Origin of the sequence: Alloyangia pacifica (assembly GCF_003111685.1) — a bacterium.
Lineage (GTDB): Bacteria > Pseudomonadota > Alphaproteobacteria > Rhodobacterales > Rhodobacteraceae > Salipiger > Salipiger pacificus_A.
In genome coordinates, this window is sequence record NZ_CP022189.1 from 839911 (window position 1) to 896109 (window position 56199).

Annotated in this window: 49 protein-coding genes and 3 tRNA genes (2 of these 52 cut by a window edge); 24 read left to right on the plus strand and 28 right to left on the minus strand. The window is 67.3% G+C overall.

The annotated features are described in order from the left end of the window. A protein-coding gene (mnmH, locus tag CEW88_RS04020) for a tRNA 2-selenouridine(34) synthase MnmH (RefSeq protein ID WP_108964795.1) crosses the window boundary here: on the plus strand, positions 1–573 show its 3' portion. Its footprint begins 486 nt before the window's first position; only the last 573 of its 1059 coding nucleotides appear in the window; its start codon lies off the left edge, out of view; the stop codon is at positions 571–573. Here the strand turns inward: mnmH and selD are convergent. The 3 genes from selD to CEW88_RS04035 all read right to left on the minus strand — a co-directional run bounded on the left by selD (position 555) and on the right by CEW88_RS04035 (position 4682). Next, positions 555–2714, minus strand: coding sequence for a selenide, water dikinase SelD (selD, locus tag CEW88_RS04025; protein WP_108964796.1), 2160 nt, complete (start codon positions 2712–2714; stop codon positions 555–557). The two genes, mnmH and selD, sit on opposite strands and share 19 nt — an antisense overlap. Positions 2715–2884: 170 nt before the next feature. Next, positions 2885–3865, minus strand: a complete 981-nt coding sequence (locus CEW88_RS04030) for a glutathione S-transferase family protein (protein ID WP_108964797.1) — start codon at positions 3863–3865, stop codon at positions 2885–2887. 4 nt (positions 3866–3869) lie between these two features. Then, on the minus strand, positions 3870–4682 hold the full coding sequence (locus CEW88_RS04035; protein ID WP_108964798.1) for a VOC family protein: 813 nt from the start codon (positions 4680–4682) through the stop codon (positions 3870–3872). Between the two features lie 139 nt (positions 4683–4821). Between CEW88_RS04035 and CEW88_RS04040 the strand changes: the two genes are divergently transcribed. Further along, positions 4822–5718: a LysR family transcriptional regulator gene (locus CEW88_RS04040; protein WP_108964799.1), complete on the plus strand. Its 897-nt coding sequence runs from the start codon at positions 4822–4824 to the stop codon at positions 5716–5718. A 1-nt stretch (position 5719) separates the two neighbouring features. Here the strand turns inward: CEW88_RS04040 and lipB are convergent, their stop codons facing one another. After that, positions 5720–6385, minus strand: coding sequence for a lipoyl(octanoyl) transferase LipB (gene lipB / locus CEW88_RS04045; RefSeq protein WP_108964800.1), 666 nt, complete (start codon positions 6383–6385; stop codon positions 5720–5722). A gap of 200 nt (positions 6386–6585) precedes the next feature. Here lipB and CEW88_RS04050 point away from each other — a divergent pair. Beyond that, positions 6586–6672 (plus strand) — tRNA-Leu (locus tag CEW88_RS04050). A gap of 847 nt (positions 6673–7519) precedes the next feature. Beyond that, the gene (locus tag CEW88_RS04055; protein WP_108964801.1) at positions 7520–8200 is read left to right on the plus strand and encodes a spermidine synthase; all 681 of its coding nucleotides are present in this window, start codon (positions 7520–7522) and stop codon (positions 8198–8200) included. 62 nt (positions 8201–8262) lie between these two features. Here the strand turns inward: CEW88_RS04055 and CEW88_RS04060 are convergent. Then, positions 8263–8352, minus strand: a tRNA-Ser gene (locus CEW88_RS04060). Positions 8353–8621: 269 nt separating this feature from the next. On the opposite strand from CEW88_RS04060, the gene metG reads away from it, so the two are divergent. Then, complete coding sequence (gene metG / locus CEW88_RS04065) at positions 8622–10331, plus strand: methionine--tRNA ligase (protein WP_108964802.1); 1710 nt, start codon at positions 8622–8624, stop codon at positions 10329–10331. 74 nt (positions 10332–10405) lie between these two features. Here metG and aqpZ read toward each other — a convergent pair whose 3' ends face one another. Next, positions 10406–11137 carry an aquaporin Z gene (aqpZ, locus tag CEW88_RS04070; protein ID WP_108964803.1) on the minus strand — a complete coding sequence of 244 codons (732 nt, stop codon included), beginning with the start codon at positions 11135–11137 and terminating at the stop codon, positions 10406–10408. A gap of 328 nt (positions 11138–11465) precedes the next feature. Here aqpZ and CEW88_RS04075 point away from each other — a divergent pair, with 328 nt between their 5' ends. Next, positions 11466–12506 (plus strand): aldo/keto reductase, encoded by a 1041-nt coding sequence (locus tag CEW88_RS04075; protein WP_108964804.1) that lies wholly within the window; start codon positions 11466–11468, stop codon positions 12504–12506. An 82-nt stretch (positions 12507–12588) separates the two neighbouring features. Continuing rightward, entirely contained in the window at positions 12589–13302 is a 714-nt protein-coding gene (gene trmB, locus CEW88_RS04080) for a tRNA (guanosine(46)-N7)-methyltransferase TrmB (protein ID WP_108967525.1), read from the plus strand. A gap of 319 nt (positions 13303–13621) precedes the next feature. Here trmB and CEW88_RS04085 read toward each other — a convergent pair. Together CEW88_RS04085 and CEW88_RS04090 are read right to left on the minus strand one after the other, a co-directional pair. Beyond that, a tRNA-Met gene (locus tag CEW88_RS04085) sits at positions 13622–13698 on the minus strand. A gap of 92 nt (positions 13699–13790) precedes the next feature. Then, positions 13791–15098 (minus strand): ATPase, encoded by a 1308-nt coding sequence (locus CEW88_RS04090; protein WP_108964805.1) that lies wholly within the window; start codon positions 15096–15098, stop codon positions 13791–13793. A 218-nt stretch (positions 15099–15316) separates the two neighbouring features. Here CEW88_RS04090 and CEW88_RS04095 point away from each other — a divergent pair, with 218 nt between their 5' ends. Then, positions 15317–16129, plus strand: a complete 813-nt coding sequence (locus CEW88_RS04095) for a pyrroline-5-carboxylate reductase family protein (RefSeq protein WP_108964806.1) — start codon at positions 15317–15319, stop codon at positions 16127–16129. Here the strand turns inward: CEW88_RS04095 and CEW88_RS04100 are convergent. From CEW88_RS04100 to CEW88_RS04150, 11 genes are all read right to left on the minus strand, one after another. Beyond that, on the minus strand, positions 16108–16614 hold the full coding sequence (locus CEW88_RS04100) for a prepilin peptidase (protein WP_108964807.1): 507 nt from the start codon (positions 16612–16614) through the stop codon (positions 16108–16110). The genes CEW88_RS04095 and CEW88_RS04100 overlap by 22 nt on opposite strands. Positions 16615–16624: 10 nt before the next feature. Further along, a complete protein-coding gene (locus tag CEW88_RS04105) occupies positions 16625–17485 on the minus strand; it encodes a tetratricopeptide repeat protein (RefSeq protein ID WP_108964808.1) in 861 nt (286 codons plus the stop codon). 62 nt (positions 17486–17547) lie between these two features. Continuing rightward, positions 17548–18135, minus strand: a complete 588-nt coding sequence (locus CEW88_RS04110) for a tetratricopeptide repeat protein (RefSeq protein WP_108964809.1) — start codon at positions 18133–18135, stop codon at positions 17548–17550. Between the two features lie 10 nt (positions 18136–18145). Continuing rightward, on the minus strand, positions 18146–19114 hold the full coding sequence (locus CEW88_RS04115; protein ID WP_108964810.1) for a type II secretion system F family protein: 969 nt from the start codon (positions 19112–19114) through the stop codon (positions 18146–18148). 10 nt (positions 19115–19124) lie between these two features. Further along, positions 19125–20090, minus strand: coding sequence for a type II secretion system F family protein (locus CEW88_RS04120; protein ID WP_108964811.1), 966 nt, complete (start codon positions 20088–20090; stop codon positions 19125–19127). 3 nt (positions 20091–20093) lie between these two features. Next, on the minus strand, positions 20094–21533 hold the full coding sequence (locus tag CEW88_RS04125) for a CpaF family protein (protein WP_108964812.1): 1440 nt from the start codon (positions 21531–21533) through the stop codon (positions 20094–20096). 12 nt (positions 21534–21545) lie between these two features. Next, positions 21546–22796, minus strand: a complete 1251-nt coding sequence (locus CEW88_RS04130; protein ID WP_108964813.1) for an AAA family ATPase — start codon at positions 22794–22796, stop codon at positions 21546–21548. Between the two features lie 202 nt (positions 22797–22998). After that, on the minus strand, positions 22999–23646 hold the full coding sequence (locus tag CEW88_RS04135; RefSeq protein ID WP_108964814.1) for an OmpA family protein: 648 nt from the start codon (positions 23644–23646) through the stop codon (positions 22999–23001). A gap of 22 nt (positions 23647–23668) precedes the next feature. Then, the gene (locus CEW88_RS04140) at positions 23669–25087 is read right to left on the minus strand and encodes a type II and III secretion system protein family protein (RefSeq protein ID WP_108967527.1); all 1419 of its coding nucleotides are present in this window, start codon (positions 25085–25087) and stop codon (positions 23669–23671) included. Between the two features lie 218 nt (positions 25088–25305). Continuing rightward, positions 25306–26163 (minus strand): Flp pilus assembly protein CpaB, encoded by an 858-nt coding sequence (gene cpaB, locus CEW88_RS04145; RefSeq protein WP_108964815.1) that lies wholly within the window; start codon positions 26161–26163, stop codon positions 25306–25308. A gap of 249 nt (positions 26164–26412) precedes the next feature. Beyond that, positions 26413–26634, minus strand: coding sequence for a hypothetical protein (locus CEW88_RS04150; protein ID WP_108964816.1), 222 nt, complete (start codon positions 26632–26634; stop codon positions 26413–26415). Positions 26635–27013: 379 nt separating this feature from the next. Here CEW88_RS04150 and CEW88_RS04155 point away from each other — a divergent pair, with 379 nt between their 5' ends. From CEW88_RS04155 to CEW88_RS04175, 5 genes are all read left to right on the plus strand, one after another. Next, on the plus strand, positions 27014–27964 hold the full coding sequence (locus tag CEW88_RS04155) for a lytic transglycosylase domain-containing protein (RefSeq protein WP_108964817.1): 951 nt from the start codon (positions 27014–27016) through the stop codon (positions 27962–27964). A gap of 123 nt (positions 27965–28087) precedes the next feature. Further along, positions 28088–30553, plus strand: coding sequence for an ATP-dependent helicase HrpB (hrpB, locus tag CEW88_RS04160; RefSeq protein WP_108964818.1), 2466 nt, complete (start codon positions 28088–28090; stop codon positions 30551–30553). A gap of 802 nt (positions 30554–31355) precedes the next feature. Beyond that, a complete protein-coding gene (locus CEW88_RS04165) occupies positions 31356–31688 on the plus strand; it encodes an ArsR/SmtB family transcription factor (protein ID WP_108964819.1) in 333 nt (110 codons plus the stop codon). A gap of 40 nt (positions 31689–31728) precedes the next feature. Next, complete coding sequence (locus CEW88_RS04170; protein WP_217626435.1) at positions 31729–33156, plus strand: FAD-dependent oxidoreductase; 1428 nt, start codon at positions 31729–31731, stop codon at positions 33154–33156. After that, on the plus strand, positions 33153–34331 hold the full coding sequence (locus tag CEW88_RS04175) for an MFS transporter (RefSeq protein ID WP_108964821.1): 1179 nt from the start codon (positions 33153–33155) through the stop codon (positions 34329–34331). The genes CEW88_RS04170 and CEW88_RS04175 overlap by 4 nt, the downstream gene beginning before the upstream one ends. Before the next feature lie 299 nt (positions 34332–34630). On the opposite strand, the gene CEW88_RS04180 is transcribed toward CEW88_RS04175, so the two are convergent. Next, the gene (locus tag CEW88_RS04180) at positions 34631–35617 is read right to left on the minus strand and encodes an IS1595 family transposase (RefSeq protein WP_108964822.1); all 987 of its coding nucleotides are present in this window, start codon (positions 35615–35617) and stop codon (positions 34631–34633) included. Positions 35618–35786: 169 nt separating this feature from the next. Between CEW88_RS04180 and meaB the strand changes: the two genes are divergently transcribed. From meaB to CEW88_RS04195, 3 genes are all read left to right on the plus strand, one after another. Next, on the plus strand, positions 35787–36782 hold the full coding sequence (gene meaB / locus CEW88_RS04185) for a methylmalonyl Co-A mutase-associated GTPase MeaB (RefSeq protein ID WP_108964823.1): 996 nt from the start codon (positions 35787–35789) through the stop codon (positions 36780–36782). A gap of 117 nt (positions 36783–36899) precedes the next feature. Beyond that, positions 36900–37190: a 50S ribosomal protein L28 gene (rpmB, locus tag CEW88_RS04190; protein ID WP_092429714.1), complete on the plus strand. Its 291-nt coding sequence runs from the start codon at positions 36900–36902 to the stop codon at positions 37188–37190. A 202-nt stretch (positions 37191–37392) separates the two neighbouring features. Further along, positions 37393–37824: a copper chaperone PCu(A)C gene (locus CEW88_RS04195; protein WP_159099551.1), complete on the plus strand. Its 432-nt coding sequence runs from the start codon at positions 37393–37395 to the stop codon at positions 37822–37824. Here CEW88_RS04195 and CEW88_RS04200 read toward each other — a convergent pair. Beyond that, positions 37814–38536, minus strand: coding sequence for an NAD-dependent deacylase (locus CEW88_RS04200; RefSeq protein WP_108964825.1), 723 nt, complete (start codon positions 38534–38536; stop codon positions 37814–37816). The genes CEW88_RS04195 and CEW88_RS04200 overlap by 11 nt on opposite strands. 87 nt (positions 38537–38623) lie before the next feature. Here CEW88_RS04200 and CEW88_RS04205 point away from each other — a divergent pair, with 87 nt between their 5' ends. Together CEW88_RS04205 and CEW88_RS04210 are read left to right on the plus strand one after the other, a co-directional pair. Next, on the plus strand, positions 38624–39079 hold the full coding sequence (locus tag CEW88_RS04205) for a low molecular weight protein-tyrosine-phosphatase (RefSeq protein WP_108964826.1): 456 nt from the start codon (positions 38624–38626) through the stop codon (positions 39077–39079). A 129-nt stretch (positions 39080–39208) separates the two neighbouring features. Continuing rightward, on the plus strand, positions 39209–39730 hold the full coding sequence (locus tag CEW88_RS04210) for an acyloxyacyl hydrolase (protein ID WP_108964827.1): 522 nt from the start codon (positions 39209–39211) through the stop codon (positions 39728–39730). Positions 39731–39987: 257 nt separating this feature from the next. Here CEW88_RS04210 and ileS read toward each other — a convergent pair whose 3' ends face one another. From ileS to CEW88_RS04230, 4 genes are all read right to left on the minus strand, one after another. Beyond that, positions 39988–42972, minus strand: coding sequence for an isoleucine--tRNA ligase (gene ileS, locus CEW88_RS04215; protein WP_108964828.1), 2985 nt, complete (start codon positions 42970–42972; stop codon positions 39988–39990). 1013 nt (positions 42973–43985) lie between these two features. Beyond that, complete coding sequence (locus CEW88_RS04220) at positions 43986–45020, minus strand: YcjF family protein (protein WP_108964829.1); 1035 nt, start codon at positions 45018–45020, stop codon at positions 43986–43988. Then, positions 45017–45487, minus strand: coding sequence for a GNAT family N-acetyltransferase (locus CEW88_RS04225; RefSeq protein ID WP_108964830.1), 471 nt, complete (start codon positions 45485–45487; stop codon positions 45017–45019). The genes CEW88_RS04220 and CEW88_RS04225 overlap by 4 nt, the downstream gene beginning before the upstream one ends. Continuing rightward, entirely contained in the window at positions 45484–46911 is a 1428-nt protein-coding gene (locus tag CEW88_RS04230) for a YcjX family protein (RefSeq protein WP_108964831.1), read from the minus strand. The genes CEW88_RS04225 and CEW88_RS04230 overlap by 4 nt, the downstream gene beginning before the upstream one ends. Positions 46912–47110: 199 nt before the next feature. On the opposite strand from CEW88_RS04230, the gene truA reads away from it, so the two are divergent. The 6 genes from truA to CEW88_RS04260 all read left to right on the plus strand — a co-directional run bounded on the left by truA (position 47111) and on the right by CEW88_RS04260 (position 53040). Next, positions 47111–47881 carry a tRNA pseudouridine(38-40) synthase TruA gene (gene truA / locus CEW88_RS04235; protein ID WP_108967528.1) on the plus strand — a complete coding sequence of 257 codons (771 nt, stop codon included), beginning with the start codon at positions 47111–47113 and terminating at the stop codon, positions 47879–47881. Positions 47882–48086: 205 nt separating this feature from the next. Further along, on the plus strand, positions 48087–49277 hold the full coding sequence (locus tag CEW88_RS04240) for an aspartate aminotransferase family protein (RefSeq protein WP_108964832.1): 1191 nt from the start codon (positions 48087–48089) through the stop codon (positions 49275–49277). 104 nt (positions 49278–49381) lie between these two features. Then, a complete protein-coding gene (gene argF / locus CEW88_RS04245) occupies positions 49382–50308 on the plus strand; it encodes an ornithine carbamoyltransferase (RefSeq protein WP_108964833.1) in 927 nt (308 codons plus the stop codon). A 230-nt stretch (positions 50309–50538) separates the two neighbouring features. Beyond that, positions 50539–51939: an NADP-dependent phosphogluconate dehydrogenase gene (gene gndA, locus CEW88_RS04250; protein WP_108964834.1), complete on the plus strand. Its 1401-nt coding sequence runs from the start codon at positions 50539–50541 to the stop codon at positions 51937–51939. Positions 51940–52152: 213 nt separating this feature from the next. Beyond that, positions 52153–52575 (plus strand): hypothetical protein, encoded by a 423-nt coding sequence (locus CEW88_RS04255; protein ID WP_108964835.1) that lies wholly within the window; start codon positions 52153–52155, stop codon positions 52573–52575. Between the two features lie 135 nt (positions 52576–52710). Further along, entirely contained in the window at positions 52711–53040 is a 330-nt protein-coding gene (locus CEW88_RS04260; protein ID WP_108964836.1) for a GYD domain-containing protein, read from the plus strand. Positions 53041–53088: 48 nt separating this feature from the next. Here CEW88_RS04260 and CEW88_RS04265 read toward each other — a convergent pair whose 3' ends face one another. The 3 genes in view from CEW88_RS04265 to CEW88_RS04275 are tightly spaced (at most 12 nt apart) and all read right to left on the minus strand, a layout consistent with a single transcriptional unit that may run on beyond the window. Further along, positions 53089–54504 (minus strand): FAD-binding oxidoreductase, encoded by a 1416-nt coding sequence (locus CEW88_RS04265; protein WP_108964837.1) that lies wholly within the window; start codon positions 54502–54504, stop codon positions 53089–53091. Beyond that, complete coding sequence (locus CEW88_RS04270) at positions 54482–55486, minus strand: hypothetical protein (RefSeq protein WP_159099552.1); 1005 nt, start codon at positions 55484–55486, stop codon at positions 54482–54484. Before CEW88_RS04270 ends, CEW88_RS04265 begins: the two co-directional genes overlap by 23 nt. 12 nt (positions 55487–55498) lie before the next feature. Beyond that, positions 55499–56199 carry the 3' portion of an NAD(P)/FAD-dependent oxidoreductase gene (locus CEW88_RS04275; protein WP_108967530.1) on the minus strand. 541 nt of this gene lie beyond the right edge of the window, so only the last 701 of its 1242 coding nucleotides appear in the window; its start codon lies beyond the right edge, outside the window; it ends in the stop codon at positions 55499–55501.

Here is a 56199-nt window from a genome sequence, read left to right on the forward strand (position 1 = left end):
GTGCGCGGCGTGCAGGTGATCGACCTCGAGGGATTGGCGCGGCACCGCGGCTCTCTGCTCGGCGACACGCCCGGTGGCCAGCCGAGCCAGAAGTGGTTCGAGACCGAGCTGGTGCAGGCCCTCGATGCGCTCGATCCGGCGCGCCCGGTTCTGGTCGAGGCCGAGAGCAGCAAGATCGGCCAGCTGCTGATCCCGCCCGCGATCTGGGAGGCAATGAAGGGGGCGCCCTGGGTCGAGGTCGCGGCGCCGCTGGAGGCCCGGGCGGGCTATCTGAACGCGGCCTACGACGACATTCTCTCGGATGGACCTGCGCTGAAGGAAAAGCTGTCGCCGCTGCGCTACCACCGCGGTCACGAGCTTGTGGACCGCTGGGAGGCACTCATCGACGCGGGCCAGCGGTTGGCACTTTGCGCCTCGCTGGCGGCGGATCACTACGATCCTGCCTATGACAAGTCGATGCGGGCAATGTCACCGCGGGTGGTCGAGCGTTTCGAGACCCCGGCTCTGGACGAAGCGGCGCTCGATGCGCTGGCGGACCGGATGGCGGAGCGGCTTCAGACCATGTCGATCTGACCGCTGCGATCGGTAATCGCGCCGATCTCCACCGCCGGAAAGCCCGCCGCGCGCAGCTGCGCGAGGGTGTCTGCCGCATCTCCGGGCACCGCCGCCAGCAGGCCCCCCGCGGTCTGCGGGTCGAACATGAGATCCTCCTTTGGCCCCAGCGGCTGGAAGGGAAGGGCGGCGCGGTTCTTGGGGTAGAGCGTCGAGGCATGGCCCGCCGCCGAGAGCGCCTCGGCGCCGGGCAGCAGCGGTACCTTGCCCACCTCCAGTTGCGCGCCGACCCCCGAGGTGTTGCAGATGTTCAGCAGGTGCCCCGCCAGGCCAAAGCCGGTGACGTCGGTCATCGCATGGGCGTGGCCCAGAAGGCGCGCGGCGGTGCCCTGCGGCGTGGTCATGTGCCTGAGCGCCTGCGCCACCCAGTCCCCGCGCGCGGCGCCGGCCATCTCGGCGGCCATGATGACACCCGTGCCGATTGGCTTGGTGAGGATCAGCCTGTCGCCGGGGCGCGCGCCGCCGAGCGTGATCGGCGTGCGCGCGCACAGGCCGGTGATCGTCAGTCCGATGCTCAGCTCGTCGCCCATGGCCGAGTGCCCGCCGACCAGCTCGGCGCCTTCGGCGCGGAGGATGCCGGTGATCGCGCCGAGGCATTCAGTCAGCGTGCGCTCGGCCAGCGGCTCGGACATGCGCGGCAGCGTGAGGCTGGCGACCGCGGCCTGGGGTGCGGCGCCCATGGCCCAGATATCGCCGAGCGCGTGGATGCAGGTGATGCGGGCCATGACCTCGGGGTCCTCGACGAAGGCGCGCAGGTGATCGACCGTCATCACCTGCCGCGCACCGCCCGTGAGCAGCAGCGCGGCATCGTCGCCGGGCAGCGCGGTGACGTCGGCGCGGATGGGCGCGGGCAGGGTCGAAAGCGCCGAGGCGAGCGCGTCGCGGCCGACCTTGGCACCGCAGCCGCCGCACATGGGTTTGCTGCCGAGGGCCTCCTCCATGCCCGCCGCGTGATGAGCAGGCAGGGGCGGCGGGGTCATCGCCGGAAGCTCTTGGAACTTGCGCATGAAGCTGCGGTCGATGTGGTCCTTCCAGCGCCACATGAGCGGACCCGACAGGGCCAGACCCGCCTTGTCGGCCAGCGCCGACTTGCGGCCCAGCGAAATCAGCTTGAGGTAATCGCGCTGCGGGCGGTAGCAGCGCAGGGTGTCGCGTCCCTCGAGCGCGGCGCGCAGATTGTGCAGCAGGATCGGCGCCTCGCGGACCGCAAAGACCCCGGCCTTGGGGCGGGGGGTCTCGGTCAGATGCGCGCAGTCGCCAGCGGCAAAGATCGCCGGGTCCGAGCTCTGCAGCGTCGGGGCGACCTTGATGAAACCGTCCTGCAGGTCGAGCCCGCTCTCCTGCAACCACCCCTGCGCCCGCGCGCCCGCCGCACCGGTGACGAAGTCGGCGGCGATCTCGCGGCCATCGGCGAGGCGCAGGCTGCGCGCGGTGATCTCGGTGACCTCGGCGGTCTCGATCAGCGTGACCCCCTGCGCGGCCAGCGCGTTGCGCAGCTTAGCCGCGGTCCGGGGGCGCAGCGCCGCGAGCGCGGTGGCGCGTTCGATCAGATGCACCTGCGCCGGGCGGCCGCGCTGCCGCAGGGCAAAGGCCATGGCGCAGGCCAGTTCGGCCCCGGCCACGCCGCCGCCGATCACCGCCGCCGAGGCTGTGCCGCTGCCGTCCCGGTAGGCGGCCCACCCCGAGGCGAAGGGGCCGAGCGGCTTGGCGGGCAGGGCGTGCTCGGCAAAGCCCGGCAGGTCGGGCATGGTCGAGGTGACGCCGATGTTCACCGAGGCGACGTCGAATCCGATCGGGGCGCGGCCCGCGACCCTGACCTGCCGCGCGGTGCGGTCGATGCCGGTCACCGCGCCGAGGATCACCCGTGCCCCGGCGAAGCGCGCAAGCTTCACGAGGTCGATATCGAGCTCGTCGCGGGCGTAATGGCCAGCGACGAAGCCCGGGAGCATCCCCGAATAGGGCGCGGTGGGCCCGGGGTTGATCACCGTCAGCCGCGCGCCCGGCAGCGGTTTCATCCCCCACATGCGCAGCAGCAGCGCGTGCGAATGGCCGCCTCCGACAAGGATGAGGTCGCGGGTGAGGGGCAGGCTGGGCGCGCGCATGAAGTTCTCCGGCTGGTCGGCTCGGGATGTAGCACGGCTTGCGCGGGAAGGGGGAGGGGGCTCTGACCCCCACGCGCCGCAGGCGCGTCCTGAAGCGAGAGGGGGGGGCTTGGCGCCCAAGGCTCACGGCGCCTTTCCCCGGCATGTTGTCGCCGAGAAGAACGGCCGGGTCAGAGCGCTGCCTTGGCCGCGGCAATCTCTGCCGCGAGCGTGGCGGGGCCCGCAGGGATGATGCGCGGCGGGTTGAGCGCCTTGATGCCGTAATACCCCGCCTTGATGTGATCGAGGTCGACCGTCTCGGCGATGCCGCCGGTGTTCAGCACCCGCAACATGTGCGCGTGCAGATGGGCATGATCCTCGAGCCGGCGGATGTTGCACTTGAAAAGGCCGTGATAGGCGGCGTCGAAACGGATCGAGGTGACAAAGATGCGGATATCGGTCTCGGTCAAGCTGTCGCCGAAATAGAAGGGGCGGCCGTCCGAGAAGTGCTGCTCCATCCGGGCCATTTCTTCGAACAGCTGGGTGACGGCCTCGTCGTAGGCCTCCTGCGTGCTGGCAAAGCCCGCCTTGTAGACGCCGTTGTTGTAGCGCGGGTAGATCTGGGCGTTGGCGGCATCAATTCGCGCGCGCAAGCCCTCGGGGGCGAGGCGGATGTCAGAGGGAGCGAGTGCCGCGAAGGCGGTGTCGAACATGCGCAGGATGTCGGCACTCTCGTTGTTGACAATGACCCCCTGCGCCTCGTCCCAGAGTACCGGAACCGTCGCGCGGCCAGAGACATGCGGGTCGGCGCGCGTGTAGAGTTCGTGCAGGTGGCTCGCGCCGTAGAGTGGGTCCTCATCCGCCCCCGCAAAGCCGCCGAAGCGCCAGCCTTGGTCGTCGAGCCGGGGGTTCACCACGGTGACCGGGATGATCTCTTCGAGACGCTTGAGCTTGCGCGCGATCAGCGTGCGCGAGGCCCAGGGGCAGATCAGCGCGACGTAGAGCCGGTAGCGTCCGGCTTCGGCCTTGAAGCCGCCGGTCCCGGTGGGGCCGGCGTTGCCGTCCGGGGTGATCCAGTTGCGAAAGCTCGACTCCTGCCGCACGAAGCGACCCTTCTCGTCTGCCTTTTGCACCGGCTGCCAGTTTGCGGTCCATTTTCCGTCGATGAGCATGGGGTCAGCCCTTCTGTGTCAGGGTGAATGGGGTGCCCCACGGATCGGTCAGCGGGGTCTTGGCGGTGGCACGGCGGCGAATTGCGGCGATCTCGGCAGCGGTGCTGCGCAGCTCGATCTCGGTAAGGCCGGTCGCGGGGCCCTTGCGCGGGCCGGCGCCGCGGCTCCTCCAGATGTTTGACGCAAGATGGTGGTGGTAGCCGCCAGAGCCGAAGAAGGTGGCGCCTGGATAGCGGCTTGTCACCGCCATGCCGAGGGTGTCCGCGTAGAAGGCCTCGGCGGGGTCGAGCTGGCCCACCTGCAGGTGGACGTGGCCGATGACGGTTGCCTCGGGCGCGCCTTGCCAGGGGCCGGTGGCGCTCTTCGCGACGTCCTGCAGGTCGAGGGCATTGGTCGCCATCTCGATCTCGGCTCCCTTGTGGGTCCACTGGTCGCGCGGGCGGTCGACATAGATCTCGATGCCGTTGCCCTCTGGATCGGCGAGGTAGAGCGCCTCGCTGACGAGGTGGTCCGAGGCCCCCTGAAGCGGGACGCGGCTCTCGGCCGCGTGGTGCAGCCAAGCGCCGAGGTCGGCGCGCGAGGGCAGCAGGAAAGCGGTATGGAAAAGCCCGGCCTCGCGTGGGGAGTGACGCCGGGCCGCCTTGTCCTGCCGCAGCGCGATGAGGCTGCGCCCAGACGCGCCGAAGCGGGCCTCGGTGCCGTCGTCCGACAGCTTATCGAGGCCGAGCGCGGATTGGTAGAAGTCGCCGACCCTGGCAAGGTCGTTCACGGTCAGGCTCACTTGGCCGATGTCGAGGGGGACGTCGCTGGGTGCCATGATCTCTCTCCGTATACGTGTCCTGCGGATGCAAGGTGGTGCAGCGCTCGCTGCCGTTGGGAGGAATATGCGAGTTGGCATTTCGGAAAGAAATGGGGAATATATGGGAATACTATCCACCTTTTGTTCGGAATGAGCCATGGACATCGTCGAACAGATCCGCGCCTTCGTTGCCACCGCGCAGACCGGCTCCTTCACCGCCGCTGCTGAACGTATGGGGGTGTCGAACCGGCTGACCTCGAAATACGTGGCCGAGCTGGAGGCGCGGCTCGGCACGCGATTGCTGCAGCGCACCACGCGGCGGGTCGGGCTAACGCCAGCGGGAGAGAAGCTGCTGGCACGGGCGCCGGCCTGGCTGGAGGAACTCGAGGAGCTGCTTGGGTCTGTCGAGGATGAGGCGCGGGGCTTTTCGGGCGTGCTGCGGGTGGCGGCGCCGCTGACCTTCGGCGAGATCTACGCCGCCGATCTTCTGAGCCGATTCGCCGCGCCACACCCGGAGCTGTCGGTCGAGCTGCGTCTGTCAGATGCCTACACCGATCTTGCTCTCGAGGGGATCGATCTGGCCTTCCGCATCGGGCAGCTGACCGACAATAGGCTGAAAGCGCGGCGGCTCTGCCGCATCGGGATGAAGCTGGTGGCCTCGCCGGGCTATGTTGCTGCGCGCGGGGCGCCCGGCAGTCCCGCCGCGCTGAGCGCTCATGCCTGCATCCACGACAGCAACCAGCGCAGCCCGCGCTGGCGCTTCGGTGCCTCAGGGGCGCCGCAAGAGGTGCAGATCGACAGCCGCTTCGCGGTGAACAGCGCATGTGTGGCGCGGGACATGGCGCTCGCGGGGCGGGGCATCGCCTATTGCCCGGAGTTCGTGGTGACCGCCGATATCGAGGCCGGGCGGCTGGTCGAGGTTCTGGCGGAGGAGGAAAAGCCCGCACACGATCTGCACGCGGTCTATCTCGAGGGCGCGATACTGCCGCGAAAGGTGCGCGCACTGATCGATTTCGCTGCCGAGGACGTGAAGGCCCACCTGCTTGCGGGCTAGCTCAGGCCTCGCAGGGCAGGGCGCCGAGGGTCTGGTCGAAGCTGCGGCGCAGAGCGACGTCGAGATCGGCCATGCTCACCGGCAGGCCCAGATCGACCAGCGACGTCACGCCGTATTCGGTGATGCCGCAGGGCACGATGCCATCGAAATGCGACAGATCCGGCTCGACGTTGATCGAGATGCCGTGGAAGCTCACCCATTTGCGCAAGCGGATGCCGATGGCGGCGATCTTGTCCTCGGTCACGCGCCCGTCCGTGAGCAGTGGCTTGTCCGGGCGTTCGACCCACACGCCGACGCGGCCCTCTCGGATATGGCCGGTGACGTTGAACTCGGCGAGGGCGGCGATCACCCAGGCCTCGAGCTGCTGCACGAAGCGGCGCACGTCGCGGCCGCGCTTGCCGACGTCGAGCATGACGTAGACCACGCGCTGTCCGGGTCCGTGATACGTGTACTGCCCGCCGCGCTTGGTGTCGAAAACGGGGAAACGTTCGGGCTCGCGCAGATCCTCGGGTTTTGCGGAGGTGCCGGAGGTATAGAGCGGGGGATGCTCGACCAGCCAGATGAGTTCCTCGGCCTCGCCTGCGGCAATCGCAGCGGCGCGCGCTTCCATGAAGGCAACGGCCTCGTCGTAGCCGGTCAGCCCGTCTGTCGTGATCCACTCAACCATGCCTGAGCGATTAGGAGCATTCTCCGCGTCGGTCAATAGAGCGGGCCGGGGGCGGAGCGCGCGGCCCTGACCGAAGAGCGAAAAACCGGTCTTTCGCAAGTTGCCGTAAGGTCGGGTGACATTTTCGCAGAAAGGTTCAATTTTCCTCTTCACATCCCCCGCAGGCTTCGTTAGAGACCGCTTCACCAAGTCAAGGCAGTGCGGTCGTGGCGGAATTGGTAGACGCGCAGCGTTGAGGTCGCTGTGGGGTAACTCCCGTGGAAGTTCGAGTCTTCTCGACCGCACCAAAACTCTCCCCTAAGTGTTTGATCATCAGAGCAATCACGAAGGGTGGGAGAGTTTGGCCCCCCTAGGCAATCCCCCCCAAGTCGTTGTGCAACCTCCTGCGCCCTGACAGTTTGGTATTCGATGAACGCCTCGACGTCTGCGACTTTGAGCAGGGTGATAGGGTCCTTTCGGAAAACTCGAACCTGGCCAGCCTTCGCCCAGCGATAGAGCGTCGCTCGATGGACACCGAAGAGCTTGGTGTTGATTTTCACACGGAACTGACCCGGGTGGGGGCGTAATTTCCATGGGGAATTGACCGAAGTGACCCTCCCCGCGACGCAGCTTGCAGCGGGGGGTGTCCGGAGTGATCCATATAGAGGAATTTTAATTTCATCCGCCGCATGGCTTTTCGGGAAAAGCTACCGATCCGAGAGAGCGCGCGCCGAACCGGCACTTCGCAGAACACGATGATGTCCTGGGAGGTTCTCTAATCGCCTCGGCCAGGGGCTCATGCTCGAGCGTTTCCATCCAGCGTGCCTGGTTCTGGGGTTTTCCATCCGCGATCCGGATGATCTTGAAATCATAGCTCCGCCCGTCATGCTTGAGGGTGATGGCCTCTATGGCATCGAGAGCGATGCGCGAAAGCGGCAGGGGGCGTGTCGCGGTTCCTCGTCCTACCCGTCTCTTTCCGGAGACTAGGGAAAAGCCGATACCCTCTGGGTGTTGAGCATCCCTCGGGCACTTGGAATTCCTGCTCGAAATGACCGCTTGTCGCGTGAGAGGCGAGGGTTCGCTCTTCGAGCTGCCGCTTCCTATCCACCTGCGGATCGGCTAGGCCGGGCGCAGCTCTTACAACAGGACCTGCAGATGCTTCCTTGGGATCTTCTCGCCACCGCCACCGCGCCCGGGGGCGACACCCTGCGCCTGTTCCGGCGCGGAGAGGAATATTCCATTCGTCTCAGCGACGGGAACGAGCTGATGAACAGCCGGCTCGGCGGCTCCGAGGAGGCGCTGGCGACCCTTGCTTTCGAGCGGCTGTCCGGGCGCCCCGCGCCGCGCGTGCTGATCGGCGGGCTGGGCATGGGCTTCACACTGCGCGCGGCGCAGGCGGTCGCGCCGGCCGGGGCGCAGCTTATCGTCTCGGAGATCGTCCCGGAGCTGATCGCCTGGGCGACGGATCACATGCGGGTGGTCTTCGGCGAGTGCCTCGCGGATCCCCGTGTCGAGGTTCGGTCCGGCGACGTGGTTGCGGAGATCGGCGGCGCGCAGGGGGCTTATGACGCGATCCTGCTCGATGTCGACAATGGTCCCGGCGGGTTGACCCGCGCCGGCAATGACACGCTTTACGGTGAGCGCGGCCTGCAGATGGCCCATCGGGCGCTGACCCCGGGCGGGATCCTGGCGGTCTGGTCGGCGCATCCCGACGAGGGGTTCACCCGCCGGCTCGGGCGCTCCGGTTTCGAGGCCAAGGCACATATGGTGCGTGCCGGCAGAACCAGGCGCGGATCGCGTCACACGGTGTGGATTGCGCGGCGAAAGGGCGCTTGAGGGCGCTCTGATGAGCGGAGCAAACCTGAGGGATCGCGAAGCGCCGTATCCTGTAGGGAAGGTGGCGGAGACGAAGGGATTCGAACCCTCGAGACGGTTTCCCGCCTGCACCCTTAGCAGGGGTGTGCCTTCGACCACTCGGCCACGTCTCCGCTGACGCGTATATCCAAGCGAACATGGGAACCACAAGGCGAAACTGGCCTGTCGTGGAAAAATTTCTCTGCGGCCGAAAACCGTTTGGGACGATGCGTCGGGGGGACGCAGGGTAACCCGCGGGGCGGCCTCCAGAGGGGGGCATTGGTCAGCCGGGTCGGTCCGTGGGGCGCGCTCGCGCCCAGTGCGCAGGCCTGCCGCCGCACTGGCAAGCCCGGGCAACTTCCGCTAAGAGCGCGACAACTCCAGATTCATTCGCGGGACGAACATGGCACGTCATCTGATCACCTCGGCGATCCCCTACATCAACGGGATCAAGCATCTCGGCAACCTCGTGGGCAGCCAGCTTCCGGCCGACCTCTTTGCGCGCTACCAACGAGCCCGCGGCAACGAGGTGCTCTTCCTCTGCGCCACCGACGAGCATGGCACCCCCGCCGAGCTCGCCGCCGCCAAGGCCGGCAAGCCGGTGGCCGAGTATTGCGCCGAGATGCACGAGGTGCAGTCGAAGATCGCCGATGGGTTCCGCCTCAGCTTCGATCACTTCGGCCGTTCGTCGAGCCCGCAGAACCACAGGCTGACCCAGCATTTCGCCGGTGTGCTTGCCGAGCGCGGGCTCATCCGCGAAGTGTCCGAGACGCAGATGTACTCGCCGACCGACGGGCGCTACCTGCCGGACCGCTACATCGAGGGCACCTGCCCGAACTGCGGCTTCGAGGATGCGCGCGGCGACCAGTGCGACAACTGCACCAAGCAACTCGACCCGGTGGACCTGATCAACCCGCGCTCGGTGATCTCGGGCGCGACCGACCTCGAGATGCGCGAGACCAAGCACCTTTATCTCTGCCAGAGCCTGATCAAGGATGAGATCGAGGCCTGGATCGACAGCAAGAACGATTGGCCGGTGCTGACCACCTCGATCGCCAAGAAATGGCTGCACGACGGCGACGGGCTGCAGGACCGGGGCATCACCCGCGACCTCGACTGGGGCATCCCCGTCAAGAAGGGCGATGCAGATTGGCCCGGTATGGAAGGCAAGGTTTTCTACGTCTGGTTCGACGCGCCGATCGAATACATCGCCTGCGCGCAGGAATGGGTCGATGCCGGAAAGGGCGACGACTGGGAACGCTGGTGGCGCACCGACAAGGGCGCCGAGGACGTGACCTACACCCAGTTCATGGGCAAGGACAACGTGCCTTTCCACACGCTCACCTTCCCCGCCACGATCCTCGGGTCGGGCGAGCCGTGGAAGCTGGTCGATTACATCAAGTCGTTCAACTACCTCAACTACGACGGCGGCCAGTTCTCGACGTCCCGTGGCCGCGGCGTCTTCATGGACCAGGCGCTGGAGATTCTGCCCGCCGACTACTGGCGCTGGTGGCTGCTCAGCCACGCGCCGGAAAGCTCGGACAGCGAATTCACATGGGAGAACTTCCAGTCCTCGGTGAACAAGGACCTTGCAGACGTGCTTGGCAACTTCGCCAGCCGCGTCACCAAGTTCTGCCGCTCGAAGTTCGGCGAAGTGGTGCCCGAGGGCAGTGCCATGGGCGCGCTCGAGACCAAGCTGATCGCCGACCTCGCCGAGAAGATCCGCGAGTACGAGGCGCAGATGGAGGCGCATGAGGTCCGCAAGGCGGCCGGCGCGCTCCGCGCCGCCTGGGTGCTCGGCAACGAGTACCTGCAGGAGGCGGCGCCTTGGTCGACCTTCAAGACTGACCCCGAGGCAGCGGCGATGCAGATCCGCCTCGCGCTCAACATGATCCGCCTTTACGCGGTGATCTCCTCGCCCTTCATCCCCGACGCCTCGGCACAGCTTCTGGCGGCGCTGAAGACCGAAGATGACAGTTGGCCGGGAGACCTTGACGCGGCGCTGAGCACGCTGCCCGCGGGCCACGTCTTCGAGGTGCCCGAGGTGACCTTCCGCAAGATCACCGACGCCGAGCGCGAAGACTGGCAGGAGCGCTTCGCCGGCACGCGCTGAGCCGCCTTCGCCGGGTGCATTCGGCAGAACATCAAAAGAAGCGCGGTCCGGAGGGCCGCGCTCTTCTGTTGGCGTCACTTGCTCGGCACGCCGCCCTCGACGATGCCGGTGGGGGTCGGGCTGAGCCAGCTGTAGAGCAACCCGCCAAGCGCTCCGCCCAGCAGCGGTGCGAGCCAGAACAGCCAGAGCTGCCCCAGCGCCCAGCCCCCGACGAAGAGCGCCGGTCCGGTGCTGCGGGCCGGGTTCACCGAGGTGTTGGTGACCGGGATGCTGATCAGGTGGATGAGCGTCAGCGCCAGGCCAATGGCCAGTGGCGCAAAGCCCACCGGCGCCTGCCCGTGCGTGGTGCCCATGATGATGAAAAGGAACATCATCGTCAGCACCACCTCGGCGACGAGACTCGAGACCAGCGAATAGCCCCCGGGGCTGTGCTCGGCATAGCCGTTGGCGGCAAAGCCCGAGGCCACCACGTCGAACTCCGGCACGCCGCTGGCGACCACGTAGAGCACCGCGGCGCCGAGGATCGCACCGATCACCTGTGCAAGGACGTAAGGCAGGATGTCCGAGGCCGGGAAGCGCCCGCCCGCCGCAAGCCCCACCGTCACCGCGGGGTTGAGATGGCAGCCCGAGACATGGCCGATTGCATAGGCCATGGTCAGCACCGTCAGGCCAAAGGCCAGCGAGACGCCAAGCAGCCCGATCCCCACCTCGGGAAAGGACGCCGCCAGCACCGCAGAACCGCAGCCGCCAAACGTCAGCCAGAAGGTGCCAATGAGCTCGGCCGCGTATTTTCGGGAAGTCCCCATCGCAAACTCCTAAATTGAAATGTGTTCTGAAAAATAGTCCAGCGGGATACTGGCACCGGAGGCCGAGCGCGCAAAGCGCTTTTGCAGCTCCACCCCCGGAACAAACGACGCGGCGCGAAGAGGGCGCATGCTGCTGCGGCAGAGCGCTGGCGCGTTCGGGTGCCGAGGGGCGCTGACCTGCCGCAGGCCCGCCCTGCCGGGGGAGGGGGTCGGGTGCGCGCACATGTGATGCGCATCGGGCGTGTCTCAAGGGCAGCCTGCGCGCCGGGGGCTTGGCTTCCCCGCTCAGGCCACTAGTGTCGCGCCGAGCGCTAACAGGAGACACCCGATGAAGAAAAACCCGCTGGGCCGCACAGGCATGTCGGTGACCGAGCTCTGCCTCGGCACCATGACATATGGCAACCAGACGCCGCCCGAGGATGCCTTTGCGCAGATCGAGCGCGCGCTGGATGCCGGCATCAACTTCATGGACACCGCCGAGATGTACCCGGTGAACCCGGTGAAGGCCGAGACGGTGGGCCGCACCGAGGAAATCCTTGGCGACTGGTTCGCCAAGTCCGGCCGCCGCGGCGAGTGGATCCTCGCCAGCAAGCACACCGGCCCGTCGAAGCTGGTGCGCGATGAGGCGCCGATCAGCTCCGAGACCATCCCGGTGGCGGTCGAAGCCTCGCTGAAGCGGCTGAAGACTGATTACATCGACCTCTACCAGTTCCATTGGCCGAACCGCGGCAGCTACGCCTTCCGCCAGAACTGGACCTTCGCGCCCTGGACGCAGGACCGCGAGGCGACCCGCCAGCACATGGCCGACGCCCTCGGCGCGCTGCAGCGTGAGGTTGACCGCGGCACCATCCGCGCCTTTGGCCTGTCCAACGACAGCGCCTGGGGCACCGCGGAGTGGCTGCGTATGGCGGCGGAAGTGGGCGGCCCGCGGGTCGCCTCGGTGCAGAACGAATACTCGCTGCTCTACCGGATGGCCGATACCGACCTTGGCGAGCTGATGGTCAACGAGGACGTTGGCCTGCTGCCCTATTCGCCGCTCGGCGCGGGCCTGCTGACCGGCAAGTACCAGAACGGCGCGCTTCCCGAAGGCTCGCGCATGGCGATCAACGGCGATCTCGGCGGACGCAAGACCGACCGCGTTTTCCCGGCGGTCGCGGCCTACATCGAGCTTGCGCAGGAATTCGGGCTCGATCCGGTGCACATGGCGCTGGCGTGGTCGGCGCGCCGGCCCTTCGTTGCCTCGTCGATCTTCGGCGCCACCACGCTCGGCCAGCTCGAGCATCTGCTCGGCGCGGCGGAGGTGACGCTGCCCGGCGAGCTGCTTGAGCGCATCGACGCGACCCACAAGGCGCATCCGCTGCCCTATTAACGCCCGGGAGCCGCGCCGGCTCCTGCACAAAAGGGCGCGGGGAGGATTGCTCCGCGCCCGCTTCGCCGCTACATCGCGGCGCATGACCAGCTCGAACAAGCATCCCGGCGCCCCGTGGCGCAATTTCTACGGCCGCGTGAAGGGCAAGTCCCTGCGCCCGAGCCAGGAGACTTACCTCGAAGAGGACCTGGCGAAGCTCTCGCCGGGGGCGGTCGACTGGGAGGTGAACCCCGAGCGCGAGAACCTCGATCTTCAGGCGATGTTCGGCGGCAAGCCGGTCTGGCTGGAAATCGGCTTCGGCGGCGGCGAGCACCTTGTGCACCAGGCCGCCACGCATCCGCACATGGGGATCATCGGCTGCGAGCCCTATATCAACGGCGTCGCCATGCTGCTGGGCAAGATCCGGCAGGCGGGGGTCGAGAACCTCAAGGTGTACCCCGGTGATGCCCGCAACATGTTCGACGTGCTGCCGGACGAGAGCATCGACAAGGCCTTCCTGAACTATCCCGATCCCTGGCCGAAGACGCGCCACCACCGCCGCCGTTTCGTCACGCAGGAGCATCTCGAGCCACTGGCCCGGGCGCTGAAGCCGGGTGCCGAGTTCCGCGTGGCCACCGACATTCCCGACTACGTGCGCCAGACGCTGCAGGAGGTGCCGAAGGCGGGCTTCGAGTGGCTGGCCGAGGGGCCGAGCAACTGGCGCGCCCCCTGGGATGACTGGATTTCGACCCGTTACGAGCAAAAAGCCCTGCGCGAGGGTCGTACGCCACATTACCTCACGTTCCGAAAGCGCTGAGTCGCGCTCGCGCGCCGCGGCGCACGCACCAGCGGAAATCCTGGACGGGCAGGGCGCATGCGCTCTGCCCGCTTTTCTTTGCGGTCACAGGACCCTGTTCCCGCGGGCGCGGAGACTGTCGGATGTGGGGGAGGCTGGCTCGACGTGGGGCCGACGTGGGGCCACCGGGACGCGTCGAGCCGGGCGCACGCCGCGTGGCAGGGCCAAGGCTTTCGATATCGGCGAGGGCGTGGGCGGCCGAGCAGTCTCGGGACGGCAAAATCGCGCGGCCGCGCGCGTGCCTCGTGCGGGAATGGACTGCCGTGAAAGGAAAGACTTCTGGTAGCGGAGGAGGGACTTGAACCCCCGACACGCGGATTATGATTCCGCTGCTCTAACCAACTGAGCTACTCCGCCAAGAAGTGAGCGCTGAATATGGGTATGGGCCGAGAGGGTCAAGCGGAAAAATCGCCTGCCGTTGCGGAAATTCCGCGCCTTTCCGCAGGACCTCATTTCACGATGTCTTCGTCCCGAACGAAGAGGTTCGCCCAAGCCCTGTCGACCAGCTCTGGGGTCATCTTGTGGGGCCAGCCTTCGAAGTCGCAGATCGCTTTCATCTGATCGATGAGGAAGACCGGCTGGTAGTTCGCATAGAGGTTGTCGATGCTCGGATACTTGCTCTTCAGCAGGTAGACGAGCGAGGCCTCATCCAGGACCATCTGCTTCTTGCGCGCGACCATCGCGAAGATCTTCAGGAAGTCTTGCTGGTTCGGCCCGTCAATCTTGATCTTGAAGAAGATCCGGCGCAGCGCCGCTTTGTCGAAGATCTCGTTGGGGTGGAAGTTGGTCGAAAAGATCACCAGCGTGTCGAAGGGCACCTCGAATTTTTCGCCCGACTGCAGCGCGAGGATGTCCTTGCTTTCCTCCAGCGGTACGATCCAGCGGTTGACCAGCTTCTGCGGGGGCTCGGCCTGGCGGCCCAGGTCGTCGACGATGAAGAGCCCGCCGGTGGACTTGAGCTGCAGCGGTGCCTGGTAGGTGCGCGCGGTGGGGTTGTATACGAGATCGAGCATGTTCAGCGAAAGCTCGCCGCCGGTGATCACCGTGGGCCGGTCGCAGAGCACGTAGCGCGAGTCGAAGCGTGTGGTGCGACGTAGGCGGTTGGGGTCCTCGAGCTCGGTCTCGGCGGCCTTGTGCACGATTGGGTCGTAGACGGTGATGACCTGGCCGGAATATTCGATGGCGCGGGGCACGTAGATCCTGTCGCCGAGGGCCTCGCGGATGCCGTTGGAGATCGACGATTTGCCGTTACCCGGCGGTCCGTACATCAGGATAGATCGGCCGGCGCTCACTGCCGGGCCGAGGTGAGCGAGGAGCTCGCTTGGCAGCACGAGGTGCCCCATGGCGCCGGTGAGCGCCTCGCGGGTGACCTGTATGTTGCGGATCGACTGGCGTTGCACCTGCTCGCGATAGGCCGAGAGCGGCACCGGCATGGGGCCAAAGTACTCCGACTGCGACAGCGCGTCGAGCGCGCGCGCCTTGCCGCTGTCGGTGAGCTGGTAGTGCATCTCGCTGCTCAATGCGTCGCCACGGGTGCCCATGGCCTCGATCAACCCCTGCCCGCGGGCGAGGTCGACCAGCTCCTGGGTGATGACGATCGGCAGGCAGACCGCGCGGGCCAGCTCGGTGATCACGTTGGTGTTCTTGCGGAACAGGGTCTTGAGGATGATGTCGCGCATCATCGTGCGGGGCAGCACCATGTCTTCCAGCCGCTTGGGGGCGGGCGGCGCGATCACGCCGGAGCTTTGCATGTTCATCGGTCGAGCGCCCTGTCTTAACCCTATGTATGTCCTGTCGGCGGCCACAACCCAGAGCGGCCCGTCTGGCGCCAGTCCCTCCGCATGGTCCGCGTTGTTGCCGTTCAGGAAACTCCAGCATTGTGGCAAGAGCTTGTCTAGGCGCGGGAATTGCCGGGGCGGCTTGCGCGAATGGGTGGGTCGGGCGAGACTGGCGCGACTTGCGACGGGAGACCAGGATGGCGGATCATATGACGGTCGGGGTGATCGGCGGCACGGGCATGCTCGGGCGGAGCATGGTGGCGGGCCTGCTTGGGAGCGGCGTGGTGGCGCCCCAGTCGCTGTGGGTGGCCAACCGCTCCGGCAACCGTGGTGACCTTCCCGAGGGGGTTCAGGTCACCGCCGATGCGCAGGTGCTGATCCGGGCCTGCGAGGTGGTGATCCTCTCGGTGCCGCCGGCGCACTTCGAGGCGCTGGAGGTGGCGGCCTCGGGCAAGCTGGTGATCTCGGTCATGGCCGGGGTCTCGCGGGCGCGGATCGCCGCGCAGACTGGCGCCGAGCGCGTGGTGCGCGCCATGTCGAGCCCGGCGGCGGCGCAGCGGCTGGCTTTCTCGCCCTGGTGCGGGGATCTCGGGGACGAGGATGCCGCGCGGGTGGCGGCGCTTCTGGGGGCATGCGGCACCACGGTCCAGTTCGCGGACGAGGCGCAGATCGAGGTCTTCACCGCGCTCACTGGCCCGGTGCCGGGTTTTGTCGCGCAGTTTGCCGCCGCGATGGCCGACTATGCTGCGCGCCGCGGCGTGGCGCCGGAGGTGGCCGATATGGCGGTCCGGCAGCTCTTCCTAGCGTCGGGGCAGATGCTGGCCGAGACGGCTCCTACGCCGGAGGAGCACGTCGAGGAGATGATCGACTACGCGGGCACCACGGCCGCCGGTCTGCTGGCGATGCGGTCGGCGGGGCTGCAGGCCGCGGTGGACGCGGGGCTCGATGCCGCCGTGGCGCGCACCCGCGAGATCGCGGAGCAGGGGCCTCAGCCCGGGGTCGCACCGTAGAGCGCGCCGAGCAGCAGGTAGAGCCCGAGCGTTCCGGCCAGCGCCAGCCCCATGGGGAAGCGGCTGCCGCTCTGCCAGCTCTTCCAGTCGGGCGCGAGCTTGCGCAGCGGGCTGGCGCGCACCAGCCGGTGGCTGGCAAAGGCGGCCAGCAGCGTCGCGGCAAACAGCGCCATCACGAAGCGCAGATCGCCGAGGTGGATGAAGGGGGCGGCGGCGGCGGCGAATTTCGCGTCGCCCGCCCCGACGGCGCCCCCGGCATTGAGCGCGATCCCCGCGACCAGCACCGCGAGCATCTGCACGTAGCGCCAGGCATAGGACTCCAGTGGCAGCACGAAGGGGCCGATGACCACGAAGATCGCAAAGAGCGCGATCACCGCCTTGTTGAGGATCCGCATGTATTTCATGTCGGTGAAGCACACCCAGAGGCACACCACCAGGACCAGAGGCAAGAACCAGATCGCGGCGGTTGCGGAGATCACCAGCATGTCTCCGGCCTCAGTTCGTCACCGTGCCTTCCAGCGCATCCAATGCGCGGGCGGCGGCTTCGAAATGCTGCGGATGGGTTTCCAGCGCGTCGCGCAGCAGGCCCTTGCCGATCTCCACATCGCCGCGCTTGACCGCGGCAAGGCCCAGCGTCTGCAACAGCTCGGCGCGCTCGACTTGGGTCATTTGCATGACCGGCAGCGCGTAGTTGCCCTGCGCGCCGCGCGACAGAACCAGGTTGTTCTTGGCCGTGAACAGCTTGGGGTCCTGGCGGATGGCATCGGCAAACAGCTTTTCGGCATCGGCGTAGTCTCCGCGCGATAGCTTGGAGTAGCCCCAGTTGTTCAGCACCGAGGCGGGCTTGGTTGTCAGCCCCGAGGCGACCTCGTAGAAGCTGTCGGCCTTCTGCCATTCCTGGTGGCTGTCGGCGATCATCGCCTCGAGCCGGTAGCGCTGGAAGGACTCATGGGTGGGGGGGATGCCGTCGAGCACCTGCTCGGCCCGCTCCCAGTTGTTGTTGCGGATCAGCGCGTCGGCGAGCGAGACGCGGTCCTCGTTGGTCGATCCCTCGTGGGCGACGACCTGGGTCCAGGCGCTTGTCGCTTCGGGATAGCGCTTGGCGCGGATCAGAGATTTGGCAAGGCCGCGCTGAAAATCGATGCGGGCGGGGTCCTGTTCGGCGCTGCGCGAGAAATAGGCCACGGCCTCGTCAGGGTCGCCGGCGGTGAGCATGACCTCGGTCAGCCCGGCTCCGTCGATGGCGTTAACGCCGGAAAATTCGCGATCCACCGCGTCCTTGTCGATTTCCTTCTCGCAGGCGGACAAGGCCACAAGGCCCGCCAAAAGGGCGATCAAAACTCTCGGGTGGCGCATTTCCTGCGTCCTCTTGCTGCTCGGACCTCTTGTGCTGGCTGGTCTGTGCCGTCTTTGCGGCCTCAGCCCTCGCGCCGGATCAGGAAACTGCCACTGCCCCGGCGAACCAGCCTATAGTCTTGATTTTGCGCCGGATCATAACCGGTATCGTCCCGCTTTGCGAGCGCCAAGCGCAGATTGTCTCGAATTGCGTCACTTTCCCCATTGTCGAGCGCATAGGCCCGCCGGAATATCTCGGCCGCCTCTGCTGTCTGGCCGCTTTCCATCAGCGCCACGCCGAGATTGTTCCAGGCCTCGGGCCAGGTCGGCTCGACCTCGACGGCGCGGCGCAGCAGGGTCTCGGCCTGCCCGAGGCGCCCCAGCGCGAGGTTGGCCGAGCCGAGCGAGCTGAGCACCTCGCCGGTGAGACCGTCGCGGCCGGCGGCGCGGGTAAAAGCCTCGAGCGCGAGCTCGGGCTCGCCCGCCTGCATCAGCCGATGGCCGACGAGCAACTGGTCCACTTCCGCACCCCTTGGATCGAGCGTGGGGGCGAAGGGTGTCCCGTCCTGCTGCGCCAGCGTCTCGGGCGCGCCGAAACCATCAAGGCCGCCCGTGGAACAGGCGGCCAGACAGAGCAGGGCGATGGTGGCACAAACTGGACGTGGATGCATTCTGCCGAGTCTAGAAGTTGGCGCTGAACTGGCCGAGGCCCACGATCGACGGTCCGACGAGGATGATCATCAACGGGGGCACCGTCAGCATCATAGTGGTGAGCGTCATCTTTGTCGGCAGCTTGTTTGCCTTTTCCTCGGCGCGCATGACCCTTTTGTCACGCATCTCGCCGGCATAGACGCGCAGGGCATCGGCGATCGAGGTGCCGAAGCTCGCCGCCTGGTTCAGCACGACCACGAAGGACGACACGTCGTGCACCCCGCAGCGCTCACCCATGTCCGCGAGCACCGCGGTCTTGTCCTTGCCTGCCTTGAGCTCGTGGCAGACGATTTCGAACTCGTCGGCGAGCGCGGCATAGGAGGCGCGCAGCTCGCTTGCGACGCGGTTGATCGATTGGTCGAGCGACTGGCCAGCCTCGACGCAGACCAGCATCATGTCGAGCGCGTCCGGGAAACCTTCCTCGATTTGCTGGCGGCGCTCCTCGACGCGGCGGGTGACCCAGTACTTCGGCGCCATGTAGCCCGCGGCGCCCGGACCGAGCATCCACATGAGCTTGGTGGTCAGCGGCGCATCCGCCGTGTCGAGCACCATTAGGTAATAGACCGAGCCGATGGCCAGCAGCCCCAGACCAAGCGTCATCTGCGCGAGGTAATAGAGCCGCACCGCATCGCGCGAGCGGTAGCCCGCCTGCATCAGCTTCTTGCGGACCGCGCCGAGTTCTTCCTCGGTGGTCGGTTCGAGGTACTGCGCGTACTTGTTCAGCTTCTCGTTGCGCCGGGTGTCGCGGAGCACCGCGCGCGTCTCTTTTTCCATGGTCTGGCGCGCGGTCTGGCGCAGCTTGTCCATGGGATCGGGGCGCGAGCGCAGCATCAGCGGAATGCTGGAGAGGATGAGCAGGAAGGCGAGGCCGGCAACCACCAGCAGCGGGCCGGCGGGGCCGAGCTGCGCGGTGATCAGGGTGTTGAGCGTGTCGAGCATGGCGTGCGCCTCAAACTTTGATGTTCACCAGGATCCGCATGACGATCAGGTTCAGAACCAGAAAGATGGCCACGGCGAAACAGGCGGGGATGAAGAGGGGGTGGTCGATCACCCCGTCGTAGTAATGCGGATCCAGCACCTGGATCGCGAGCAGCACGAACACCGGGAACCCCGAGAGGAACTTGCCGGACCATTGCGCTTCGGCGGTGATCGCCTTCACCCGGCGGAACAGGCGGAAGCGGGCGCGGATCACCTTGGCCAGACCCTCGAGGATCTCGGCGAGGTTGCCACCCGACTGCTGCTGGATGCTGACCGCCACGGCGAGGAAGCGCAGATCCTGCATGTCCAGCCGCTCGGCCATGTGTTTGAGCGCCTCGCCGATGTCGCGGCCATAGGTCGCCTCGTCCGATATCACGCCGAATTCGGTCGCGAGCGGGTCCTTGATCTCTTTCGAGACGATGCTGATCGCCGAGCTGAACGGGTAGCCGACTCGCAGGCTGCGCACCATCAGCTCAACCGCGTCGGGCAATTGCTCCTCGATCAGCGACAGGCGCTTCTTGGCCTTGCCGTTGACCCACATGTAGACGCCGCCGACACCGATGCCGATCCCCATCACCAGCCGCACGGGCAGCGAGGCCCCGGTGGCGAGACTGAGCGCGAAGAAGGCAAAGATGCTGACCGCGACCATGATCAGCATGAGCTGCTGCGGGGTGAAGGCGAGCGCCGCTTTCTGCGCCCGGTCCGCCAGCAGGGAATAGAGCGGGATGCCGCGATTGTTGCCATGCTGGTCCATCTCCTTGCGGAGCGTCGCCAGCACGTCCTCGCGCGAGGTGTTCTTGCCGAGCATGTCCAGCCGGCGGTTGACCTTGCTGTTCAGCCGGATCGATTTGCCGAATGCGACGAGGTAGATGCCCTCGACCAGCACCAGTACACCGATGAAGATCAGGCCATAGATAATCGGTTCTGCGCTGAGCATGGGTTACTCCGGCCGGAAGGGTTCGTAGATCGAGGGCGGCACGTCGTAGCCCCACATGCGGAAGCGCTCGGAATAGTGACTGCGCACCCCGGTGGCGGTGAAATGCCCGATGATCTTGTTGTCAGGGGTGAGGCCGACGCGCTGGTAGCGGAACACCTCCTGCATCGAGATCACATCGCCCTCCATGCCGGTGATCTCGGTGATCGAGGTCATCCGGCGCGAGCCGTCCTGAAGGCGGCTGGCCTGCACCAGCACGTTGACGGCCGAGGAGATCTGGCTGCGCATCGCCTTCAGCGGCATCTCGACGCCGGCCATGGCGATCATGTTCTCGAGGCGCGAGATGGCGTCGCGCGGGTTGTTGGCGTGGATCGTGGTCATCGAGCCGTCGTGGCCGGTGTTCATCGCCTGCAGCATGTCGATCACTTCCTCGCCGCGCGTTTCGCCGACGATGATACGGTCGGGGCGCATCCGCAGAGCGTTCTTGAGGCAGTCGCGCGGGGTGACCGCGCCTTTGCCCTCGACGTTCGGCGGGCGGCTTTCCATGCGGCCGACGTGGGTCTGCTGGAGCTGGAGTTCCGCCGTGTCCTCGATGGTCAGGATGCGCTCGGCGTCGTCGATGAAGGAGGAAAGCGCGTTGAGCGTCGTGGTCTTGCCCGAACCAGTACCGCCCGAGACGATGATGTTGAGGCGGGTGGCGACGGCGGCTTGCAGGTAGACGGCCATCTCCTCGGTGAAGGCGCCGAACTGCACCAGGTCGTCGATGCCGAGCTTGTCCTTCTTGAATTTCCGGATCGACACCAGCGAGCCGTCGACGGCGATCGGCGGCACCATGGCGTTGAAGCGCGAGCCGTCGGCGAGACGGGCGTCGACATAGGGGTTGGATTCATCGACGCGCCGGCCCACGGCCGACACGATCTTGTCGATGATCCGCATCAGGTGGCGCTCGTCCTTGAAGGTTACGTCCGAGAGCTGCAGCTTGCCGCTGCGTTCGACGAAGATCTGGTGCGGACCGTTGACCAGGATATCCGAGACGGTGTCATCCTTGAGCAGGGTCTCCAGCGGACCGAGGCCCTTGACCTCGTCGTAGAGCTCCTGGTTCAGCGTGCTGCGTTCCTCGCGGTTCAGCACGATGCCTTTTTCCTGCAGCGACTCGGTGGCGATCGCGGCGATTTCCTCGCGCAGTTCCGCCTCGCTGGCCTGGTCGATGGCGGCGAGGTTGAGGTTGTCGAGCAGGGCGCGGTGCAGGTCGAGCTTGATCTCGCCCATGCGCTCTTTGCGCTTCTTCTCGCGGTCCTGCGGTCCCGGTTCAGCCGCGCGCTTGGGCGACGGCTTGCGCATTGCCTGCGGCCGGTCAGCGGCCTCGACTGGCACCATCTGGGGTTTTGGCGGCTCCGCCGGGATGGCGGCGGGCGGGGGCGGGGACTTCTTGTAACGCGAGAACATTGCGGGCTCCTATCACGCGGCTTCCGCATCCGACTGGCCGATGGCGTAGAGCTCGGCGGCCAGCTTGGCGATTTCCTTGCGCAGGGGGTTCTTCGCCGCCTGCTTGGCCAGCGGCAGGCCGTGGTCGCCGGCCATCTGGACCTGCTTGCCGCCATCGGGCAGCTGCAGGCCGATCTCGATCCCGAGGTTCTCGGCCATGCGCTTGGCGCGGGTCTTGCCCTGGAGGTCGGTGAACTTCGGCGCGCGGTTCAGCGCGAAGCGCAGTTTCTCGAAGGGCAGGTCCTCGGACTGCAGCGCGCGCTTCAGGCGCAGCGCGTTCTGCGCCGAGCGCATGTCGAGCTCTATCAGCGCGAAATAGACCTGGGACTCGGTCAGCACCGTCTCGGTCCAGTGGGCGATGGTCTTGGGCAGGTCAACCACGACAAAATCGAAATGGTCGCGCGCGGTGTCGAGAAGGGCCTTCACGTCCTCGGGCGAGAGAATGTCGAGCGGCAGCAGATCCGGCGGCGCGGTGAGCACGCTCAGCTTGTCGTCATAGTTCACCAGTGCCTGACCAAAGCTGTCGCCGTCCATCGCGGGGATGTCACTGAGCAGTTCGAAGACCGCGTCGCGGCGCGGCAGGTCGAGGTAAGTGGCGATGGTGCCGAACTGCAGGCCGAGGTCGATCAGGCAGACGCGGGGCGCGCCGCCCTTGCGCACGGTGGCAAGCTCCCAGGCGAGGTTGACGGCAAAGGTGGTGGTGCCGCAGCCGCCGCAGAGACCTTGCGCTGCGATCAGCACGCCGTCGCCGCCACCCTTGAGGGTCACCGTTTCTGGCGCAGGCGGGGCCATGGTTGCGGCGCGGGCGGCCTCGGCGCGGGCGCGCAAGCGCATCACGGCGGCCTCCAACTCGCCCTCGGGCAACGGGTAGGGGGCAAATTCGTCGGCCCCGCCGCGCAGCAGCTTGTGCAGTGACGCGGGAGTCACATCGTCGGCGATCAGCACCACCTTGATGCCCCGCTCGGTTGCGCGGGCAATGATCTGGCCGAGCAGCGGCAGGTTGTCCTCGTCCGCGCTGTCTATGGCGAGCGCGATGAACTCCAGCGATGCCGCGTCGGGCTGGCCGAGGAAGGTGAGCGCATCCTCAAAGCCGAGATCCCCCCAGGCTTCGCCCAAAAGCGCTTCCATGTCCTCGATGAGCAGGTCGAACGCCTGTACGTCCCGGCTGATGGTGCAGGCCAGGATGGGCGCAGGGGCAGGCTGCCGCTCGGGAGATGTGGTCATTCTTCTTGTCCTTTGCCTCTCGCGGGGGCGGTGGCAAAGGGTGCGTGCATCCGCAACCGCGCCCCGCCCGCCGCTCTGTGCCCCGACTCGAAAGCCGTGCCGGGAGCGACCCGCTGGGACAGAAATTGTCGGTCAAGTGGGGCAACATTTTGTCCGAATTTCCGTAATTGTACGGAATTGTCGGACGATAAGGCGGCGTATCTTAAGAGCCGCTACCGGACTGCGACAGAGACGTGCCGGTCAGCACAGTCTCGGGTTGAGCGCTGCGGACATACTCGCGATAGATCACCTCGGCGTATTTTCCATCCAGCAGGGCGGGATGGCCGGCAACGAATCCCGAGACCTCGGTCACGGTGCGACGATTGCGGCGCTCGCGGCCCTCGGTGACGACCAACGGTTGTGTTTCCCCATAGGAAACAACCGCCTCGAGCCGGGCACGCGAGATTCCGAGCGTCGAGAGGTAGCTGACCACGGCCTGCGCCCGGCGCAGCCCGAGCGTCTTGTTGTAGCTGGTGCTGCCGACGAGGTCGGTGTGGCCGTAGACGCGGAACCTGATTTCGGGGAACTGGCGGATCCAGTCGGCCTGCTGGCGCAGGATGGTCTGCGCCTCGGCGTCGAGCTGGCTGCTGTTGAAGGCGAAGGTCACCATGCTGGGCACTTCGGCGGCAAAGCGGGCCGAAAGATCGTGCACGTAGCCCTGCCGGCCGGTCATCACAAGCGTGTTGGTCATCGTGGAATTGCCGAAGGTGCCACCGTCGACGGCGGAGCCGCTCTCATTCGGCGAGCAGGCGGCGAGCAGGGCCAGACCCGCGGCGGCGCTTGCGATCCGGAGCATGGGGAAGCCGGTCATTTGCTGTCGTACCTGCATCGGATCAATCCATCACATAGCCGTAGGAGCCGCTGAAATCCTGCTTGGCGACCTCGCCGGCCGCGCCCTTCACCGGGCGGTTGCCCTCGGCGGTGGTCCGGCCATAGAGGAACAGGTCCCGCTCGGAGGGCGGCTTCACCCGGTCGGTGGGCAGCGCAAGCGCCTGGCCGCGGGTGGGGGTCACCAGATGCGGCGTCACGATGATGACCAGCTCCGACTGCTGTCGGCTGTATTCGGCGCTGCGGAAGAGCGCTCCGAGCACGGGCACATCGCCGAGCCAGGGAACCTGTCCGTTCAGATCGGTGAAGTCGTCCTGCAGCAGGCCCGCGATGGCAAAGCTCTCGCCATCGCGCATCTCTACGGTGGTCGAGGTCTCGCGGCGGCGGAAGGCGTCGATGTGGATTTGCTCCTGATCGAAGCCGTTGGAGCTGTCGATGGACGAGACCGCGGCCTTCAGTTCAAGGTTGATCAGATCGCCGTCGACGACCCGCGGAATGAAGTTCAGCTCGACGCCGAAGGGCTTGAAGTCGACCGAGATCGTGCCTTCCTGCTGCGCCACCGGAACGGGGTATTCGCCGCCGGCGAGGAATTTCGCCTCCTGCCCGGAGAGGGCGGTGAGGTTCGGCTCCGCCAGCGTGCGGACCACGCCCTTGGATTCCAGCGCCTCGAGCAGGATGCCCACCTCGAGCCCGCCTGCGTTGAAGCCGAAGACCGCGGCTCCCTCGGTGCCGGCGGCTACAGTGACCGGCGAGCCAAGCGCGTTGTCGCCGTCGATCCAGCTTCCGGTCTCGGAGGCCAGCCCAAGATCGCCGCCCAGCAGGTCGCCGCCCAGCGACAGCGAGCTGCGCAGGGTCTTGGCAACCGAGCGCTGCATCTCTGCGAAGCGCACCTTCAGCATGACCTGCTGCACACCGGCCACCGACATCAGGTTCGACACCCTCTCGGGCGCGTAGCGCTGCGCGAGATCCAGAGCGCGGTCGAGCTTCTGGGTGCTCGACACGGTGCCCGAGAGCACGATGCCGTCATTGGCGGTGCGCACCTCGATGTTCTCGCCGGGCAGGATTTGCCGCAGCCGTTCCTTGAACTCGCTGACATCGGCGGCAACGCGCACATCGACATTGGTGATCAGGCGGCCGTTTTCGTCGAGGATGGTCAGCGTCGTGGTGCCGGGCGTCTTGCCAAGCACGTAGATCGTCCGGTCCGACAGCGAGGAGATGTCGGCAATCGCCGGGTTGGCGATGGAAAGCTCGGCAAAGGGTGAGTCGCTTTCGACCACCACGGCGCGGTTCATCGGCACGTTCAGCGCAGTTTCGGTGCCGGTACGCACAACCCGCAGGTTCTCGGCCCGCGCGCTCGGGGGAAGGGCAGTCACGCTCAGCGCCAGCCCGAACAGGGCCGCCTTGAGGAAATTTTCGACTTTCATGTGACCTGCCTTCATGTGACCTGCCTTTCGATCACGCCTCGGGAGCGGGTCGTGGCGCCCGCCTTTGCGCGCAGTCTGCGCGCAAACCTGTTTCCAAGCAAGAATCAATGACTTCGCGCCGGTCCTTGGTGTGGACCCCGGGCAACATCCGGCTCGGAGACGGCAATGAAACAGGGGATGCCGGTTTGGCGCCCCCTGTGCAAGCTGTTGATTCCGTATCAGTTCGTGCAGGGGATCGGGATGTCCGCCACCTCGCCGCCGCGCCGCAGGCGGGTGGTGCAGGTCTGGGCGAGCGCTTGTTTTTGCTGTTCTTCCGGCGGCTCGAGGCCGAGCATGACGCGCTGGTCCACCTCGATGACGTCGGCCACGGTCTGGTCGTTGGCGTTCATCAGCGAGAGCGACAGCCGCCCCGAGCTTTGCGCCTGCGCCAGCGAGGCGATCTCCTGCGGGGTGGCGGCCACGGTCACCGAGCGGGCAATGTTCACGTCGGCATCGTCCATGTCGGCGGTCTGGTCGATGGCGATCAACCGCACGCCGGCCTGGATCAGCTTGGTGAACTCGCCACGGGACTGCCGCGGATCCTCCGAGGGCATGCGCCCGGTCCAATAGACGTCGACCCGGTCGCCGGGGCGCAGGAAGCCCGACACGCCGGTGTGCACGTCGACCTTAATTGCAAAGGCGCGCTGGCCTTTTTCGAGGCGCGAGGTCAGCCCGGCGTCGCCGCCCGGCTCGCTGATCTTGATCGGCACCAGGGCTTCGAACTTCTCGAGCGGGCGCATCGCGAGGCGGGGCGCATCGCCCTCTTTGAAGAGTTGGGTGTTCGCGTCGAAGGCGTTCTCGGGAAGGATTTCGAGCGGCCAGGGGGCAAGCCGAACGTCCTCGGGGGTGATGATCTGGCCGTGGGAGATGGCGCGGGTGGTCACGTAGATCTGCTTGGTGGGCACCGCCTCGACGGATTTCTCGCGCTCTTTTTCCAGGGCGACCTGGTAGGCGCCGATGTAATTCTGAGCCAGGTAGACGGCGAAGCCGGCCAGGCCGAGCCCCGCGATGAGAACCAGTCCGAATAGCAGTCGCATCTCTGTCCCTTTCGATAGCGGGCCGGACCGGCCCCTGGCGTTACATCTGTCACATCAGCGCAGGTTTCCCATGCGCGGCCCAAGGACGGTGTTACGTGCGGATTGTGGTGAAAAATGGCCGGTTCTAGGCCTTCATGGCGGCGGATTTCTCTTGGAGCGCGAGGGGCTGCTTGCCGAGCGCAAAACGACAACCGCCGCCTGGCGGGTGCCGGCGGCGGTCTTCGTCAAGCAATGTCGTCTTTCCGCGGATCAGCTCCCGCCTTCAGCGGGGGGCGTGGTGCCCTCGGGGAATGTGCCGCTTGATACAGTGGACAGGTTGTCGCCGACGTTGTTGAGCGCCTCGGTCACGTTGCCGCTGATCAGCGAGTAGGCGCCGGCTGCCATGGCGACCACGGCTGCGGTCAGAACGACCCAGTCCACGGTGACTGCGCCATCTTCGTCATCGCGGAAGGTTTTGATAAATTTCAGCATTTCTCTCTCCGTAAATCCAGTTTGCTCTCTCTCGTCAACCGCTGCGGGGGCTGTCGCGGGCCTCTCTCAATGCCCAGTCCCTTGCGGCCTGAAACCTATAAAGCTGTCAGAATGAGGCGGGACTTTGGCGCAATCGGATTGTTTTTATAGTCGGGAAAGGGTTTTTGGAATGTTTAGCAAGGTGCTGATTTATATATATAAAATATCAAGCCATGCGCCATTTCTGGCAAAAGAACGCCCGTTCGAGGCGCCAGGCCCCAATTTTCCACACGCATACCAGAGAATCTTGGTTGACGTCGCAATCTGTGCGAGACTCGTGCACGAAGCAGTTCGCAGGCGCGCCTCGAGCAGGGCGCGCGATTCCGGGGTGAACCGCGACATGATCAGCCGGGCGCAGACCCGGGCAGGGCATCCGGCCGGGGTGCCGGCACACCTGGCAGACGAGGCAGCAGTGACCGCAGGCGCGATCCACCATTCGTTTCTACGTGCGCCCGCGCTCGCGGCAGCGCTTGCGCTTGCGCTGATCACCGGGCCGCTGCCGGCCGAGACCCCGCCACCCTTTCCCGAGTTCTCGGCCAAGCGTGTGACCCCGCCGAAACCGGGCGCGACGAAGCGCATCACCGTGCAGATCGCGCCGCCGCCGCCGAAACCCCTGCCGCTGCCGCAGGCTGGCGCCGAAGCCGCGCCCATCCCCGGCAGTATCCCCGGCAGCCCCCCGGGGCGCGCCGAGGGGGCGGGCAGCTACGCCTGGTTCTGGCAGGCGGTCTCTCCGGAGCTCTCGGCCTCCGGGCCGGGACGGCTCGAGCCGGCGCTGCTCAGCCTCGGCAAACCGCCGCAGGGGGCCGGGGTGGGGGCGCCACGGTTGCAGCAGCTGCAGGATATGGCGGCGGGCTATGGCCTCGAGCTGCTCAAGGCCACGGTGGGCACCCGCGTCTCGCCGGCGCTGGCACTGGCGGTCATGGCGGTGGAGTCGGGTGGACGCAGCGATGCGGTCAGCCGGGCAGGGGCGCAGGGCCTCATGCAGCTCATGCCCGCGACCGCCGCGCGCTTCGGCGTCGCCAACGCGCTCGATCCGGTGCAGAACATCCGCGGCGGCGTTGCCTTCCTCGACTTCCTCATGGAGCGCTTCGACGGCGATCCGATCCTTGTTCTGGCGGGCTACAACGCCGGAGAGAATTCGATCCCGCAATACCAGGGCGTTCCGCCCTACGCCGAGACCCGCGACTATGTCCCCAAGGTGCTCGCCGCCTTCACCGTCGCCAAGGGACTGTGCCTCACCCCGCCGCAGCTGCTCTCCGACGGCTGCGTCTTCCGTGTCTCAGCCAACTGAGCAGGGCCGCCCCCGTCTCCTAGGTCGACATGCCCCGGGAGAGGCGTGCGCAGCGCGACAGTGGCGGAGACGTCCATATCCCGGCTCTCGACGCCGCGCCCGCGATCCCGCATAACCTCGCGCATGCAAAAACTGCCCATCGACGCCGCCCTTCCCGAGCTCATCTCCGCCCTGCGCGCGCAGGGCCGCGCCGTGCTGCAGGCACCGCCGGGCGCGGGCAAGACCACCCGGGTGCCGCTCGCCATGCTCGAGGCCGGGCTGACGCCGGGCCGCATCGTCATGCTCGAGCCGCGCCGGCTTGCCGCCCGCGCTGCCGCCACGCGCATGGCAGAGACGCTGGGCGAGGCCCCGGGCGAGACCGTCGGCTACCGCATCCGCGGCGAGAGCAAGACCTCGAAGGCGACCCGCATCGAGGTGGTGACAGAGGGCATCCTCACCCGGATGATCCAGTCCGACCCCGATCTGCCCGGTGTCGGCGCGGTGATCTTCGACGAATTCCACGAGCGTTCGCTCAACGCCGACTTTGGTCTCGCGCTCTGCCTCGAGATTGCCGGGGCGCTGCGCGACGATCTTCTCCTGCTCGCCATGTCCGCCACGCTCGACGCGGGTCCCGTTGGCGAGTTGATGCAGGCGCCGGTCATTACCTCCGAGGGCCGCAGCTTCCCGGTCGAGCCGCGCTGGCTCGAGCGCTCGGTGCCGAAGACCCAGCGCTTCGAGCAGGCCATGGCCGATCTCATCGTGCAGGCGGCCTCCGAGACCGAGGGAGGGCTGCTGGCCTTCCTGCCGGGCGAAGGCGAGATCCGCCGCACCGAGGGGCTGCTCAAGGGCCGCTTGTCCAAGGACGTCACCATACGTCCGCTCTTCGGTGCCATGGAGTTCGCCGCGCAGCGCGCTGCGATCCGCCCCGAGCCGCCGGGATCCGGCACCCGCAAGCTGGTGCTCGCCACCTCCATCGCCGAGACCTCGCTGACCATCGAGGACATCCGCGTGGTGATCGACGGCGGCCGTGCCCGGCGCGCCCGCTTCGATCCCGGCTCGGGCATGTCGCGGCTGGTGACGGAGAAGGTCACCCGCGCCGAGGCCACCCAGCGCGCGGGCCGCGGTGGCCGCGTCGCCGAGGGGATCGCCTACAAGCTCTGGACCCGGGGCGAGGAAGGGGCGCTGCACGCCTTCCCCCCCGCCGAGATCGAGACCGCCGATCTTGCCGGGCTGGCGCTGGAGCTGGCGCTCTGGGGTGCCACGCCCGAGGAGCTGCCGTTCCTCACCGCGCCCCACCCAGGCGCCTTTGCCGAGGCGCAGGCGCTGCTGACGATGCTCGGCGCGCTCGACGCGCAAGGGCGTATCACCGCCCATGGCCGCCAGCTCGCCCGGCTGCCGCTGCACCCGCGGCTGGCGCATATGCTCAGCCTCGCCGGTCCCGAGGCCGCGCCGCTCGCCGCGCTGCTGGCCGAGCGCGACCCGCTGCGCGGCGCCCCGTCCGACCTCAGCTACCGCCTCGAGGCCATCCGAGACCTGCGCCGTTTCACCGAAAGCCGCCCCTTCGAGGTGACCCGCGCCGCGCTCGATCGGATCAAGCAGGAGACCAGGCGGCTCGCGCGCGCCGCTGGCGCAGGGCAGGCTGCCGAGAACGGCGAGCGGCTCTCGCCAGCCGCGCAGGCCGCGCTCGCCTATCCCGACCGCATCGGGCTACGCCGCAAGGGCGATGCGCCGCGCTACCAACTCTCCGGCGGCAAGGGCGCGGTGATGGACGAGGCCGACCCGCTGGCGCAGACCCGGCTCATCGTGGTGACGGACACCGACGGCAACCCGCGCGAGGCGCGCATCCGCCAGGCCATCCCCATCGCCGAGTCCGAGCTGCGCGCGCTCTTCTCCGAGCAAATCGGCTGGCACGAGGTCTGCGAATGGTCGAGGCGGGACCGTAGGGTCATCGCCCGGCGGCAGGAGCGCTTCGGCGTGCTGGCGCTCGATGACCGGCAGTGGAAAGATGCGCCCGCCGAGGCAATCTCCCGCGCAATGCTGGACGGGGTGCGCGACCTGGGCATCCCGCTCTCCGATGCTGCCCGCCGGTTCTGCGCCCGTGTCGAGATCGGCCGCGCCGCCGGGCTCGACTTGCCGGATATGGGTCCCGAGGCGCTGATGGCCGGGATCGAGGACTGGCTGCTGCCTTTCCTGGACGGCGTGAAAAGCGTCGAGGACTGGAAGCGCTTCGACCTGCTTCCCGCCCTGCGGTCCCGGCTCGACTGGGGGCAGATGCAGGCGCTTGACGCCAAGGTTCCGGGCAAGTTCACCACGCCGCTCGGGCGCGAGATTCCGATCGACTACTCGGGCGAGCACCCCGAGATCACGCTGCGCATCCAGGAGATGTTCGGCCAGCGCACACACCCGATGGTTGGCAAGGTGCCGCTGCGGGTCACGCTGCTCTCGCCAGCCCGCCGACCGGTGCAGACCACCATGGACTTGCCGGGCTTCTGGGCGGGCTCCTATGCCGACGTGCGCAAGGACATGAAGGCGCAGTACCCGCGCCACCCCTGGCCCGAGGACCCACGCGAGGCCGACCCCACGCTCCGCGCCAAGCCCCGCGGCACGTGACCTGTCGCTTCGTCTCTTTCCAAAAAGGTTCTCTTCCCAAATAGGCCGGGGGGTGTAAGCGCAGGCCAAGAGCGGGCACCGGCACCAAAAATTTTTGGGGGTGTCCGCAAACCGTGTTGGTCCTCTATGCGGGGCCAAGCAGCCATTTTTTCTGGGTGCAAGGTTCGGCTTAGCCGGTGAAGAAAATGCGGAGCAGCAGGTAGGCGCCCACGCCCCGGCCCAGCACATCGATGTTGAGGCATGCTTGCCGACACATTCGTTTCTCCAGAGAGCAACTGAACGGCAAGCATGCCCAACATCGTCTGCCGGGCGGTATCAAGCACGTGTTGCAGACCGGAAGCGCCACGCCGATTTGAGGGCAAGTGCCCAAGAACAAGAGGCACAAATCCGAAGAGGAAAACGGACCTGGCGGCCAGTGCGATCAGCGGCACCATTGTCGCGGGCGCATCGAACGCAATAAGCCGATAAACAGCGGCACACTTACCATCCTCCAAACCCCGAGGATCTGCAGCCAAAGAGGTGCGCGCCGCCGCGGTCGGCGACGGTGAGAATGAGGAGCTGCCACTTCGAGAGGCCTCGCATCGTTTTCAGCCGTCGCGAAATCCTCCCACTTGGGGCGGGGCGTCCGCGCGACCTTCTTCGGATCTGCGACGTGCCGGACCCATTCGCGAGAACCCTTGCGCGATTCCCGCTGGCAACCTGATATCTGACTTACTCACCAGCCGGAGAGCGGCTCCCATCTTCTTCGAAGATTCTCGAAATTCCGCTTGACCGCCCTGTGCTCGACGCCTAACTTATTTCCATGAACATCGAAATAGCATCGCGTCAGCTTGAAGCACTTGGGAACGACACGCGTCTCGGGATCTACCGGACACTGGTCCGTGCTGGCATGGGAGGGCTCTCAGTCGGTCAGATCCAGGATCGCGTTGGTCTTCCGGCCTCCACCCTGTCGCACCACCTCAAGCGGCTTGTCGATCAGGGTCTCGTCCGGCAGGAGCGATCGGGGACGAGCCTGATCTGTCACGCCGAATACCCGGCAATGAGCGCACTGATCGGCTTCCTCTCGGACGAATGCTGTGCCGATGAATGTGGAGCCAAGACCAGCCGTCCCGAAGCGTTGCCCGCTGAGGACTGAGTTTTACCCAATATTTCCATGATACCGGAAGGATGGAATGATGTCTGATCTCAAAAAACTGCCCGTCGCGGTGATCGGCGCTGGCCCGGTAGGGCTCGCCGCAGCCGCCCACCTTCTGTCGCGTGGGATGGAGCCGCTGGTCTTCGAGCGCGGGGCAACCATCGGGTCGACTGTCGCAGAATGGGCCCATGTGCGTGTCTTCTCGCCCTGGGAATACAACGTCGACAGCGCCGCACGCCGCCTTCTCGAGGCGGGCGGATGGACCATGCCTGATCCGAAGCACCTGCCCACCGGGGGCGAATTGATCGCGGACTACCTCGGGCCTCTCGCCGCACATCCCGACGTCGTCCCGCATCTGCGCCTCGGCGCGACCGTCACGGGGGTCACCCGCCAGGGCCATTCCAAGCTTTCCAGCTTCGGACGGGACGAGGCCCCATTCATCGTACTCTGGACCGATGCGTCAGGGACCCGGAACCGCACGATGGCACGCGCCGTGATCGATGCGTCCGGCACATGGGTCAAGCCGAACCCGATCGGGATTGACGGACTTCCGGTCGAAGGTGAGATCGAGGCCGGGGATCGCATTGCCTACGGCATCCCGGATGTTCTCGGAGCGGCCCGGCCCGACCATGCCGGCCGACATACCCTGGTGATCGGCGCCGGACATTCCGCGATCAACGCGGCGCTCGACCTGATGGAGCTTCAGGAACAGGCGCCAGGCACCCGCATCACCTGGGGGACGCGTTCCGGTGGCATCGAGCGGATTCTCGGCGGAGGTCTGGGGGACGAATTGCCGGGGCGCGGTCGGCTGGGACTTCGCGCGGCAGAGGCCGTGCGGTCCGGGCGTGTGACGTTCCGATCGCCATTCGTAGTCGATTCCATCGTGCGCACAGGCGACACCCTCAGTGTCTCAGGGACTGAAGACGACCGGCCTGTGCGCTTTGAAGTCGATCGCATCGTCGTCGCAACCGGCTTCCGCCCCGACCTGTCCATCCTGTCTGAACTTCGTCTATCGCTCGATCCCATTGTCGAGGCGACACCTGCTCTCGCACCCTTGATTGACCCCAACCTGCATTCCTGTGGGACGGTGCGCCCACATGGTGTGGTCGAACTGATCCAGCCGGAGAAGGACTTCTACATCGTCGGCATGAAGTCCTACGGCCGTGCGCCGACCTTCCTGATGACCACGGGCTATGAGCAGGTCCGATCTGTCGTTGCCGAACTGGCCGGCGATCCCGTTGCGGCGCGCGAAGTGCGACTCAAGCTGCCGGAAACCGGCGTCTGCAAAGTGTCCTCCGGCCCGGTAGCCTCGGCATGCTGTGCGCCAGCACCTGCGGATAGCGGATGCTGCGGCGGGGCGCCGAAGGCAGACACCTCCGCCTGCTGTGCCGATGATGAGAGCGCGAAGGCCGAGGGCAAGTCCGGCTGCGGGTGCGGCACGAAGAGCGCGTCTGAGCTGACAGCATGACCGGCGTCGCCCGGATGAGAACGGTTTCGGCCCTTGGCGTGATCGAGATCTTCGCCTGGGGAACGAGCTTCTACCTGATCGCGGTTCTGGCTGGTCCGATCGCGGCCGAAACAGGCTGGTCAGGGGCCATCGTCTCGAGCGGGGTCTCCATTGGCCTTCTGGTCTCCGGCCTGTCAGCGACCTTCGTCGGCAAGTTGATCGAAGCGCATGGCGGGCGCCTTGTGCTCGCCGCGGGAATGGTGTTGCTGGCCTGTGGGCTGGCGCTTCTCGGGCTTTCTCGCAGCCTTCCGGCCTACTACCTCGCCTGGGCGGTGATGGGCGGAGGTATGGCTTGCGGTCTCTATGATGCCGCGTTCTCGACTCTCGGCCGGATCTTCGGTCGTGATGCCCGTTCCGCGATCACTCAGCTGACCCTCTGGGGCGGGTTCGCGAGCACCGTCTGCTGGCCCCTCTCGGCCTGGCTGGTCGAGAACGTGGGTTGGCGCTCCGCCTGCTTCGCCTACGCCGGATTCCATCTGGCCGTCAGCCTACCGCTGGCGCTCCTCGCGCTTCCGCGTGCGGTCAGGCCAATGACCAGCGGGCCAAGGCAGCAGGTGACGCTTGCAGACCCGGTTCCCGTGACCGACTTGCGCTTCGTCTGCCTCGCAACGTCCGGGGTCGTGCTCGCGATGCTTTCCACGATCTGGTCGGTGCATTTCGTGACGATCCTCACGGCCTCAGGCTACACGATCGCCGCGGCGATCGGCATCGGCACCCTCATCGGGCCCGCGCAGGTCGGAGCGCGGGTTCTGGAGATGATGGGGCGCGGGAGGCATCATCCGGTCTGGACGATGCTGGCTGCCACCACTGCCGTCTTCGCAGGGTTCCTCGGTCTTCTCCTGGGCATGCCTGCCGCCATCGCCATGATCGCCTATGGGGCCGGCAATGGACTCTGGTCGATTGCCCGAGGCGCATTGCCGTTGTCAGTGTTCGGCTCGGAAGGCTACGCACGCACCATGGGGCGACTTGCGACGCCGATGCTGATCTCATCCGCCGCTGCCCCATCCGTCGGTGCATGGATGATCGACGTGCTGGGCGCCGAGACAATGCTTGGCATCATGGCGACGGTTGCGATCGTGCCGCTGGCCCTGGCGCTGGCGCTCCATCGACTGAAAGGACAGGTCGCCCCCGTCTGAGGTTGGCAAAGGCTACAAGCGTCCACAGGCCGCGAGGGCTTGAGAGTTCCACAAGACCGGCAGGGCTGTGGACGTCCAGGAACCGCTCGGGTTCGTACCGATCCTCGAACTTCCGCCAGAGCGGCGACCCATGGTAGACTCACGGCCGGTCCAGCACGCGCCTCGATGCCGAACGGCGCGAACTGCCGATCCTCCTCTGTATCGCGCACAAGTACTTCCACACCGAGCAAGAGTTAGAGCGTGCCGTGGAGAATCTCCGCGCGCTCATCTGACCATGCAATATCTGTGGATGCCGCCATTCATGCGCGGACAGTCTCCGCCGGGCGCATACCCGCCAGCCGCACCTCCAGCCAGCGGATGTAGCCGCTGAGGTTCTTCGTGGCTGGTCCGCAGAAGGGCCCGATGAATCTTTTGTAGCGAGCATGGAGCGAGTTCACGTTCTGGATGTGATAGCAGCCTGAGGCCACTCGCGTGCCGGGCTTGCTGCCCACCACGAAGTGCTCAAGACCGGCTGCTGCTGCGAGGTTCTTGTAGCCGTTGGCACCGTCGGAACAGAGTACGGCATCGTTCGGAACCAGCGGCTTCATGGCGCGCTCGAGCGTCACGCTCTTTCGGTTCGGCAGGCGTCGGAAGAGGCGCGCGCCGCCTCGGTCAGCGACGGTGAGTATGGGGAGCTGCCACTTCGAGAGGCCTCGCATCATCTTCAGCCCCTGTGTCGTGAAGTCCTCCCACCTGGGGCGGGGCGGCGGTGCAACCTTCTTCGGATCTGCGAAGTGCCGGACCCATTCACGAGAACCCTTGCGCGATTCCCGCTGGAAGGTCTCATCCGCCTCCACGATCCCGGAGAAGCTCACGGTTGAGCTGCTGCCGATGATGGAAAACACCAGCATCCGCCAACGCCAGACCGTGTATTTGTTGAGTCCCAACTGCCGCGCGAGCTTGCGCACCGACTGAGGCGCGGCGGCACCCAGCATGTCCTGCAGCGCGACCATGAACAGGTCCGGGCGATGGAGCCGGCCAATGGCGCTGCCCGTTCTTCCCGAATAGGTTTTCCGGCAGCCCGTGCAGCGGTAGCGCTGGACCTTGGTCCGGGTGCGGCCCCACTTCTGTCGGCGCTCGTCGCCGCAGAAGGGGCACTTGTCATCTTGGATAGTCCGTGCTTCGATCTCCGAGATCGCCTCGGTCTTCCGTCGGAGATCCCTGATCTTCGACTGGGCGTCCTCGATCTGGGCCGGGTTCAGGCGGTCGAGGGCATCGAGAAACCGGCGAAAGTCGTGGTGCAGCATGGGTATCCTCCGCGTCAAGAGCCGAGTGATATAGGCCCATCTGCGAAATCACGAAGCGCACCAACACGGTTTGCGGACACCCCTAAATTTTTTGCCTGGAAGGAAGACCCCGCGGGTGGACATTGCGGGCGCTGGCGGCGCAAATCGAGCGCAAACGGAGCGAGGTGGCATGGATATCGAGGATCTGGCGGCACGCATCGAGGCCGGCGAACGGCGCGCGCTGGCGCGGGCAATCACGCTTGTGGAAAGCGGCCGGGCCGATCACCGCGCGCAGGCGACGGCTCTGCTCGACCGGCTGCGCGGCGGCGGGCGCCAGGGGCTGCGGATCGGTCTCTCGGGCACGCCCGGGGTGGGCAAATCGACCTTCATCGAGGCCTTCGGCATGATGCTCACCGGGCAGGGGCTCAGGGTGGCGGTGCTGGCTGTGGACCCTTCTTCGGCGCGCTCGGGCGGGTCGATCCTTGGTGACAAGACCCGCATGGAACGGCTGTCACGGGACCGCAATGCGTTCATCCGTCCCTCGCCGGCGCAGGCGCAGCTCGGCGGAGTGGCGCGGCGCACGCGCGAGGCGATCGGGCTTTGCGAGGCGGCCGGTTTCGACGTGATCCTGATCGAGACCGTCGGGGTCGGCCAGTCCGAGACCATGGTGGCCGACATGTCCGATCTCTTTCTGCTGCTGCTGGCTCCCGCCGGCGGCGACGAGCTGCAGGGGGTGAAGCGCGGCATCATGGAGAGCGCCGACATCATCCTCGTCAACAAGGCCGACGGCGAGCTGAAGGGCGCCGCCATGCGCACCTGCGCCGATTACGCCGGGGCGCTGCGGCTCTTGCGCAAGCGCCCGCAGGACCCGGAGGGCTTTCCCAAGGCGCTGACGGTCTCGGCGCTGGAGGAGGCGGGACTCGCCAAGGCTTGGGATGAGATGCAGGCGCTGGTGGGCTGGCGCCGCGAGTCGGGGCAGTTTGCCGCTCGGCGGGCGGAGCAGGCGCGCCACTGGTTCGAGGCCGAGGTGCGCGAGGGTCTCCTCGCCCGGTTGCGCAAGGAGCCTGTCCGCGGCGCCATGGAGGCGCTGGCACGCCGGGTCGAGGAGGGGCAGCTCAGCCCGGCCCAGGCGGCCGAGGACATCCTCGACACCTATCTGCGGGGCTATGCCGGGAAGGGCTCTTGACGCCGATGGGGCTTGGAGCTAGAGAAGCCCGACCAGATTCCGGGCGCTGTGCAAGCGGCGCCCTTTGATATTGGCGGAAGGCCCGCTTTCGCCCCGAGACATGAAGGAATGGACCCAATGTCGCGCGTATGCGAACTGACCGGCAAAGGCCCGATGACGGGCCACAACGTGAGCCACGCCAACAACAAGACCAAGCGTCGCTTTCTGCCGAACCTGAATGATGTGACTCTGCAATCCGAGACTCTCGGCCGCGGCGTCAAACTGCGCATCTCGGCTTCGGCCCTGCGTTCGGTTGACCACCGTGGTGGCCTCGACAAGTTCCTCGCCAAGGCGAAGGACGTCGAACTCAGCGCCAATGCCCTGAAAGTGAAAAAAGAAATCGCCAAGGCACAGGCTGCCCAGGCCTGATCCTGCCCACAGAGATTTCCACAGCCCCGGAGCCTTGTGCTCTGGGGCTGTTTTCTTTTGTTTCTATTGCTTTAAGTCAGGTGCGCCTTCATGTGGCGTACTGATTGGACATGAATTGTCCACACGTCATCCCCTTGCGGCAGCCGTGTGGATGGTCCACGAATTCCCAAGCATTGCGTTCACTTGGGGAGAATTGCTTAGAATGTGCCTGAAGATCTTCGCTGCCACTGTTCTGGCATTGTCCACAGTCGGGTCGGCGCGTGCCGATATCCGCATCGAAGAGGCCTACGCGCGGGCCGCGATGCCCTCTGCGCCCACCGCCGCGGTCTATCTCGAGCTGCACAATGACGGGGCCGAAGATGAGGTGCTGCTCGGGGCCAGTTCCGAAAGCGCCGCGAAAACCATGCTGCACGGGAGTTCCGAAGGGGCGGGCGGCGTGATGACGATGACCGCGCACCAAGGCGGCGTGGTGATTCCCGCCGGGAGCAGCCATGTCTTCGCGCCCGGCGGCGATCACGTGATGCTGATGGGTCTGACGGAGCCGCTCGACGTGGGTGCGACGCTCGGCCTCACCCTCAGCTTCGAGCGGGCGGGGGAGATTCGCATCGAGGTACCGGTCGAACTCAGCCGCTGAGCGCGCGCGAGAGAATCTCCTCGACCCAGAGCGGGACGATCTGGCTGGCGGGGCCGACCCGGTGCTCGGAAAAGCTGCGCGAGGTGTCGCTGCCGCCAAGGTTCAGCTCGACCGTATGCGCCCCGGCGAAGGCCGCCTCCTGAACGAATCCCGCCGCCGGGTAGACCTGTCCCGAGGTGCCGATGGCGGCGAAGAGGTCGCAGCCACCGATGTGTTCGACGATCTCATCGATGAAGTAGGGCATCTCGCCGAACCAGACGATGTCGGGGCGGGTCGCCGGGCGGCCGCAGTCAGGGCAGGGATCGGCAGGCCGCATGACCAGCGGCGCCGGCCAGCGCGTGCCGCAGGCGGCGCAGAGCGCGCCCTCTAGCGCGCCGTGCATGTGGATCGCCGCCGCGCCAGCCTTCTCGTGCAGCCCGTCGACGTTCTGGGTGACGAGAACCACCTCTCCCGCGTGTTCCTGCTGCAGGCGGGCCAGCGCCGCATGGGCGGCATTCGGAGCGGCCTCGGCGGCCTGCGCGCGGCGGGCGTTGTAGAAATCGTGCACCAGTTGCGGGTTGCGGGCAAATCCCTCGGGGGTCGCCACGTCCTCGATCCTGTGCTGCGCCCAGAGTCCCCCCTCGTCGGGGAAGGTGCCGAGACCGCTCTCGGCAGAAATTCCGGCGCCGGTGAGGATGACGATCTTCTCTGCGGTGCTGCCTTGCGCTGCCATGGTGCCCCCAAATTGCCTGTTGCCCTAGCCGGGCCGCTTTGTATCGCCGCCGCCTTCGCGCTATCACGGGGCTCGAAGGAGACCCGCATGACCTACCGTATCCTCTTTGTCTGCCTGGGCAATATCTGCCGTTCCCCCTCGGCCGAGGGGGTGCTGCGCGCGATGGCCGAGGCACGCGGGCTCAGGCTCGAGATCGACAGCGCCGGCACCGGTGACTGGCACGTGGGCGAGCCGCCCTACGGCCCGATGCAGCGGGCGGCAAAGGCGCGGGGGTACGACCTGTCGGCTCTTCGCGCGCGTCAGGTCTCGCGCGAGGACTTTCATCACTTCGATTTGATCTTGGCGATGGACGGGGCGAACATGGCCAATCTCGAGGCGATCCGCCCGGCGGGCGGCAGGGCGGAGCTGGCGCTCTTTACCGACTATGCCCCCGAAACCGGCGCCACCGAGGTACCGGATCCCTACTATACGCGGGATTTCGACGGGACGCTCGATCTGGTGGAGCGGGCCGCCGAGGGGCTGCTGGCGCGACTGTCGCGCTGAGACGCTGTGGCTTGGCGGATGCGCCGGTTTCCCGAGCCTGTCCGCCGGGTAGACAGCGCCGCATTCCTGCGCCATGCAGACGCCAGGATTTGACGGCGCGACAAGCGCCGGAGCAGACAGGAGAGCACAATGGCCAACGGAACCTTCGCGGTGCTGATGCTGATCGGTGGCCTCACCGACATGGGGATGAACTATTGCGGCACGTCCGAAGGCTGCCTTGGGCCGAACGAGACGCAGCCGCGCGTGGCTTTCTCCCTGGGCAGCGTGGTCGAGCGCCAGGCCGAGGCCAAGGGCGAAGCCTACCTGCGCTATGACTTCGGGCGCAAGTTCGGGCCTTTCGGCCAGGCCATCGGCGTGTCGATGACCGAAGATGGCGAAGGCTGGCTCGGCTATGGCGCCACCTACAAGAAGAACTTCGGCTACAGCCCCTTCTATGCCGAGCTGCACCTCATGCCGGGGATCTACATGGACAACGGCGGATTTGACCTCGGCGGCCCGCTCGAGTTCCGTTCGGGCATCGAACTGGGCTACGAGTTCAACCAGGGATGGCGGGTTGGTCTCAGCTATGACCACCGCTCCAACGCCGACATCTACGACAACAACCCGGGCATCGAGACGGTGCAACTGCGGGTGAGCATCCCGACGCGCTGAGCGCCGCACCGATTGCGTGCCAAGGGGCGTCCGGTTCGGGCGCCCCTTTTTGCCGTGCCGTGGCCGATCGCCAACCTGCTGAAGGTCGATTGCGCTGCGTTGCCGGGTCCAGAAAAGGCGCCCGGCGAGTCCTGAGGCAGCCGGACAAAACCAGAGGGCCGGAGCAATGCGCCCCGGCCCTCTCATCTTTCTTCAGGTGCTCCCCGAAAACCGCACCGCCGCGGCAATTCGGGGCAGGGTGCTTCGTCCCGGGCGGCTTACCCCAGCGCCGCGTCGCAGCGGGCGCAGGTGGCGGCGTGGCTGTGGGTGCCGACGTCGGGCAGGATTTTCCAGCAGCGCTGGCACTTCTCGCCTTCGGCTTTCTCGAAGACCACGCCGACGTTCGGTACATCCGCCATCCGGAACGCCTCGGCGGGGGCGGGGTCGGCGGTGAGCGCGATGTCCGAGGTGATGCAGATGTCCTCGAAGGCCACCGTCTTCAGGGCCTCGAGCATCGCCGCGTCCTCGACATGGACCACCGGGAAGGCTTCGAGCGAAGCGCCGATGACCTTCTCGGTGCGCTGGATCTCCAGCGCCGCGGTGACGGCGCGGCGGGCCATGCGGACCTTGCCCCACTTCTCGGCCAGCGCGGCGTTGCGCCAGTCGGCCGGGGTCTGCGGGAAGTCCTGCAGGTGCACGGAGCTTTGCTCGCCCGGGAAACGGTCCAGCCAGACGTCTTCCATGGTGAAGGGCAGCACCGGCGCGAGCCAGGTTGTCAGCCGGTGGAAGAGCAGGTCCATGACCGTGCGCGCGGCCTTGCGGCGGGCAGTGTCGCCGTCGCAGTAGAGCGCGTCCTTGCGGATATCGAAGTAGAAGGCCGACAGGTCCACGGTGCAGAAGGTGAAGACCTGCTGGAACACGTGCTGGAAGTCGTAGGCGCGGTAGCCTTCGCGCACCACGTCATCCAGTTCGGCGAGGCGGTGCAGCACCCAGCGTTCCAGCTCGGGCATGTCGGCCGGCTCGACCCGGTCGCGTTCCTCGAAGTGGCCAAGCGCGCCGAGCATGAAGCGCATGGTGTTGCGCAGGCGGCGGTAGCTGTCGGCGACGCCCTTGAGGATCTCCGGCCCGATCCGCTGGTCGGCGGTATAATCGGTCTGGGCGACCCAGAGGCGCAGGATGTCGGCGCCGTACTGCTTGATGACCTCTTCAGGCACGATGGTGTTGCCGAGCGATTTGGACATCTTGTTGCCCTTCTCGTCCAGCGTGAAGCCATGGGTGACCACGTTGCGATAGGGCGCGTGACCAGTGGTGCCGACCGATTGCAGCAGCGAGCTGTGGAACCAGCCGCGGTGCTGGTCGGTGCCTTCCATGTAGACGTCGGCGATGCCGTCCTTGGTGCCGTCGGCGCGGTCGCGCAGCACGAAGGCGTGGGTCGAACCGGAGTCGAACCACACATCGAGCACGTCGTAGACCTGCTCCCACTCATCGGCGTTGTACTCCGCACCGAGGAAGCGCTCCTTGGCACCCTCGGCATACCAGCAATCGGCACCTTCGACTTCGAAGGCCTCGCAGATGCGCGCGTTGACCGCGGGATCGCGCAACAGGAAGCCCTCGTCGGTGGGCAGGGCGCCCTTCTTGGTGAAGCAGGTCAGCGGCACGCCCCAGGCGCGCTGGCGCGAGAGCACCCAGTCCGGGCGGGCTTCCATCATCGAGTGCAGGCGGTTGCGGCCCGACTGCGGTGTCCATTTGACCTGGTCGATGCAGGTGAGGGCGCGGTCGCGGATGGTCTTGCCGTTTTCGTCCTGCCCGTCGTTCACGTCGCGGTCGATGGCGGCAAACCACTGCGGCGTGTTGCGGAAGATCACCGGCGCCTTGGAGCGCCAGCTGTGCGGGTAGGAGTGGGTGACGCGGCCGCGCGCGATGATGCCACCTGCCTCGACCAGCTTGGCGATCACGGCGGTGTTCGCCTTGCCTTCCTTGCCCTTGTTGTCGAAGACGGTCAGCCCGGCGAAGAACGGCACATGCGGCAGGAACTCGGAGTCCTCGCCGACGTTGTGGGTCATCCGGTCGATCCAGTTGCGCTTGACGAAGCACTCGTAGTCGTCGGCGCCGTGGCTGGGCGCGGTGTGCACGAAGCCCGTGCCCGCGTCATCGGTCACGTGCTCGCCGTCGATCATCGGCACTTCGTAGTCCCAGAAGCCGTCTGCGCCGTCGATTCCGGCGAAAGGATGGGCGAGGGTGAGGCTCGACAGCTCTTCCGCCGAGACGCCGCGCTTGCGCGCGACCATCTCGGGCTCGAGCCGGGCGGCCTTGAAGACGTCGGCGGCCAGCTTGTCGGCCACGATGTAGAGATCGCCCACCGAGCACCAGCATTCCTCGGGGGTCGCAGTGACCTCGTAGAGCCCGTATTCGATGGCAGGGTTGAAGGCGACGGCCTTGTTCGAGGGGATGGTCCAGGGGGTGGTTGTCCAGATCACCACGCGCGCCTTTTGCAACTCCTCGGCCAGCAGCTCGGTGTCGGCCCCGGCATAGTCGTCATCCTCGCCCTGCGGCAGCGCCACATGGCCGCCCGAGACGATTTGGAACGGCACCCAGATCGTGTGCGACTTGTGGTCGTGGTACTCGATCTCGGCCTCGGCCAGCGCGGTCTTCTCGACTGGCGACCACATGACCGGCTTCGAGCCCTGGTAGAGCGTGCCGTTCATCAGGAACTTCTGGAACTCCTCGGCGATCACCCGCTCGGCGTGGAACGCCATGGTGAGATAGGGATCGTCCCAGTTGCCGGTGATGCCGAGGCGCTTGAACTCGTCGCGCTGGATGTCGACCCAGCCTTCGGCGAACTTGCGGCATTCCTGCCGGAAGTCGATGACCGGCACCTCGTCCTTGTTCTTGCCCTTCTTGCGGTACTGCTCCTCGATCTTCCATTCGATCGGAAGGCCGTGGCAGTCCCAGCCCGGCACGTAGCGCGCATCGTGGCCCATCATCTGGTGCGAGCGGACGATCATGTCCTTGATCGTCTTGTTCAGCGCGTGGCCGATATGCAGGTGACCGTTGGCATAGGGCGGGCCGTCGTGCAGCGTGAAGGGGGTGCGGCTGCCGTCCTCGGCCTTGTCGCGGAGGCGGTCGTAGACGCCGATCTTCGCCCAGCGTTCCAGCCACTCGGGCTCGCGCTTGGGCAGGCCCGCGCGCATCGGGAACTCGGTCTTCGGAAGGTTCAGCGTGTCCTTGTAGTCAGGCGTCTGGGTGGTGGTGTCGGCGCACATGTTCTGCGGTCCCGGAAGTTATGTCGGATGTCTGAGAAAGGTCGGCGCGGCGGTCCATACGCCTTGTCCCGGCGGCTCTAGTGATCAGAGCGCCGGGCATGTAATTCGAATGATGATCGCAGTGCGGGGCATCATGGCCGCCTTATAGGCATCCGACTCGCGATGGTCCAGTGGTTGCACGCAGGCGCGAACGGCCGCGAAGGCGCCGTCCGGCCGCAAGGGAAATGCGCGGAAATCCCCCTTTGGATGCTAGGCAAACCGGCGCGGCGCCGCTTGTCCGCGAGCGGGGCGGCGGGGATGTGCCAACTGCGCGCGGATATCTGGCGGCGGGATGCCTGAAATCGCGTGCGGTTTGGAAAAGCGGGATCTCTCGGTGCGTATCGGGTTCTTATCCTCCAACGCGGCGCCATCCTGACACTCAACCGGTATCCGGCGGCCGCAACCGAACCCGTGGAGGCGTTATGGCCTATCGTGACCCCGGGCTGCCCGGTGGCAATCCCCGTGGTGGCTCATTCGGCTCGACCCTGAGGTCCGAGCCAGGACTGACCTTGGCGGACCCGCGCCACACAGAGAACACCGGTACGCTCACCGGGGGTCTGCTGATCGCGGTTCTCATGTTCCTCGGCCTGCTGGTCGGGGTTGGAACCCTGAGGGTTGGTGGGGTGGGTGAGTCCCCCGCCACCTCGGGACGCGGGGCCGCTGGCTCCGCCTCTGGGTGGAGCGGAGGGACCGAAGCCGCTGCACCCCCGGTAGCGCAGGCCTATTAGAGCCTGCGTCCTGTTGTGCTCCTCGCCCAAGAGCTGGGCCCGCCACCACTCACGGATGGTCCGGGCGAGGACGTCCTCCCAAGTGATGCCTCTCGTACCGGGGCATCCCTCAGGCCAGTGCCGACATATAACTCCTTACACGGCACTGGCCGCCCCAACACTTCCAGAAGCATCGCGCCCCAACTGCGAGCCAACGCAGGGCCGAGAATAGCGGCCCCGGATCGCCTCAATGTGGGCGCGCCGGGCTCACCCCTTGCCGCTCTCCTTGATCACGAATCCTGCCAGCGCGGTGCGGATGATCTCGCGGACCGAGGGGCGGTTGCGGCGGGTGAAGGGCAGGGGGCGGCAGACCTCGATCGCGGCCACGCCCACACGGGCGGTCAGCGCGCCGTTCACCAGCCCCTCGCCGAAGCGGCGCGAGAGCTTGCCGAGGAGGCCGCCGCCGAGCACCGGCTCAAGCATGTCGTCCCCAACCGCCACGGCACCCGTAGCGACCAGATGCGACATGACCGCCCGCGTCAGTCGCCAGCTGCCCAAGGTGCCTGAGCGCCCGCCGTAGATCTCAGCAATGCGGCGGATCATCCGCAGGTTGGAGGAAAGCGCCGCAACCACGTCGGCCAGGGCCAGCGGCACCAGCGCGGTCACCGTCGCCACCTGCCGGGCCGAGGCCTCGACCTCGCGCCGTGCGGCGGCGTCGAGCGGCGCCAGCAGCTCGTTTTCGGCAAGCCCGATCAGCCCCGAGGCATCGAAAACCTCGGCGCCGCGCTCCTTCAGCCGCTCGCGGCCCCAGCGCGTGTCCTCGCGCCCGGCGTAGAGGTTCGAGAGCTGGTCGACCACCTTGCGCGCGGCCTTGAGGTCATCGGAAGCCAACGCCGCATCGGCGGCCCGGTGCAGCGCATCGACCTTGGCCAGCCGCGACATGGCGGCAAGCTCCTTGACCACGATTGCCAGTCCGACCAGCACCACCAGCCCCATCAGGACCGAGACCGCGAGCCCAAGCAGCGGCACCGAGGCGATGAGGTCCATGGCAAAGCGCCAGGCAGCGATGGAGATCAGCGCCGAAACCAGCGCGCCCGCGAGCGCCCAGAACCAGCGCGCCAGCTTGGACGGCTGCCGCGCGGCCAGCGCCGCGGCGGTGGTCATCGCCTGTCCCTGCGGGCCGGGCAAATCCGGCTCGGGCACCGGCGGTGCTTCGGAGGGGCTCAGAGGCGGCTGTTGCTCGTCGAGGTCGAAAAGGATCGGGCCTTGCTTGCGCGGGCCTTCGGGCGGGAGATCGCTCATCCGCGGGCCTCCATGCTGCGGGTGGCGGGCGCCTCCCAGACGTAGAAAAGATCGGGCAGGCCTTCCTCGTTGGCCGAGCCGTCGCCACGCCGGGTCACGGCAAAGCCCGCGCGCTCGTAGAAGCGCTGGGCGCGGTCGTTGGCGAGGAAGGTCCAGAGTTCCAGCCGCTGCGCGGCGCGCTGGGCGTCGTGCAGGAGGGTCCGGCCGATGCCGCGACCCTGGGCGTCGGGCGTGACGAAAAGTGCGTGCACGTAAGAGCCCTCGCGCGCGAGGAATCCCAGCAACGCGCCGCCACGGGTTTCGGCCACGGTAACCCAGCCGCGCTCGATCATCGTGCCGGCGTGGGCGATATCCTCGGCGCCGCTGTGCAGCGCGGGCTTCCAGGCATGCGCGGCAACCGCATCGGTGATCATCGCGCCGAGGCTGCCGGCGTCGGTGGGGCGGGCGGGGCGCAGCAGAGGGCTCACAGCCTGTCCCCCACGAGGAATTGCGCCGCCCGGTCGAGGCGGATGTGCGGCGGGCCCTCGCCGGGTTTCAGCGTCAGCGGGGCAGGGGCGAAGCGCATGATCTCGTAATCGGCGTCGAGCCAGCCGGTCGCCCCCTCGCGCGCCGGGGTCAGCAGATGCGCCGGATCCTCGGGCAGCGCACCGGGGTAGAAGGCGGCCTGCCGCCCGCGTGTGCCGTCGGGGTTGAGAAGCGTGCCGCGCACGCAGTCGAGCTCGCTGCCATTGTGCGGCAAGGTCTGCTCGACGGTGGCGCGCAGCGCGGCGATGGACATGGCCGCGGTCTCGGCCCCGGCAAAGCGTGCGCGGTCGCGCGCCTCGCGGGTCAGCGCTTCCATGATGGCGGTCAGCCGCGGGTGCTGGCTGTGGTGCAGGTGGTCGGCCTTGGTCGCCGAAAAGAGGATTTTCTCGACCCGCCGCCCGCGCAGGAGCTGCGTCAGCCAGGCGTTGGAGCCGGGGCGGAAGGCCTTGAGAATCCCCGCCATGGTGCGCCGCAGGTCGTCCAGCGCCGGCGGGCCGGCATGGATCGCGCCAAGCGCATCCACCAGCACGATCTGCCGGTCGATGCGCGAGAAATGATCGCGGAAGAAGGGCTTCACGATCTGGGCCTTGTAGGCTTCGAAGCGCCGCTCCATCTCGCGCCAGAGGCCCCGGCGTGCGGGGCTGTCCGGCTTCGGCATCGGCGCGAAGGTCAGCGCCGGGCTGCCGGCCCTCTCGCCGGGCAGCAGGAAGCGCCCCGGCGTGCAGTCGGAAAACCCCGCCTCGCGCGCCACGTGCAGCGCCGAGGTGAAGGCCTCAGCGAGCGCCTTGGCCTTGGGTTCGGAGAAGTCCTCGTTGGGATCGACCTCGCCGAGCAGCTCCAGGAAGGGCTCGGAGCCGGGGCGCTGCGGAAGGCGCTTGAGGGTCTCCTCGGTCCACTGCTCGAAGCTCTGCTCCAGCAGGCCGAGATCGAGCAGCCACTCGCCCGGGTAGTCGACGATGTCGAGATGGATCGTCCGCGGCCCCTGCAGCCCGGCGAGCAGCCCTGTCGGGCGCACCTTGAGCGAGAGCCGCAGCTCCGAGACCGCGCGGGTGCTGTCGGGCCAGCGCGGTGCGCGCGCGGTCAGAGCAGAGAGGTGGCTCTCGTAGTCGAAGCGCGCCACGGTGTCGTCGGGCTGCGGCTGAAGGTAGGCGGTGAGGATGCGCGATTCCGCCTCGGCGGCGAGCTGCGGCATCCGCCCGCGGTCGAGCAGGTTGGCGACCAGCGAGGTGATGAACACCGTCTTGCCGGCGCGCGACAGCCCGGTCACGCCGATGCGCACGACCGGCTCGAAGAAGGTTTCCGACAGCGTGTCGGTGACGTTGCCGACCCCGCGGGTGAGCGTGTCGGCGATGGTTCCGATGACCAAGGTGGCGTCCCTCGTTCTGCGTTTCCCTAGAGATAGAGGCGCGGGGGGCGGGATGCCAGTGCCTCGGGGCCGGGTTGCGGGCAGGGCGCGGCCCCTCTCCGCCTGCGGCGACTCCATCCCGGGATATTTGGACCAAGAAGAATGCGCCGGGTCGCGGCGGGGATTGATGGGCGCGCGGCGGCGCGCTAAGGGGCTGGCCATGCCCAGATACGCGCTTTTGGTGGAATATGACGGCGGGCCCTTCGCGGGGTGGCAGCGTCAGGCGGATCAGCCCTCGGTGCAGGGGGCGATCGAGGCTGCGCTGGCGAAGCTCGAGAGCCGCGAGCACACCATCGCCGCCGCCGGGCGCACCGACGCGGGCGTGCACGCCCGCGGGCAGGTGGCGCATTGCGACATGCAAAAGGACTGGGATCCGTTCCGCCTTGGCGAGGCGCTGAACTTCCACCTCAAACCAGCGCCCGTGGCGATCCGCGCCTGCGCCGCCGTCGCGGACGACTGGCACGCGCGCTTCTCGGCAACGGAGCGGCGTTACCTCTTCCGGGTGCTTGTGCGCCGCGCGCCCGCGACGCTGGAAACGGGGCAGGTCTGGCGGGTGATGAACAAGCTGTCGCTCGAGGCGATGCGCGAGGGCGCGGCGCATCTCATCGGTCTGCACGACTTCACCACCTTCCGCTCGACGATGTGCCAGGCCGCCTCGCCAGTGAAAACGCTGGACGAGTGCCGGATCGAGCAGGTCGAGACCGGCGCGGGCACCGAGTTCCATTTCCACCTGCGCGCCCGAAGCTTCCTGCACAATCAGGTGCGCTCGATCGTCGGCACGCTGGAGCGGGTCGGCGCGGGCAGCTGGGCACCTTCCGACGTCAGGGACGCGCTCGGCGCTGCCGACCGCGCCGCCTGCGGGCCGGTCTGCCCGCCGGATGGGCTCTACCTGATGGGGGTCGGTTACCCGGACGACCCGTTTGCGGGCTGATCCGCGCAAGGCGCTTGATTTACGCGGGGAAACCCGGCAAGAGCCTGCACATGACGCAAGCGATCCGAATCCGACGAGCCTGAGCTCCTCCCGCCGTGCCCAATCCGGGCGCGTGCCGTCGTTTGTCCGTCAGACACTCCCTTGAAAACTTGACTTGGCCCCGGGCCCTTGGCACCAATCGGGCCTCATTGCAGAGGAAGCCCCTATGATCCCCTCCGTCCTGCCGACCTATTCGCGCGCGCCGCTTCACTTCGTGAAGGGCGAAGGCTGCTGGCTGATCGAGGAGGACGGACGACGCTTTCTCGATCTCGGCAGCGGCATCGCAGTGAACGCGCTCGGCCACGCCCACCCCGCGCTGGTGGCGGCCTTGACCGAGCAGGCGGGCAAGCTCTGGCACGTGTCGAACCTCTACGAGATCCCGCAACAGCAGGCGCTGGCCGACAAGCTCGTGGCCGCCACTTTCGCGGACACGGTGTTCTTCACCAACTCCGGCACCGAGGCCTGCGAGCTCGCCGTGAAGATGGCGCGCAAGTACTGGTACGAAAAGGGGCAGCCCGAGAAGACCGACATCATCGCCTTCACCGGCTCGTTCCATGGCCGCTCTTCGGCGGGCATCGCGGCGGCGGGCTCCGAGAAGATGGTCAAGGGGTTCGGCCCGATCCTGCCCGGCTTCAAGCATCTGCCCTTTGGCGACATGGACGCGCTGGAGGCGGCCATCGATGCGCAGACCGGCGCCATCCTCATCGAACCGATCCAGGGCGAGGGCGGTATCCGTCCGCTGCCGGATGATCAGCTGAAAGCGCTGCGCAAGCTGTGCGACGACAAGGACATCCTGCTGATCCTCGACGAGGTGCAATGCGGCATGGGCCGGACCGGGCGTCTCTTCGCGCATGAGTTCGCCGGCATCACGCCCGACATCATGATGGTCGCCAAGGGCATCGGCGGCGGCTTCCCGCTCGGCGCGGTGCTGGCCACCGAGGAGGCCGCTTCCGGCATGACCGTCGGCACCCACGGCTCGACCTATGGCGGCAACCCGCTGGGGTGCGCCGTCGGCGGCGCGGTGATGGACGTGCTGACCGAGGACGGATTCCTCGATGAGGTGGGCCGCAAGGCCGGACTGCTGAACCAGAAGCTCGAGGGCCTCGTCGCGGCGCATCCGCAGATCTTCGAGGAGGTGCGCGGCCAGGGGCTGATGATTGGCCTCAAGACAAAGGTCGCCCCGGCGGACTTCGTCAAGGCCGGCTACGACAAGCTGGTGATCACCGTGCCCGCTGCGGACAATGTCGTGCGCCTTCTGCCGGCGCTCACCATCACCGAGGAAGAGATCGCCGAGGCCGTAGACCGTCTCGACGCCACCGCCACCGCTCTGGAGGTTGCCGCCCAGGTGACCGCCTGAGGACTGCCTGAGTTTCTTCTAGGCCAAGATATCCCGGGGGAGTTCGCGCGCCGCGCGGACGGGGGCAGCGCCCCCAACCCCGGCCCAACAAAAAGACCCGACAGATGAACCATTTTCTCGACATTCACAAAACCGACCCGGCGGACCTGCGGGGGATCATCGACAGCGCCAAGGCAATCAAGGACAGCCGCAACGGCCGCCCCAAGGCCATGGCCGATGACGAGACCCCGCTCGACGGTCGCATGGTGGCGCTGATCTTCGAGAAGCCCTCGACCCGAACCCGCGTCTCCTTCGATGTCGGTGTGCGCCAGCTGGGCGGGCAGACCATGGTGCTCTCGGGCAACGACATGCAGCTCGGCCATGGCGAGACCATCGCCGACACCGCCCGGGTGCTGTCGCGCTTCGTCGACATGATCATGATCCGCACCTTCGACGAGGCAGTGCTGACCGAGATGGCCGAGTTTGCGACGGTGCCGGTGATCAACGGTCTCACGGACCGCACCCACCCCTGCCAGATCATGGCCGACATCCTCACCTTCGAGGAGCACCGCGGCCCGATCAAGGGCAAGAAAGTGGTCTGGTGCGGCGACGGCAACAATGTCTGCTCGTCCTTCCTGCATGCCGCCGGGCGCTTCGGCTTCGATCTGACCTTCACCGGCCCGGTGCAGCTCGATCCCGAGATGGAGTTCGTCGGCCTTGCCCGCAACGAGGGCGCCAGCATCACCATCGAGCGCGACCCCTTCAAGGCGGTCGAGGGCGCCGACCTGATCGTGGCCGACACCTGGGTGTCGATGCATGACGCGCAGAGCGCCAAGGAACGGCGCCACAACATGCTGCGCCCCTACCAGGTGAACGAGAAGCTGATGGAGGCCGCGGGCAAGGACGCGCTCTTCATGCACTGCCTGCCGGCGCACCGCGGCGAGGAAGTCACCTCGGAGGTGATGGACGGGCCGCAGTCGGTGATCTGGGACGAGGCGGAGAACCGTCTGCACGCGCAGAAGGCGATCATGCGCTGGTGCCTCGGCGCGTGATGCGTTGCGCGCGGGGAGGGGGCTCTGCCCCTGCCCGCCTGAGGCCGGTCTCGCCCGGCGTATTCTGAAAGAGAGGAAGCCGGGCGGCAGCGCCCGGTTTCCAGGGTCTTGGGACACGCTATTCCCAAGCACGGGGGACGCACAGTGCATGTGCATCGCGGACCCGTATCGGCGGCTTGCCCGGGGCTCTGGTATCGCTATCTTCCGCAGCAGAAGCACAGGAGGCTGGCATGGCAGACCCGCGGATCGGCATTTACGGATTGGGCACGATGGGGGCGGCGCTGGCGCTCAACATGGCCGACAAGGGCATCGACATCGCCGTGTCGAACCGCAGCGATGCGCCTATCGCGGAGTTCATGACCCGCGCCGCGCCCTTCGCGGCGCATGTGACCGCTCTAGACACGCTGGAAGAGCTGATCGCCGCGTTGCCAAGACCGCGGCTCTTGCTGGCGATGATCCCCTCGACGGGGCCGATGGATGAATTTCTCGCGCAGGTGGTCCCGCTGCTCGCGACAGGCGACACGGTGATCGACGCCGGCAATGCCGATTTCCACGCCACCCGCGCCCGCAGCGCCCAACTCGCCGAGCACGGGCTGCATTTCGTCGGCCTCGGCGTGTCGGGCGGCGAAGAGGGCGCGCGGCATGGGCCCTCGATGATGTTCGGCGGGTCCGAGGAGAGCTGGGCCGGGCTGCAGCCGATCCTGTCGAAGATCGCCGCGCAGTTCGATGGTGCCCCCTGTGCCGACCGCATGGGGCCGGACGGGGCGGGGCACTTCGTAAAGACGGTGCATAACGGCATCGAATATGCCGACATGCAGATGATCGCCGAGGTCTACGACCTGCTGCGCCATGGTGCGGGCCTGTCGCCCGCCGAGGTCGGCGCGCAGTTCGGGCGCTGGAACGATGGCCCGCTGGAGAGCTACCTCTTCGAAATCACCGGCACCGTGCTCTCCTACGACGACCCGCTGGGACAGGGGCCGATGGTGGATACCATCCTCGACAGGGCGGGGCAGAAGGGCACCGGCCGCTGGACCGCCATCGAGGCGGTGCAACTCGGCCAGTCGGCGACGATGATCGAGGGGGCCGTCGCGGCGCGGGCCTGGTCCGCCGAGAAGGACCTGCGCGAGGTCGCGGGCGCGGCGTTCGGCTCGGATCGGGCCAGATTTGCGCCGGACCTCGAAGAGCTGGAGGCGGCGCTGCTGGCGGCGCGCATCCTCGAATACGCGCAGGGCTTCCGCATCCTCGCAGCCGCCTCTGCCGAATACGGATGGCAGCTCGACTTTGCCCGCATCGCCGAGATCTGGCGCGCCGGCTGCATTATCCGGGCGCGGCTCCTGGACGACATCTCTGCCGCCTTCCGCGAGACTCCGCCCGAGGGGCAACTCTTCCTCGCGCCGCGCTTTGCGCCGGTGCTCGAGGCGGGCATCCCGGCGTTGCGGCGGCTGGTCTCGGGGGCGATCGCGGCGGGCTATCCGCTGCCGGTGCTCGGCTCGGCGCTGGCGTTCTGGGACACGCTGCGCCAGCCACGTGGCACGGCGGCGCTGATCCAGGCGCAACGGGATTTCTTCGGCCGCCACGGCTTTGACCGGGTGGATGGCAAGGAGGCGCACCACGGTCCCTGGTGGAACTGACCTCGCTCCGGCGCAGGCCGTTTTCCGGTTCGCGTCTGGCCGATCCATCCCTCCGGTCTATCTGACCGCTGTAGGCGAGCCACGGTCCCGTGCCGGTTTTGTGGTGGAGCGCGACCGATGCCTTGAATTGGTCGGACAAGCCGCGCAGCATCCGCGAAGGCGGGATCGCGGCGCCGCGCGGACCGCAGGATGACCTAACATGAGGAAAAGACCATGCATTTGCCCATCCTGTCCCGGCTGACCGGCGCTCCGGCGGTCATCGCCCTCGGCCCGCTCCTCATCGCCGCCTGCACCCATTCCGCGCCGCCGCAGAGTTCCGGCCCGACCGGCGGGGGCGGGATGTCGGCAGAAGTCACCGAACTTGCCATCGCCTGCCGTCACGACGAGGCGCTCGCCGCGCTCGACCAGCTTGATGCGGCGATGGGCGGCAGCACCAGCGCTTCGGAGCTGCAGAGGGTCGTGGTGCTGCGCAACGCCCGGGACACGATGGGCGCCGCACGTGTCCTGCGCGAGCGCAACGCCCGCGACGATGTCACCGCCGACGAGGCGGTCAATTCCGGCACCGCGGTGGAGAACGAGCTGGAGATGATCCGCTCGGAGCGCGCAGCGCGCACCGGCAGCCGCACCTGCGGGTGATCCCCGTCCGCTGACACGCTTCCGGTCGCCGCACCGAGCTTGGACTGTGGTAACATTCTACCCGGGAGGATGCGGGCCGGATCGGCCTGCGTGGTGCAGAGGACGACCCGCGAGTCCTACCCGGGAGGACTCGGTATGCCGACATTCATAGTGACGGGGTGCTACACGGCGGCGGCTCTCAAGGGTATGATCGCCAATCCCAGCGACCGCGAAGAGGGCGCGCGCTCGGTGGTCGAGGCGGGCGGCGGCAAGATGCTGTCCTTCTATGCCACGACCGGCCCGACCGACTGGATGGTGATCGCGGAGGTTTCCGACGTACATGACCTGCTGGCCAGCCTCATGGGGGTCGGAGCCTCGGGCATGGTGAGCAACATCCAGACCGTCCGGGCCTTTTCGGCGCAAGAGCTGATGGAGATGCAGAAGAAAGCGGGCAAGGCGGCGCAGGCCTACAAGTCACCTGCCTGAGCAAGGCCGGGGCGGCGCTGCGCCGCCCCGCCGGACGGGACGCATGCGTCAGCTGCGGATCACCGCGCCCGGGTTCATGATCCCCACAGGGTCCAGCGCCGCCTTGATGGCGCGCATGGCGGCCAGCTTGGCCGGGTCGGAGTAACGCTCTAGATCGTCGACCTTCAGGCGGCCGATGCCATGCTCGGCGCTGACCGAACCGCCCATCTCGTGGACGAGATCGTGTACGCAGCGCTGCACATCGGCGCGGACATCGACGTAGTCCTGCTTTTTCCGGCCCTTCGGGGGGAAGACATTGTAATGCAGATTGCCGTCGCCGAGGTGGCCGAAGCAGTTGACCCGGAATTCGCCGAGTTCTGCCAGCCTTGTCAGCCCGGTCTCGATGAACTCGGGCAGGGCGCTCAGCGGCAGCGAGACGTCATGGCTGGCGATGGCGCCGATGTGGCGGTTGGCCTCGGGGATGCGCTCGCGGATGTCCCAGAACTGCTGCGCCTGCGCCTCGGACTGGGCCACCAGCCCGTCACTGACGAGGCCAGCCTCCATGCCGGCGGTAAAGAGGGCCTCGAGCGCCGTCTCCGGGTCCATGCCCTGCGCGAGGCCGAGCTCGACCAGAACGCACCACCCCGGTGCTTCGGCAAAGGGTTGGCGCACATCGGGGAGCGCCTCGGCAATAAAGTCGAATCCCATGCGCCCGATGAGCTCGAAGGCGCTGACCATCTCGCCGAGCTGTTCGCGGGCCAGCGCCAGCAGGCTGAGCGCGGCGGCGGGGCTTTCGACGGCCAGCAGCGCGGTGCCGGTGGCGGCGGGCACCGGAGAGAGCTTGAGCGCGGCGGCGGTGATCACCCCCAGCGTGCCCTCGGCGCCGAGCAGCAGCCCGCGCAGGTCGTAGCCGGTGTTGTCCTTGCGCAGCCGTTTCAGCCCGTGCCAGATCGTGCCGTCGGGCAGCACGGCTTCCAGCCCGAGCACCTGCTCGCGGGCATTGCCGTAGCGCAGGACGTTGACGCCGCCGGCGTTTGTCGAGAGCAGCCCGCCGATCCGCGCGGTGCCCTCGGAGGCGAGCGAGAGCGGGAAAAGGCGGTTCCCCTCCAGCGCGGCAGCCTGCACGTCGGCCAGCACCGCGCCGGCTTCGGCGACAAGCACGTTCTCCTCGGGGTAGCTGGCGCGTATGGCCGTCATGCGCTCGAGCGAGAGGATCAGCGGGGCGGGGCCGTCGGGGGCGATCTGCCCGCCGACGAGCCCGGTGCCGCCTCCGTAGGGCAAGAGGCCGACGCGGGCCGCTTTGCAGGCGCGGGTGATGGCCGAGACCTCTTCGACGTTGCGCGGCAGCGCCACCCAGCCCGAGATGCCCAGCCAGCGGCCGCGCGGCTCTTCGAGGTAGCGCGGCTCGGTGCGGCGCAGCGTGCCCTCGGGCAGCGCGCGGCTCAGGGTCTCGGCAAAGGCGTCATCGGCGGGATTGAGGGGCATTGCGGTCTCCGTTGTCTGTGCCGGTGATAGCGGCCTGATCGGCAAAGCCAACCCCTGCGGCGCGGGCGCGGCGGTAGAGCGGGGTCATCAGCAGCGGGGTCAGGAACATGGGCACCTGGTAGCAGCCGATGAACAGCAGCAGCGGGTCGGTCACCTGCGCCGGCAGGGCGACGAGGAAGATGCCGATGTTGCGGTTGCCGGCGATCATCGCCAGCGCGTCGAGCGCCTCGCCGCCCCCGCCGCGCCCGCGCAGCCAGAGGATCAGCGCCTGCGGGCCAAGGTTCGCGGCAAAGGCCAGGGCCATCCAGCCTGCCAGCTCGAGCGGGCGCTCCAGCAGGGCGGGGCGGATCTCGGAGGTGAGGGCAAGCACGATGGTGGTCATCAGGAGCGCCGAGGCGCCGTCGAGCCGGGCCAGGGCCGCGGGGCCGGGGCGCGGCAGCAGGCGCGGGCGGAGCGCGAAGGCCAGCCCGGTCGCTGCGAGGATGACCAGCAGCAACTTCAGCGCGGCGCCGAGAATGCCCGCAGCACCGCCGAAGGCAGGCAGCAGGGCGAAGACCGGCAGGGTGGTGGCGGGCAGGATCAGCATGCCGAGGATCAGCATGCGCAGCGCCGGGCCGGGCGCGCCGCCGACCATGAGCGTCAGGTTCGGGCTGCTGGCCAGGGGTGCCGCGGCCATGAGCAGGATCAGCGCCAGCGCCGCGGGGCTTTGCAGCAGGCCGAAGGCGGCGGCGAGGGCGATCAGAACCAGCGGGCAGAGCAGCTGGAAGACCAGCAGCGCCCCGAGCGTGCCGCGCAGGTGATGCACCGCGCCGAGCGCCGCGCGCGGGCCGATGCGCAGCGCCGCGACGAAGAGCATCAGCGCGACCAGTTCCGACAGCCACGGCCGCACGACCTGCGCCGCCTGCGGCAGGGCGATGCCGAAGGCGAGGCCGATGAGCATGAGCCAGCGGGCATGGCGGGCGAGGAACGGCAGGAGGCGCATCGCGGGCAGGGCTTACGAGAAGCGGTCCGGCGCGAAGGGCGCGAGATCCATGTTGGGCCTCTGCCCCGCAACCAATTGCGCCAGCAGCCGTCCGGTCTTGGGCCCCGCAGTGAGGCCGACGTGATCGTGTCCGAAGCCGACGTAGGCGCCCGCGAGGCCCGGCGCGGCGCCGATCACAGGCAGCGAGTCGGCGAGCGAGGGGCGGTGTCCCATCCATTCCACCTCGCGCGTCCAGGTGAGCCCCGGCATCGCTTTGCGAATGGAGCGGCGCAGCAGGTCGAAGGGCGCGGCGGAGGGCGGTGCGTCGAGCCCGCCGAATTCAACGATCCCGGCCAGGCGCAGGCGGCCTTCCATCGGGGTGGCGACGAACTTCTGCGCGGCGAACATGACGGGGGACTTCGGCATGACCGACGGCTCCCAGAGTTCGAGGTGGCAGCCGCGCTCGCTCTCCAGCGGCACATTGAGGCCAAGGCGCCTTGCCAGCGGGCCGGACCAGACGCCGGTCGCGACCACCGCGGCATCGCAGGGCAGGGTTTCGCCGCCGATCCTGAGGCCAGTCAGCCTGCCACCGTCCTCGACGAAATCCCGCACCTCGCCGATCACCAGCCGCGCACCGAGGGTCTGGGCATGGGCGGCAAGGTCCTTCACGTAGTGCCCCGGGTCGGTGATGCGGCCGTGGTTCGGCTGGCGCACGCCGAGGGTGAAGTCGGCGC

Excerpts from the sequence above, each read along its gene's own strand:
- selD (WP_108964796.1), bottom strand. The coding sequence starts at position 2,714 with ATGCGCGCGCCCAGCCTGCCCCTCACCCGCGACCTCATCCTTGTCGGA.
- CEW88_RS04030 (WP_108964797.1), bottom strand. The coding sequence starts at position 3,865 with ATGCTCATCGACGGAAAATGGACCGCAAACTGGCAGCCGGTGCAAAAG.
- CEW88_RS04035 (WP_108964798.1), bottom strand. The coding sequence starts at position 4,682 with ATGGCACCCAGCGACGTCCCCCTCGACATCGGCCAAGTGAGCCTGACC.
- CEW88_RS04040 (WP_108964799.1), top strand. The coding sequence starts at position 4,822 with ATGGACATCGTCGAACAGATCCGCGCCTTCGTTGCCACCGCGCAGACC.
- lipB (WP_108964800.1), bottom strand. The coding sequence starts at position 6,385 with ATGGTTGAGTGGATCACGACAGACGGGCTGACCGGCTACGACGAGGCC.
- CEW88_RS04055 (WP_108964801.1), top strand. The coding sequence starts at position 7,520 with ATGCTTCCTTGGGATCTTCTCGCCACCGCCACCGCGCCCGGGGGCGAC.
- metG (WP_108964802.1), top strand. The coding sequence starts at position 8,622 with ATGGCACGTCATCTGATCACCTCGGCGATCCCCTACATCAACGGGATC.
- aqpZ (WP_108964803.1), bottom strand. The coding sequence starts at position 11,137 with ATGGGGACTTCCCGAAAATACGCGGCCGAGCTCATTGGCACCTTCTGG.
- CEW88_RS04075 (WP_108964804.1), top strand. The coding sequence starts at position 11,466 with ATGAAGAAAAACCCGCTGGGCCGCACAGGCATGTCGGTGACCGAGCTC.
- trmB (WP_108967525.1), top strand. The coding sequence starts at position 12,589 with ATGACCAGCTCGAACAAGCATCCCGGCGCCCCGTGGCGCAATTTCTAC.
- CEW88_RS04090 (WP_108964805.1), bottom strand. The coding sequence starts at position 15,098 with ATGAACATGCAAAGCTCCGGCGTGATCGCGCCGCCCGCCCCCAAGCGG.
- CEW88_RS04095 (WP_108964806.1), top strand. The coding sequence starts at position 15,317 with ATGGCGGATCATATGACGGTCGGGGTGATCGGCGGCACGGGCATGCTC.
- CEW88_RS04100 (WP_108964807.1), bottom strand. The coding sequence starts at position 16,614 with ATGCTGGTGATCTCCGCAACCGCCGCGATCTGGTTCTTGCCTCTGGTC.
- CEW88_RS04105 (WP_108964808.1), bottom strand. The coding sequence starts at position 17,485 with ATGCGCCACCCGAGAGTTTTGATCGCCCTTTTGGCGGGCCTTGTGGCC.
- CEW88_RS04110 (WP_108964809.1), bottom strand. The coding sequence starts at position 18,135 with ATGCATCCACGTCCAGTTTGTGCCACCATCGCCCTGCTCTGTCTGGCC.
- CEW88_RS04115 (WP_108964810.1), bottom strand. The coding sequence starts at position 19,114 with ATGCTCGACACGCTCAACACCCTGATCACCGCGCAGCTCGGCCCCGCC.
- CEW88_RS04120 (WP_108964811.1), bottom strand. The coding sequence starts at position 20,090 with ATGCTCAGCGCAGAACCGATTATCTATGGCCTGATCTTCATCGGTGTA.
- CEW88_RS04125 (WP_108964812.1), bottom strand. The coding sequence starts at position 21,533 with ATGTTCTCGCGTTACAAGAAGTCCCCGCCCCCGCCCGCCGCCATCCCG.
- CEW88_RS04130 (WP_108964813.1), bottom strand. The coding sequence starts at position 22,796 with ATGACCACATCTCCCGAGCGGCAGCCTGCCCCTGCGCCCATCCTGGCC.
- CEW88_RS04135 (WP_108964814.1), bottom strand. The coding sequence starts at position 23,646 with ATGACCGGCTTCCCCATGCTCCGGATCGCAAGCGCCGCCGCGGGTCTG.
- CEW88_RS04140 (WP_108967527.1), bottom strand. The coding sequence starts at position 25,087 with ATGAAAGTCGAAAATTTCCTCAAGGCGGCCCTGTTCGGGCTGGCGCTG.
- cpaB (WP_108964815.1), bottom strand. The coding sequence starts at position 26,163 with ATGCGACTGCTATTCGGACTGGTTCTCATCGCGGGGCTCGGCCTGGCC.
- CEW88_RS04150 (WP_108964816.1), bottom strand. The coding sequence starts at position 26,634 with ATGCTGAAATTTATCAAAACCTTCCGCGATGACGAAGATGGCGCAGTC.
- CEW88_RS04155 (WP_108964817.1), top strand. The coding sequence starts at position 27,014 with ATGATCAGCCGGGCGCAGACCCGGGCAGGGCATCCGGCCGGGGTGCCG.
- hrpB (WP_108964818.1), top strand. The coding sequence starts at position 28,088 with ATGCAAAAACTGCCCATCGACGCCGCCCTTCCCGAGCTCATCTCCGCC.
- CEW88_RS04165 (WP_108964819.1), top strand. The coding sequence starts at position 31,356 with ATGAACATCGAAATAGCATCGCGTCAGCTTGAAGCACTTGGGAACGAC.
- CEW88_RS04170 (WP_217626435.1), top strand. The coding sequence starts at position 31,729 with ATGTCTGATCTCAAAAAACTGCCCGTCGCGGTGATCGGCGCTGGCCCG.
- CEW88_RS04175 (WP_108964821.1), top strand. The coding sequence starts at position 33,153 with ATGACCGGCGTCGCCCGGATGAGAACGGTTTCGGCCCTTGGCGTGATC.
- CEW88_RS04180 (WP_108964822.1), bottom strand. The coding sequence starts at position 35,617 with ATGCTGCACCACGACTTTCGCCGGTTTCTCGATGCCCTCGACCGCCTG.
- meaB (WP_108964823.1), top strand. The coding sequence starts at position 35,787 with ATGGATATCGAGGATCTGGCGGCACGCATCGAGGCCGGCGAACGGCGC.
- rpmB (WP_092429714.1), top strand. The coding sequence starts at position 36,900 with ATGTCGCGCGTATGCGAACTGACCGGCAAAGGCCCGATGACGGGCCAC.
- CEW88_RS04195 (WP_159099551.1), top strand. The coding sequence starts at position 37,393 with ATGTGCCTGAAGATCTTCGCTGCCACTGTTCTGGCATTGTCCACAGTC.
- CEW88_RS04200 (WP_108964825.1), bottom strand. The coding sequence starts at position 38,536 with ATGGCAGCGCAAGGCAGCACCGCAGAGAAGATCGTCATCCTCACCGGC.
- CEW88_RS04205 (WP_108964826.1), top strand. The coding sequence starts at position 38,624 with ATGACCTACCGTATCCTCTTTGTCTGCCTGGGCAATATCTGCCGTTCC.
- CEW88_RS04210 (WP_108964827.1), top strand. The coding sequence starts at position 39,209 with ATGGCCAACGGAACCTTCGCGGTGCTGATGCTGATCGGTGGCCTCACC.
- ileS (WP_108964828.1), bottom strand. The coding sequence starts at position 42,972 with ATGTGCGCCGACACCACCACCCAGACGCCTGACTACAAGGACACGCTG.
- CEW88_RS04220 (WP_108964829.1), bottom strand. The coding sequence starts at position 45,020 with ATGAGCGATCTCCCGCCCGAAGGCCCGCGCAAGCAAGGCCCGATCCTT.
- truA (WP_108967528.1), top strand. The coding sequence starts at position 47,111 with ATGCCCAGATACGCGCTTTTGGTGGAATATGACGGCGGGCCCTTCGCG.
- CEW88_RS04240 (WP_108964832.1), top strand. The coding sequence starts at position 48,087 with ATGATCCCCTCCGTCCTGCCGACCTATTCGCGCGCGCCGCTTCACTTC.
- argF (WP_108964833.1), top strand. The coding sequence starts at position 49,382 with ATGAACCATTTTCTCGACATTCACAAAACCGACCCGGCGGACCTGCGG.
- gndA (WP_108964834.1), top strand. The coding sequence starts at position 50,539 with ATGGCAGACCCGCGGATCGGCATTTACGGATTGGGCACGATGGGGGCG.
- CEW88_RS04255 (WP_108964835.1), top strand. The coding sequence starts at position 52,153 with ATGCATTTGCCCATCCTGTCCCGGCTGACCGGCGCTCCGGCGGTCATC.
- CEW88_RS04260 (WP_108964836.1), top strand. The coding sequence starts at position 52,711 with ATGCCGACATTCATAGTGACGGGGTGCTACACGGCGGCGGCTCTCAAG.
- CEW88_RS04265 (WP_108964837.1), bottom strand. The coding sequence starts at position 54,504 with ATGCCCCTCAATCCCGCCGATGACGCCTTTGCCGAGACCCTGAGCCGC.
- CEW88_RS04270 (WP_159099552.1), bottom strand. The coding sequence starts at position 55,486 with ATGCGCCTCCTGCCGTTCCTCGCCCGCCATGCCCGCTGGCTCATGCTC.